53 protein-coding genes (1 of these 53 running past the window's edge) are annotated in these 55,540 nt (G+C 67.3%); 32 read left to right on the top strand and 21 right to left on the bottom strand.

The window, feature by feature from the left end:
- A protein-coding gene (locus AC5RV3_RS13225; protein WP_494122523.1) for a SulP family inorganic anion transporter crosses the window boundary here: on the bottom strand, positions 1-1,263 show its 5' portion. 255 nt of this gene lie to the left of the window's left edge; only the first 1,263 of its 1,518 coding nucleotides appear in the window; the start codon lies at positions 1,261-1,263; its stop codon lies off the left edge, out of view.
- 172 nt (positions 1,264-1,435) lie between these two features.
- Here AC5RV3_RS13225 and AC5RV3_RS13220 point away from each other — a divergent pair, with 172 nt between their 5' ends.
- The 3 genes from AC5RV3_RS13220 to AC5RV3_RS13210 all read left to right on the top strand — a co-directional run bounded on the left by AC5RV3_RS13220 (position 1,436) and on the right by AC5RV3_RS13210 (position 3,877).
- On the top strand, positions 1,436-1,828 hold the full coding sequence (locus AC5RV3_RS13220) for a MerR family transcriptional regulator (RefSeq protein WP_494122522.1): 393 nt from the start codon (positions 1,436-1,438) through the stop codon (positions 1,826-1,828).
- Between the two features lie 84 nt (positions 1,829-1,912).
- Positions 1,913-3,484, top strand: a complete 1,572-nt coding sequence (locus AC5RV3_RS13215) for an FAD-dependent monooxygenase (RefSeq protein ID WP_494122521.1) — start codon at positions 1,913-1,915, stop codon at positions 3,482-3,484.
- A 54-nt stretch (positions 3,485-3,538) separates the two neighbouring features.
- Positions 3,539-3,877 (top strand): GYD domain-containing protein, encoded by a 339-nt coding sequence (locus tag AC5RV3_RS13210; protein ID WP_493987808.1) that lies wholly within the window; start codon positions 3,539-3,541, stop codon positions 3,875-3,877.
- On the opposite strand, the gene AC5RV3_RS13205 is transcribed toward AC5RV3_RS13210, so the two are convergent.
- The 3 genes from AC5RV3_RS13205 to AC5RV3_RS13195 form a co-directional block, all read right to left on the bottom strand.
- Positions 3,861-4,865, bottom strand: a complete 1,005-nt coding sequence (locus tag AC5RV3_RS13205; RefSeq protein WP_494122520.1) for a universal stress protein — start codon at positions 4,863-4,865, stop codon at positions 3,861-3,863. The two genes, AC5RV3_RS13210 and AC5RV3_RS13205, sit on opposite strands and share 17 nt — an antisense overlap.
- A gap of 116 nt (positions 4,866-4,981) precedes the next feature.
- On the bottom strand, positions 4,982-6,325 hold the full coding sequence (gene nhaA, locus AC5RV3_RS13200; RefSeq protein WP_494122519.1) for a Na+/H+ antiporter NhaA: 1,344 nt from the start codon (positions 6,323-6,325) through the stop codon (positions 4,982-4,984).
- Positions 6,326-6,427: 102 nt separating this feature from the next.
- On the bottom strand, positions 6,428-6,835 hold the full coding sequence (locus tag AC5RV3_RS13195; RefSeq protein ID WP_494122518.1) for a hypothetical protein: 408 nt from the start codon (positions 6,833-6,835) through the stop codon (positions 6,428-6,430).
- A 361-nt stretch (positions 6,836-7,196) separates the two neighbouring features.
- Here AC5RV3_RS13195 and AC5RV3_RS13190 point away from each other — a divergent pair, with 361 nt between their 5' ends.
- Positions 7,197-8,801 (top strand): stealth conserved region 3 domain-containing protein, encoded by a 1,605-nt coding sequence (locus AC5RV3_RS13190; protein ID WP_494122517.1) that lies wholly within the window; start codon positions 7,197-7,199, stop codon positions 8,799-8,801.
- Between the two features lie 8 nt (positions 8,802-8,809).
- Here AC5RV3_RS13190 and AC5RV3_RS13185 read toward each other — a convergent pair whose 3' ends face one another.
- Together AC5RV3_RS13185 and AC5RV3_RS13180 are read right to left on the bottom strand one after the other, a co-directional pair.
- Complete coding sequence (locus AC5RV3_RS13185; protein WP_494122567.1) at positions 8,810-9,724, bottom strand: phosphodiesterase; 915 nt, start codon at positions 9,722-9,724, stop codon at positions 8,810-8,812.
- Between the two features lie 113 nt (positions 9,725-9,837).
- Positions 9,838-10,497 (bottom strand): pentapeptide repeat-containing protein, encoded by a 660-nt coding sequence (locus AC5RV3_RS13180; RefSeq protein ID WP_494122516.1) that lies wholly within the window; start codon positions 10,495-10,497, stop codon positions 9,838-9,840.
- 127 nt (positions 10,498-10,624) lie between these two features.
- On the opposite strand from AC5RV3_RS13180, the gene AC5RV3_RS13175 reads away from it, so the two are divergent.
- From AC5RV3_RS13175 to AC5RV3_RS13165, 3 genes are all read left to right on the top strand, one after another.
- The gene (locus AC5RV3_RS13175) at positions 10,625-11,641 is read left to right on the top strand and encodes an NAD-dependent epimerase/dehydratase family protein (RefSeq protein WP_494122515.1); all 1,017 of its coding nucleotides are present in this window, start codon (positions 10,625-10,627) and stop codon (positions 11,639-11,641) included.
- A gap of 27 nt (positions 11,642-11,668) precedes the next feature.
- Positions 11,669-12,454: an alpha/beta fold hydrolase gene (locus AC5RV3_RS13170; protein WP_494122566.1), complete on the top strand. Its 786-nt coding sequence runs from the start codon at positions 11,669-11,671 to the stop codon at positions 12,452-12,454.
- Between the two features lie 428 nt (positions 12,455-12,882).
- Positions 12,883-13,632, top strand: coding sequence for a FadR/GntR family transcriptional regulator (locus tag AC5RV3_RS13165; RefSeq protein WP_494122514.1), 750 nt, complete (start codon positions 12,883-12,885; stop codon positions 13,630-13,632).
- Here the strand turns inward: AC5RV3_RS13165 and AC5RV3_RS13160 are convergent.
- The 4 genes from AC5RV3_RS13160 to AC5RV3_RS13145 all read right to left on the bottom strand — a co-directional run bounded on the left by AC5RV3_RS13160 (position 13,616) and on the right by AC5RV3_RS13145 (position 17,667).
- The gene (locus AC5RV3_RS13160) at positions 13,616-14,671 is read right to left on the bottom strand and encodes an L-idonate 5-dehydrogenase (protein WP_494122513.1); all 1,056 of its coding nucleotides are present in this window, start codon (positions 14,669-14,671) and stop codon (positions 13,616-13,618) included. The genes AC5RV3_RS13165 and AC5RV3_RS13160 overlap by 17 nt on opposite strands.
- 136 nt (positions 14,672-14,807) lie before the next feature.
- Positions 14,808-15,581 carry an SDR family oxidoreductase gene (locus tag AC5RV3_RS13155; protein ID WP_494122512.1) on the bottom strand — a complete coding sequence of 258 codons (774 nt, stop codon included), beginning with the start codon at positions 15,579-15,581 and terminating at the stop codon, positions 14,808-14,810.
- 61 nt (positions 15,582-15,642) lie between these two features.
- A complete protein-coding gene (locus AC5RV3_RS13150; RefSeq protein ID WP_494111717.1) occupies positions 15,643-17,049 on the bottom strand; it encodes a GntP family permease in 1,407 nt (468 codons plus the stop codon).
- A gap of 87 nt (positions 17,050-17,136) precedes the next feature.
- Positions 17,137-17,667 carry a gluconokinase gene (locus AC5RV3_RS13145; protein ID WP_494122511.1) on the bottom strand — a complete coding sequence of 177 codons (531 nt, stop codon included), beginning with the start codon at positions 17,665-17,667 and terminating at the stop codon, positions 17,137-17,139.
- A gap of 259 nt (positions 17,668-17,926) precedes the next feature.
- On the opposite strand from AC5RV3_RS13145, the gene AC5RV3_RS13140 reads away from it, so the two are divergent.
- From AC5RV3_RS13140 to AC5RV3_RS13090, 11 genes are all read left to right on the top strand, one after another.
- Positions 17,927-18,205, top strand: coding sequence for a DUF3040 domain-containing protein (locus tag AC5RV3_RS13140; protein WP_494111715.1), 279 nt, complete (start codon positions 17,927-17,929; stop codon positions 18,203-18,205).
- A gap of 295 nt (positions 18,206-18,500) precedes the next feature.
- Entirely contained in the window at positions 18,501-20,168 is a 1,668-nt protein-coding gene (locus tag AC5RV3_RS13135; protein ID WP_494122565.1) for a thiamine pyrophosphate-dependent enzyme, read from the top strand.
- A 190-nt stretch (positions 20,169-20,358) separates the two neighbouring features.
- On the top strand, positions 20,359-20,931 hold the full coding sequence (locus tag AC5RV3_RS13130) for a hypothetical protein (RefSeq protein WP_494122510.1): 573 nt from the start codon (positions 20,359-20,361) through the stop codon (positions 20,929-20,931).
- 74 nt (positions 20,932-21,005) lie between these two features.
- Positions 21,006-21,557 (top strand): RNA polymerase sigma factor, encoded by a 552-nt coding sequence (locus AC5RV3_RS13125; protein WP_494122509.1) that lies wholly within the window; start codon positions 21,006-21,008, stop codon positions 21,555-21,557.
- Positions 21,554-22,339, top strand: a complete 786-nt coding sequence (locus AC5RV3_RS13120) for a hypothetical protein (protein ID WP_494122508.1) — start codon at positions 21,554-21,556, stop codon at positions 22,337-22,339. Before AC5RV3_RS13125 ends, AC5RV3_RS13120 begins: the two co-directional genes overlap by 4 nt.
- Positions 22,340-22,531: 192 nt before the next feature.
- Positions 22,532-24,337, top strand: a complete 1,806-nt coding sequence (locus AC5RV3_RS13115; RefSeq protein ID WP_494122507.1) for an alkaline phosphatase D family protein — start codon at positions 22,532-22,534, stop codon at positions 24,335-24,337.
- 77 nt (positions 24,338-24,414) lie between these two features.
- The gene (gene glsA, locus AC5RV3_RS13110) at positions 24,415-26,229 is read left to right on the top strand and encodes a glutaminase A (RefSeq protein ID WP_494122506.1); all 1,815 of its coding nucleotides are present in this window, start codon (positions 24,415-24,417) and stop codon (positions 26,227-26,229) included.
- Between the two features lie 161 nt (positions 26,230-26,390).
- The gene (locus tag AC5RV3_RS13105) at positions 26,391-27,035 is read left to right on the top strand and encodes an ABC transporter permease (protein WP_494122505.1); all 645 of its coding nucleotides are present in this window, start codon (positions 26,391-26,393) and stop codon (positions 27,033-27,035) included.
- Positions 27,032-28,249: an ABC transporter ATP-binding protein gene (locus tag AC5RV3_RS13100; protein WP_494122504.1), complete on the top strand. Its 1,218-nt coding sequence runs from the start codon at positions 27,032-27,034 to the stop codon at positions 28,247-28,249. Before AC5RV3_RS13105 ends, AC5RV3_RS13100 begins: the two co-directional genes overlap by 4 nt.
- Before the next feature lies 1 nt (position 28,250).
- Positions 28,251-29,048, top strand: a complete 798-nt coding sequence (locus tag AC5RV3_RS13095) for an ABC transporter permease (RefSeq protein ID WP_494122503.1) — start codon at positions 28,251-28,253, stop codon at positions 29,046-29,048.
- Positions 29,049-29,077: 29 nt separating this feature from the next.
- The gene (locus tag AC5RV3_RS13090; RefSeq protein WP_494122502.1) at positions 29,078-30,016 is read left to right on the top strand and encodes a glycine betaine ABC transporter substrate-binding protein; all 939 of its coding nucleotides are present in this window, start codon (positions 29,078-29,080) and stop codon (positions 30,014-30,016) included.
- Positions 30,017-30,142: 126 nt separating this feature from the next.
- Here the strand turns inward: AC5RV3_RS13090 and asnB are convergent, their stop codons facing one another.
- Positions 30,143-31,663: an asparagine synthase (glutamine-hydrolyzing) gene (asnB, locus tag AC5RV3_RS13085; RefSeq protein ID WP_494122501.1), complete on the bottom strand. Its 1,521-nt coding sequence runs from the start codon at positions 31,661-31,663 to the stop codon at positions 30,143-30,145.
- A 214-nt stretch (positions 31,664-31,877) separates the two neighbouring features.
- Between asnB and abc-f the strand changes: the two genes are divergently transcribed.
- On the top strand, positions 31,878-33,515 hold the full coding sequence (gene abc-f / locus AC5RV3_RS13080) for a ribosomal protection-like ABC-F family protein (RefSeq protein WP_494122500.1): 1,638 nt from the start codon (positions 31,878-31,880) through the stop codon (positions 33,513-33,515).
- A 33-nt stretch (positions 33,516-33,548) separates the two neighbouring features.
- Here the strand turns inward: abc-f and AC5RV3_RS13075 are convergent, their stop codons facing one another.
- From AC5RV3_RS13075 to AC5RV3_RS13060, 4 genes are all read right to left on the bottom strand, one after another.
- Positions 33,549-34,988, bottom strand: a complete 1,440-nt coding sequence (locus AC5RV3_RS13075) for an amidase (protein ID WP_494122499.1) — start codon at positions 34,986-34,988, stop codon at positions 33,549-33,551.
- On the bottom strand, positions 34,988-36,277 hold the full coding sequence (locus AC5RV3_RS13070) for a M20 family metallo-hydrolase (RefSeq protein ID WP_494122498.1): 1,290 nt from the start codon (positions 36,275-36,277) through the stop codon (positions 34,988-34,990). Before AC5RV3_RS13070 ends, AC5RV3_RS13075 begins: the two co-directional genes overlap by 1 nt.
- A 104-nt stretch (positions 36,278-36,381) precedes the next feature.
- Positions 36,382-37,722: an MFS transporter gene (locus AC5RV3_RS13065; RefSeq protein WP_494122497.1), complete on the bottom strand. Its 1,341-nt coding sequence runs from the start codon at positions 37,720-37,722 to the stop codon at positions 36,382-36,384.
- A 283-nt stretch (positions 37,723-38,005) separates the two neighbouring features.
- On the bottom strand, positions 38,006-38,923 hold the full coding sequence (locus AC5RV3_RS13060) for a LysR family transcriptional regulator (protein WP_494122496.1): 918 nt from the start codon (positions 38,921-38,923) through the stop codon (positions 38,006-38,008).
- Between the two features lie 186 nt (positions 38,924-39,109).
- On the opposite strand from AC5RV3_RS13060, the gene AC5RV3_RS13055 reads away from it, so the two are divergent.
- The 5 genes from AC5RV3_RS13055 to AC5RV3_RS13035 all read left to right on the top strand — a co-directional run bounded on the left by AC5RV3_RS13055 (position 39,110) and on the right by AC5RV3_RS13035 (position 43,755).
- The gene (locus tag AC5RV3_RS13055) at positions 39,110-39,412 is read left to right on the top strand and encodes an ArsR/SmtB family transcription factor (protein ID WP_494122564.1); all 303 of its coding nucleotides are present in this window, start codon (positions 39,110-39,112) and stop codon (positions 39,410-39,412) included.
- Positions 39,409-39,894: an SRPBCC family protein gene (locus tag AC5RV3_RS13050; protein WP_494023543.1), complete on the top strand. Its 486-nt coding sequence runs from the start codon at positions 39,409-39,411 to the stop codon at positions 39,892-39,894. Before AC5RV3_RS13055 ends, AC5RV3_RS13050 begins: the two co-directional genes overlap by 4 nt.
- Before the next feature lie 161 nt (positions 39,895-40,055).
- On the top strand, positions 40,056-40,544 hold the full coding sequence (locus tag AC5RV3_RS13045; RefSeq protein WP_494023542.1) for a pyridoxamine 5'-phosphate oxidase family protein: 489 nt from the start codon (positions 40,056-40,058) through the stop codon (positions 40,542-40,544).
- Positions 40,545-40,594: 50 nt separating this feature from the next.
- The gene (locus AC5RV3_RS13040) at positions 40,595-41,134 is read left to right on the top strand and encodes a hypothetical protein (RefSeq protein WP_494122495.1); all 540 of its coding nucleotides are present in this window, start codon (positions 40,595-40,597) and stop codon (positions 41,132-41,134) included.
- Between the two features lie 227 nt (positions 41,135-41,361).
- Positions 41,362-43,755 carry a putative bifunctional diguanylate cyclase/phosphodiesterase gene (locus tag AC5RV3_RS13035; protein ID WP_494122494.1) on the top strand — a complete coding sequence of 798 codons (2,394 nt, stop codon included), beginning with the start codon at positions 41,362-41,364 and terminating at the stop codon, positions 43,753-43,755.
- A 26-nt stretch (positions 43,756-43,781) separates the two neighbouring features.
- On the opposite strand, the gene idi is transcribed toward AC5RV3_RS13035, so the two are convergent.
- Positions 43,782-44,312 carry an isopentenyl-diphosphate Delta-isomerase gene (idi, locus tag AC5RV3_RS13030; protein WP_494122493.1) on the bottom strand — a complete coding sequence of 177 codons (531 nt, stop codon included), beginning with the start codon at positions 44,310-44,312 and terminating at the stop codon, positions 43,782-43,784.
- A gap of 262 nt (positions 44,313-44,574) precedes the next feature.
- Between idi and AC5RV3_RS13025 the strand changes: the two genes are divergently transcribed.
- Positions 44,575-45,762 (top strand): CaiB/BaiF CoA transferase family protein, encoded by a 1,188-nt coding sequence (locus tag AC5RV3_RS13025; RefSeq protein WP_494122492.1) that lies wholly within the window; start codon positions 44,575-44,577, stop codon positions 45,760-45,762.
- 2 nt (positions 45,763-45,764) lie between these two features.
- Here the strand turns inward: AC5RV3_RS13025 and AC5RV3_RS13020 are convergent, their stop codons facing one another.
- Positions 45,765-47,357, bottom strand: coding sequence for a PucR family transcriptional regulator ligand-binding domain-containing protein (locus AC5RV3_RS13020; RefSeq protein ID WP_494122491.1), 1,593 nt, complete (start codon positions 47,355-47,357; stop codon positions 45,765-45,767).
- Between the two features lie 219 nt (positions 47,358-47,576).
- Here AC5RV3_RS13020 and AC5RV3_RS13015 point away from each other — a divergent pair, with 219 nt between their 5' ends.
- Positions 47,577-48,737: an acyl-CoA dehydrogenase family protein gene (locus AC5RV3_RS13015; protein ID WP_494122490.1), complete on the top strand. Its 1,161-nt coding sequence runs from the start codon at positions 47,577-47,579 to the stop codon at positions 48,735-48,737.
- 29 nt (positions 48,738-48,766) lie between these two features.
- Here the strand turns inward: AC5RV3_RS13015 and AC5RV3_RS13010 are convergent, their stop codons facing one another.
- The gene (locus AC5RV3_RS13010; RefSeq protein WP_494122489.1) at positions 48,767-49,681 is read right to left on the bottom strand and encodes a LysR family transcriptional regulator; all 915 of its coding nucleotides are present in this window, start codon (positions 49,679-49,681) and stop codon (positions 48,767-48,769) included.
- A gap of 359 nt (positions 49,682-50,040) precedes the next feature.
- On the opposite strand from AC5RV3_RS13010, the gene AC5RV3_RS13005 reads away from it, so the two are divergent.
- The 4 genes from AC5RV3_RS13005 to AC5RV3_RS12990 all read left to right on the top strand — a co-directional run bounded on the left by AC5RV3_RS13005 (position 50,041) and on the right by AC5RV3_RS12990 (position 52,961).
- Positions 50,041-51,177 carry a cytochrome P450 gene (locus AC5RV3_RS13005; protein ID WP_494122488.1) on the top strand — a complete coding sequence of 379 codons (1,137 nt, stop codon included), beginning with the start codon at positions 50,041-50,043 and terminating at the stop codon, positions 51,175-51,177.
- A gap of 11 nt (positions 51,178-51,188) precedes the next feature.
- A complete protein-coding gene (locus AC5RV3_RS13000; protein WP_494111689.1) occupies positions 51,189-51,515 on the top strand; it encodes a 2Fe-2S iron-sulfur cluster-binding protein in 327 nt (108 codons plus the stop codon).
- A 130-nt stretch (positions 51,516-51,645) separates the two neighbouring features.
- Positions 51,646-52,053, top strand: coding sequence for an ArsR/SmtB family transcription factor (locus AC5RV3_RS12995; protein WP_494122487.1), 408 nt, complete (start codon positions 51,646-51,648; stop codon positions 52,051-52,053).
- Positions 52,050-52,961 carry a cation diffusion facilitator family transporter gene (locus tag AC5RV3_RS12990; protein WP_494122486.1) on the top strand — a complete coding sequence of 304 codons (912 nt, stop codon included), beginning with the start codon at positions 52,050-52,052 and terminating at the stop codon, positions 52,959-52,961. Before AC5RV3_RS12995 ends, AC5RV3_RS12990 begins: the two co-directional genes overlap by 4 nt.
- A gap of 1 nt (position 52,962) precedes the next feature.
- Here the strand turns inward: AC5RV3_RS12990 and AC5RV3_RS12985 are convergent, their stop codons facing one another.
- From AC5RV3_RS12985 to AC5RV3_RS12975, 3 genes are all read right to left on the bottom strand, one after another.
- Positions 52,963-53,361 (bottom strand): hypothetical protein, encoded by a 399-nt coding sequence (locus AC5RV3_RS12985; RefSeq protein WP_494122485.1) that lies wholly within the window; start codon positions 53,359-53,361, stop codon positions 52,963-52,965.
- An 11-nt stretch (positions 53,362-53,372) separates the two neighbouring features.
- Positions 53,373-53,813, bottom strand: coding sequence for a J domain-containing protein (locus AC5RV3_RS12980; protein ID WP_494122484.1), 441 nt, complete (start codon positions 53,811-53,813; stop codon positions 53,373-53,375).
- 97 nt (positions 53,814-53,910) lie between these two features.
- On the bottom strand, positions 53,911-54,333 hold the full coding sequence (locus AC5RV3_RS12975) for an Hsp20/alpha crystallin family protein (protein ID WP_493987766.1): 423 nt from the start codon (positions 54,331-54,333) through the stop codon (positions 53,911-53,913).
- A gap of 109 nt (positions 54,334-54,442) precedes the next feature.
- Here AC5RV3_RS12975 and AC5RV3_RS12970 point away from each other — a divergent pair, with 109 nt between their 5' ends.
- Together AC5RV3_RS12970 and AC5RV3_RS12965 are read left to right on the top strand one after the other, a co-directional pair.
- The gene (locus tag AC5RV3_RS12970; RefSeq protein WP_494122483.1) at positions 54,443-54,793 is read left to right on the top strand and encodes a MerR family transcriptional regulator; all 351 of its coding nucleotides are present in this window, start codon (positions 54,443-54,445) and stop codon (positions 54,791-54,793) included.
- Between the two features lie 76 nt (positions 54,794-54,869).
- On the top strand, positions 54,870-55,493 hold the full coding sequence (locus AC5RV3_RS12965) for a class I SAM-dependent methyltransferase (protein WP_494122482.1): 624 nt from the start codon (positions 54,870-54,872) through the stop codon (positions 55,491-55,493).
- Positions 55,494-55,540 lie beyond the last annotated feature (47 nt).

The raw sequence follows: 55,540 nt of genomic DNA, 5'->3' as shown, positions 1-55,540 counted from the left end.
CGTTTCCTCGCCATTCAGTTCCAACACCGTCCGCTCCACGGTCACCAGATGCGACACCCGGTTGGCGAACAGCACCATGGCGGTCAGGACGCCGAGGCCGACGCCGATGGCCAGGTTGTTCGTGGCGACCGTGGCGACGACGGTGACCAGCATGACGGCGGTCTCGCTCTTCGGCATCATCTTCAGGGTTGAGGGCTTGATGCTGTGCCAGTCGAACGTCGCCCAGGACACGAAGATCATCACGGCCACCAGGGCCGCCATCGGGATCAGCGCCACAATATCCCCGAGGGCCACCACGAGGATGAGCAGGAACAGTCCCGCAAGGAAGGTGGAGATGCGGGTCCGGGCCCCGGAGGCTTTGACGTTGATCATCGTCTGGCCGATCATCGCGCAGCCGCCCATGCCGCCGAAGAAGCCGGTGATGATGTTCGCCGCGCCCTGGCCCCATGACTCGCGGGTCTTGTTAGAGCGGGTGTCCGTGACGTCGTCGACCAGCTTGGCCGTCATCAGCGATTCGAGCAACCCGACGAAGGCCATCGCCAGGGCATACGGGAAGATGATCTGGAAAGTCTCTAGATTGAGCGGGACATTGGGGAAGAAGAGCGCGGGCAGGGACTCCGGCAGCTCGCCCTTGTCGCCGACCGTGGGAACCGTGATCGAGGCAAGCACGGTGATCAGGGTCAGCACCACGATGGCCACCAGCGGCGACGGAACGACGTTCGTGATCCTCGGCAAACCGAAGACGATGGCCAGGCCCATGACGGTCAGTGGATACACGAGCCAGGGGACGCCCAGCAGTTCCGGCACCTGGGACATGAAGATCAGGATGGCCAGCGCGTTCACAAAGCCCACCATGACCTGGCGGGGAATGAAGCGCATCAGCTTGGCCACTCCGAGGAGGGCGAGGACGATTTGGAAGATCCCGGCGAGGATCACTGCGGCGATAAAGTACTCCACGCCGTGGCTTGCCACCAGCGGCGCGATGACCAGGGCGATCGCGCCGGTCGCGGCCGAGATCATGGCCGGGCGTCCGCCGAGGAACGCGATCGAGACCGCCATGGTGAAGGAGGCGAAGAGGCCGAGCCGCGGGTCGACGCCGGCGATGATGGAGAAGGCGATCGCCTCGGGGATCAGCGCGAGCGCGACGACGAGGCCGGCGAGCACTTCCGTCTTCAGCAGCCGCGGCGACTTGAGGGTGCGCAGCACGGACTGGCGCTCCTCGGGAGTCGGTTCCGGCCGGGCATCGGCGGTTGACGTTGGCATGGTGGTCTCCATTCACATCTGAAGGCAGGCACGCCTTCACTACAGCAAAAGTTTGGGGGCGCGACGCCGCGCGGGGAAGAACTCGACGAACACGAATCGCGTCGATAATGGTTTACAACCCTAACCTGACGTGAGGGTAGAGTTGTAATCGGGCGATCAGGGAGGTTGGACCATGGACAAGGACGAAGGTACCGCGTCCGGCACGCGTACGATGCACATCGGCGAACTCGCCGATGCCACGGGACTGTCGCTGCGGACCATCCGCCACTATGACGACATCGGGCTGCTGCCGGCCACCACGCGCACCGAGGGCGGCTTCCGGGTCTACACCCAGTCGGATCTGGACCGTTTATTGATCATCCGCTCCATGAAACCGCTTGGCTTCACCTTGGACGAGATGGCCGAGCTTTTGGAAATCATCGATGTCTTATCCGACGGTGCCGTTCATCCCGCCGAGCGCGGACTCTTGCAGGAGTACATCCGGCGTGCGGACGAAAAGCGCAACAAGCTCGCCCTGAACCTGGCCCGCGCCGACGAGTTCATCAGCGACCTGCGCGGGCGGTAACTGCCGGCGGTCCCGGCCGTTCCGGCCGGCCTCCCCTGCAGCCGGAACTTCGCCAGCGGTAACCTCGGAGGAGGAGGTAACGCCATGGCAGCCGAACTCCAAACCGATGTGCTGATTGTCGGGGCAGGTCCCACCGGCCTGATGCTCGCCAACTGGCTGGCCAAGCTGGGCGTCGACCACATCATCACGGACGGCAAGTCGGGCCCCACGAGGGAATCCCGGGCCCTCGGGGTTCAGGCGCGCAGCATGGAAATCTACGACCAACTGGGCGTCGCCGACACCGTCATGGCCGAAGGCGTCCTCGCCGAAGCGGTGGTCATCGGCTTCGGCACGAAGCCGCGCGGCAGGGTCCCGCTGGGCCGGATGGGCCGCGGGATCACACCTTTCCCGGGCATCATGTTCTACGAACAAAGCAAGAACGAGGAGTTGCTGCTCAAGAACCTGCACGCACTCGGCGGCGAGGTGCTGTGGGAGTGCCGGCTGGGCGCCCTGGACATCGCGGACGGCAGCCACCCGGACCACCCCGTCAGGGCGCAGCTGACGGGCCCACGGGGCGAGACGTCTGTCCGCGCCCGCTACTGCGTGGGCACCGACGGTGCCTCGTCAACCGTGCGGACCAGCCGGGGCATCGGGTTTGTAGGCTCCACCAGTCCGCACACCTTCTTTGTCAATGACGCCACGGAGGTCCGCGGCCTGTTCGGCGACGTGGTCAATATCCGCGCGGGCGTGGATGAGTTCCTGCTGGCGTTTCCCATGAGCGGTCCCGGCCACCTCCGGCTGATCGGCGTGGTCCGCGACCCGGAGGGCGGCACGCCGGGGCTGGCCAACGACGGCGGTGCGGACGTCTCCGAGGAGCCACTCCGCGAGCGCTTGGCCCAGAAGTTCGACGTCGGCTACGGCGCCTCGAACTGGTTCTCCACCTACCGCGTGCATCACCGGATCGCCGCCGAGTTCCGCAACGGCCCGGTCTTCCTCGCCGGGGACGCGGCACATGTCCATTCCCCCGTGGGTGCCCAGGGCATGAACACCGGCCTGCAGGACGCCCACAACCTGGCCTTTAAGTTCGCCGATGTCCTCGCCGGCCGGGCCGCGGACTCCTACCTCGACCGTTACGAGGCCGAACGGCGGCCGGTCGCGGTGCGGCTGCTGCAAAGCACGGACCGGGTATTCGCCTTCATCACATCGACGGCGCCCTGGGCACTGGCCGCCCGGAGGTCGGTGCTGCCGTTCCTCATCCCCGTGGTGGCGCGGGTGGTGCCGCGGTCCTCCGGTGCCTCCCGGTTGTTTGGCTATATATCGCAGACCCGGATCCATTACTGGATGGCCCCGGGTGCCAAGGAAGCGGCGCGGGGCCGGCGGGGCCGTGTCGTGGGACGGCGGCTGCCGTACACCGGCAGCAACTTCGATCTCCTGCGCAGCCTTCAGTGGCAGGTGCACTCGTACGGCGACCCGGGCGCCGTCGTCGTCAACCACGTGGAGGCAGCGCTGGGGCTTTCGATGCACGTGCTGCCGCGGAACGGGAACAAGAAGCTCGATCCTGAGCAGCTGTACTTGGTGCGGCCGGACGGCTTCGTGGCAGCGCAGTCCCTGCCCAGCCACGCCGTTGCCACGTTCGCCCAGGCACTGCGGCGCGGACGCCGTTCTGCCAAGGTGTGAGCCAACGTCTGCTCCGCACCCATCCAGGGCCGGTCACGTTCGAAAGGAAAGCCAATGGTGCTGTATCTATCGAAGTTCAGCTACACCCCGGAGACCTGGGCCAGGATGATCAACAACCCGGAGGACCGGGGGAAAGCGGCCAAGGCCTACATCGAGTCCGTCGGCGGGAAACTGCACGGCTTCTGGTACGCCTTCGGCGCGCACGACGGCTACAGCGTGTGGGAGGCCCCGAACAACGTCTCCATGGCCGCCGTCGCGCTGGCCATCAGCGGAGGCGGTGCGCTGAGCTCCTTCGAAACAACCGTGCTGCTGACCATCGATGAAACCATCGACGCCCTGCGAATGGCCGGAGAGGTCCGCTACCGGGCTCCCGGGGTCACGGGTTCCGGCTGAACTCCACGCCCTTGGGCACCACCATCATGGGGCAGAGGCCATGATGCAATACCGCCTGGCTGACCGATCCCAGCAGCAGGCCGGGGAATCCGCCGTGGCCGCGCGTCCCCAGCACCATCAGTTGGGCCGTGCGGGTGGCGTGGACCAGGACTTCCGCGGGCTTGGCCAGATAGAAATTCCAGCTCGCATCCAGATCCGGGTAGCGGCCCCGGACCTCCCGCAGCGGGCCGTCCAACTCGGCGGCGACCTCCTCGCGGAAACGGTGCGCCCCTTCGGCGTGGTCCAGCCAGATTGAATCGCGGTAGAAGGGCGCCCGGGACGAAAGCATCCGCAGCGTAACGGCACGCCGGCTGGCTATTTCGGCCGCCGCCCACAGGGCGGGGTTCGAACTGCCCGACTGGTCGACGCCGACCACCACCTGCCCGGCGTAGCTAAACTGCTCGGAGGCATCCGGCGGATGCAGCCCCCGGTCCGCCCCCTCCCGCAGCGACGGCAGCAGCCAGGGCACCGGCCCGTCGGGCAGTTCGGCGGCGGCATCCGGGGAGACCTCCGCGGCCGTCGCGCCCGGTTTCCAGCGCTGCGGCACCACCACCGTGGGGCAGGCGCCGTGGGCCGCCAGGCCCGAGGAGACACTGCCCAGCAGCCGGCCCGCGAAGCCGCCGCGGCCGCGCTTGCCCACCACGGCCAGTCCGGCGGAAGCAGATTCGTCCACCAATACTTCGCTCGGGTCCCCGGCCATCACGTGCCCTTCGGCCTGGAGTCCCAGCGCTCCGGCGCGGTCAAGCGCTGCCTGCAGCACCCCTTCCCCGCCGCGCCGGGCGGAGGCCAGATACTGATGGTCCACCTCCGGATCGTCCACGCTCGCGGTTGAAACGACGGTGACCAACCGCACCGGCCATCCGCGGGACTGGGCCTCGAACAACCCCCAGTCCAGTGCCCGGGCGCTGGATTCCGAGCCGTCGAACCCCACCAGGACGACCTCTTCCATGGCTCCACCCTAGGGGACGGCGGCGCCGCTGAGTAGGGGCGGCCGCGGGCCGGTGTGGCCACGCCGGCGCGGCAGCAGATGGGAAACCGCGCCGGCGGGGCCGCAAGCCAGTGCGGCTATGCCGTGCCGTCCTGGTAGACGTCCGGAATGCCGTCGTTGTCCGCGTCGACCTGTTCTTCGGCCTGGATGCGCCGATAATGCCGGTTGCGGGCGCGCAATACCACCGCCGCCACCAACGCGGCCAGCAGGGACGCCGCGAGAATAGCCACCTTGGCGTGGTCATTGGCCGGCGTGCCGAGCCCGAAGCTGAGCTCGGCCACCAGCAGGGAGACGGTAAAGCCGATGCCGGCCAGCATGGAGATGCCCAACAGGTCGACCCACTTCATCGACTTGTCCAGCTCCGCCCGGGTCAGCTTGCTCATCAGCCACGTGGTGCCGACGATGCCGATCGGCTTGCCGAGCACCAGTCCGGCGATAACGCCGACCGCCACCGGGTCGCCGAGGGCCGAGACAAACCCATCAACCCCACCCACGGCGACGCCGGCGGAGAAGAACGCGAAGACCGGGACCGCGAAGCCAGCGGAAACGGGCCGGACCCGGTGTTCGAAGATCTCGGCGAGCCCCGGTCCCGCTTCCGGTCCGCCGCTGGCCTTGCTGCGCACTACCGGGACGGTGAAGCCGAGCACCACGCCCGCGATGGTGGCGTGGATGCCGGAGGCATGGACCAGGACCCAGGCCACGATGCCGATGGGCAACAGGACCGCCCACAAAGCCACCTGATGCTTTCCGAAGAACCTGCGGAACTTCTGGGCCAGGAAGGCGTAGAGCGCGATGGGGATCAGGGCCAGCAGCAGTGCCGGTACCTCGATCTCGCTGGTGTAGACGAACGCAATGATGGCGATGGCGATGAGGTCATCCACCACGGCCAGCGTCAGCAGGAAAATCCGCAGCGCGCTGGGCAGGTGCGACCCGATGACGGCCAGGACCGCCACCGCAAAGGCGATGTCCGTCGCCGTGGGGATGGCCCAGCCGCGGATGGTCTCCGGACTGCCCCAGTTGATGGCTGCGTAGATGACAGCGGGAACAACCACACCGCCAACGGCGGCCGCGACCGGCACCATGGCCTTCCGCGGGCTGCTGAGGTCCCCGGCGACAAACTCGCGTTTGAGCTCCAGCCCCACCAGGAAGAAGAACACCGCCAGCAGCCCGTCCGCGGCCCAAGCCCCCAGGCTCAACTCCAAATGCCAGGGCTCGTAGCCTACGGTGAGGTCGCGCAGGGCGAAGTAGCTGTCTGCGGCGGGCGAGTTTGCCCAGATCAGGGCGATGACGGCGGCGGCCACCAGCAGGGCCCCGCCGACCGTTTCCTTCCGCAGGATCTCGCCGATTCGCAGTGCTTCGGCATAACTTCCGCGTCCCAATACCTTGGGTTTGGCGGATGATTCAGGGGTCTTGGCGGCCACAGCGGCTCCTCACGGGTCGACAACAGAACTTGCCGACCAGACTTCCCGGCGCACCGGGTTTCACCCTACCCGCGCATGCGGCGAGAGCAAAAGCCGGCCCGGCTAGCCCCCGGCCAGGACCATGGCCAGCAGCCCGACAACGGCGGACAGCACACCGACGGCGGTGAGGATCTTGCCCAGCAGCAAGACCGTCCGGCCCGGCCGCTCCGGTTCGGAGACCTGCCAGCGGTCGGGCCGCCGTGCGTCGTAGTAGACCAGCACGTCCGACCCGGCGGCCACCTCGGCGCCCGTTCCGGTCGGAAAGACGCCCTCCAGGAAACCGTGTCGGGTATCGAACCAGCGCACCCCGCGGCGCCGGCCGTCGTCGAACGCGACGCCGTCGGCGCTGTGCCAGCGGGTCCCGGCCAGGCGCAGCACCGCTGCCACGAACAGCAACAGCAGGCCGGGGACCAGGGCAGCCCACGTCAGCACTTCGGACACCAGTCCGATCGACGCGGCAATATCTGGCATGCACAGATCGTATGCCACCTTGGGCATGCAGCGGGGAAAATGCTGCTGAACTTTGCGCGGCCGGGAGCGCCAAGACAACGACGGCGGAGCCGGCAGGCGGCGGACCCGCCCGCCGGAAGACGGCAGGCTCTGCCAGGGTGCCGTACCGGACCGGTTTTTTGCCGACCGGTCGCGTCTTTGCGCCGCGGGCAGGCGCAACTGCATGTACCGTCAAAGGGTGGCCTGCCGCGGACGATCCGCCGCAGCCCTCATTTCGTTACGGCAGCGCCTGTAACGCCCGACCACCCACGTTCTACCATTGGTGGCATCAGCCCTTTGACCGGCTGGCCCCACCATTCTCCGGAGGTTTTTTGTGACCAGCATGCCTGCTGTGCAGGACGCGTTCTACGCCGAGCCCGAACCCGACCTCGCACCCGAGTCGACGGTCGAGATTGCCTCGCCCGCCGCCGTCGTGCGCCTCACGGAGCGCCCCGACGTGGTCATGGTCAAGGGCGGTTACGCACTGGTCAACACCACCCTGACGCCGCACCAGGCCATGGTGGAGGATCTGCTGTTTGTCCGCAGGGTGCTGGACGAGGCGCAGATTCCCTACCTGCTGGTGCGCGGCAACGATGCCCGCCCGGTGGTGGCGGTGAACTGGGAGAAGCGCGACGAGCTGCGCGCGGCGCTGGTGGCCGCTTGCGCCGATGAGCCGTTCTACTCGCTGACCGTGGATGCGAAGAAAAAAACGGCGAGGCTGGTGGCCGACGGTGAGCTCGCCGACGGCGACCGGGCGCGCGCCTTCCGGCTGTACCGGCCCCGTATCGAGCCGACCGGCGGGCTGCGGTACGGCCAGGGCACGGGTGTGCAGGTGGAGCTGTGGAGGTGGGAGAACGATCTGATCCACTTGCCGATCGAGAACTCGCTGACGCGCCGCACCCTGCCGGCCGGCGAGGCAGTGCGCGGCGAAGTGGAGCGCTTCGGGCACCGCTGGCCCACCATCGAGAACATGTTCGCCGACCACGCCACGGACATCGACTTCGAAATCGACATCGTCTTCTCCTGGGTGGACGGGAACAATCCGGAGTACCGTCGCTACCGGAACAGCTTCATGGAGCACGCCGTGGTGGGTGAGGGCGACGACGCCGATGCCCGTTTCCGCCAGATCGATGAACTGCGGTACGCGCTGCGCTCGGTCTACATGTTCGCGCCCTGGATCCGGCGCATCTTCATCTGCACGGACTCGCCGCTGCCGGCGTGGCTGGACGCGGAGCACCCGGACATCCGCGTGGTGCGCAGCGAGCAGCATTTCCGCGATCCCTCGGTGCTGCCGGTGTTCAACTCGCAGGCGATCGAGGCGCAGCTGCAGCACATCGACGGACTGGGCGAGCACTTCCTGTACTCGAATGACGACATGTTCTTCGGGCGGCCGGTGGGGCCGGACATGTTCTTCTCCCCCGGCGGCATCACCAAGTTCGTGGAGGCAGACACCCGGATCGGGCTCGGCGACAACCACCTGGACCGTTCCGGTTTCGAGAATGCCGCCCGGGTAAACCGCAGGCTGCTGCACGACCGCTTCGGCAGAATCACCACCCGGCACCTGGAGCACTGCGCCGCGCCGCTGCGCAAATCCGTAATGCTGGAAATGGAGGAAGAATTCGCCGAGGAGTTCAAGACGACGGCGGCCAGCCGCTTCCGGGCCAAGGACAACATCTCGGTGACCAACTCGCTCTACCACTACTACGCGCTGCTGACCGGCCGCGCGGTGACCAACCCCGGCGCCAAGGTCACGTACGTGGACACCACCATGTACTCGGGCCTGAAGCAGCTGGAAAAACTGCTGCAGAAGCGGAACAGGGACTTCTTCTGCCTCAACGACGGCAGCTTCCCGGAGGTCCCGGCCGAGGAACGCCAGCGGGTGGTCACGGACTTCCTGGCCCGCTACTTCCCGCTCCGTGCGCCGTGGGAGAAACCTCCGGCGTCGTAACTTCCCGGTTAGTGGTGCGCCGGCACCCGGCCCGGCCGCACTGCGTCGGGAATGCTGACGGCGGCGGCCTCGAGCAGCTGCCTGGTCTGCTCCGCGGTGACCTGGCGGCCCACCGGCAGGCCTCCGCGCGCCGGAACCACCGAATGGACCACGGTCTCCTCGTAGACGTGGACCATGTTGTAGGCCTGAGCGGCATCGCGGCCGCGGGTGCTGCCCGCGTCGGCGGCGAGGTCCTGGGTGTAGCACGTGGCGGAGGCAACGGACACCGGGATACCGGCAACCGTGGCCGTGGTGGAGTAATGCAGGTGGCCGGCGATAATGGACTTCACGTCGCTGCCGCGCAGCACCTCGGCCAGTTCGGCCTGGCCGCGCAGTTCCACAAGCACGGACAGGTCCTGCACGCTCGGCACCGGCGGGTGGTGCATGGCCAGGATGGTCCCGTGCGGCGCAGGTTCGGCCAACTCGTCGGCCAGCCACTGGAGCTGCTCGTCCTCGAGCCGGCCGTAGTGCGCCCCGGGCACGGTTGAGTCCAGGGTCATCACGCGCAGGCCGTTGACGTCGTAGACCCGGTCCAGCGGCTCGGAGCCGCCGGGCTCGTCCAAAAGCATGGTTTTCAGCCCGGCACGGTCGTCGTGGTTGCCCATGGCCCAAATCACCTGGGCTCCCAGCCGGACGGCTGCCGGTTCGACGATCCGGCGAAGCCTTCCGTAGGCTTCCGGTTCGCCCTTGTCGGCCAGATCGCCGGTAAATACCAGGGCTTCGGGCCGGGAGCCGGAGTCTTCCAGATCCTCGAAGATCTGCTCCAGCTTCGCTTCGCTGTCCACCGCCCCGTACAGCCGGCCGTCGCCGCCCACTAAATGGGTGTCGCTGATGTGAAGTAAGAAATGGTTTGGCCGTGGATGCTCGGCCTGACGGAAGTCCATCATCTACCTTCTGTTGTTCGCCGGACGCGTGCTGTCCAGTCCACTACAGACCATCCAAACAGAAAAAAGCTGAACTGTGGATTAATTCGGTGCGGCAATTCCGTATATTGCGGCTAAGTTTTTTCCACGACCCCAAAATGGGCGGCGAACAGCGGGGCGAGTTCACTGATCTGGGTGGGCGTCATTGCCGCGCCGCGCAGGCCTTCCAGCCCAGCCAGTTCGCGAATCTCCAGGCCGCGCAGGTCGACGTGCTTCAGCTTCGCCCCGGTCAGGTCGAGCCGGCGGACCCGGCTGTCTTCAAAGGCCACCCGGCGACCGGTCGCGCCGCCCAGATCCAGTTCGTCCAGGATGCAGCCGGCAAACACGACGTCCTGAAGTTCGGCTCCGCGCAGATTCACATACCCAAGTTTGCAGTTGCGGAATTCCACCGACTCCCACTCGGATTCGTAGACTTCGGCCGAGCCGAGGCGTGAACCGCCGATCACCACCCGCCGGAAGCGCGAGCGCGGCGCACTGAACTCCGGGGCATTCAGCCGCTCGAATGTTACGTCCACCAAACCGGCAGAACGCAGGTCCAGACTGTCCGCGGAAACATCCAGGAATTCGCACTCCGTTAAGGACGCACCGGCCAGCCGGAGGCCGTCCGCTCCCGCACCGGCAAACCGCTTTCCTGCCACGCGGGCCTCAGGAACCAAGGCTGATGCCTGCCCGGGAGACAGATCCCCCAGGTCCGGTGGGTCGAGGCGCGGCATGAAGTCGTCGGGTTTAGCCATCTACGGAGCATAGACGCAGTTCCGGACACAGGGCGCCCCGGCCAAAGGGGGGTCCGGACACGAATTCGGGCGGTTCTCGCTGCTTTGGGCGAACAACCGGTGCCCAAAGTCCCTGGGACGGTGTTCCATGGGCAGCATGCATCTACTCGTCCTGGGCGGCACGGCCTGGTTGGGACACGAAACCGCCGCCGCGCCGCTGCGCCGCGGCCACCGGGTCACCTGCCTGGCCCGCGGAACATCGGGGTCCTCACCGCCCGGGGCGCGGCTGGTCCGCGCGGACCGGGACGCCCCGGACAGCTTGGACACGGTCGCGGGCCAGCACTGGGATGCCGTGCTCGATGTCTCCCGGCAGCCGGGCCAGGTGGGCCGCGCCGCGGCCGCGCTGGCCGGCACTGCGGAGCACTTTGTTTTCGTGTCCTCCTGCAGCGTCTACGCCGACCACGGCACCCCGGGCGCCGACGAAACCGCCGGGCTGCTGCCGCCCTTGGCCTCGGACGTGATGACGTCTCCGGACGTCTACGGCGAGGCGAAGGCCGCCTGCGAGCAGGCGGTGCGGCGCGCCTTCGGCCCCGACCGCAGCCTGATCGTCCGACCGGGCCTCATCGCCGGTCCGGGCGATATCACCGACCGCACCGGATACTGGCCCCTGCGTTTCGCCCGGCCCGTGGCCGAGGACGGCGCCGTGCTGGTTCCCGACGCGCCGGAGTTGGGCGCCCAGGTCATCGACGTCCGGGACCTCGCCGCCTGGCTCATCGCCGCAGCCGAACAGCAACTGGCCGGTGACTTCAACGCGGTGGGCGATGCGTTTCCGTTGGCCGGGCACCTGGAAACCGCGCGCAGGGTCGCGGGCCATACCGGGCCGGTCCTGTCCCTGGGCCAGGAGGAACTGGCAGCGGCCGGCGTCAACCCCTGGGCCGGCGAGCGGTCCCTGCCGCTCTGGCTGCCGCTGCCCGAGTTCGCCGGCTTCGCCTCCCGCAGCAACGCCGCCGCCAAGGCAGCCGGCCTGGCCTTGCGCCCGCTGCAGGACACGCTGGCCGACACCTTGGCGTGGGAGCTGGCGGCCGGCGCCGACCGTCCGCGTAAGTCCGGCCTGGCGCCGGACCACGAGCGCCGGCTGCTGGCCATCGCGCACCCCTGCTCCTGAGGGTCTGACCATGGACCTCCGCCAACGCTGCGTTCGTCTCGCCAACGGAGTCCGCTTGGCGTATGCCGAGTCCGGCTCCCCGGCGGCACCCCGGTTCTGCTGGTTCCCGGCTACGGGGACTCCTGGCGGTTCTGGGTCCCGCTCTTCGGCCGGTTACCGGAATCGCTCCGGCTGATAGCGCTCAGCCCCCGCGGGCACGGCGATTCGGACAAGCCCGCCACAGGCTACCGGTTGGAGGATTTCAGCAACGACCTCGGTGACGTCCTGGACGCCCTGGCCGTCCCACGGGCCGTGATCGCCGGCCATTCCAGCGGCGGCTACGTCGCGCGGCGTTTCGCCATCGACCAGCCCGGGAGGGTCCGGGCCCTCCTGCTCATCGGCTCCCCGCTGAGCCTGCACCAGCGACGCGCGCCCTTTGCCCCCACGATCGAGGCGTTCCGCGATCCCATCCACCCCGCCGACGTCCGCGCCTTCGTGGAGTCCTTCACTCTGCTGGCTGACCCCGGCCCGGCCGTCCGGGAGGCGGTGCTGGCGGACGCGCTCAAAATCCCCGCCCGCGTCTGGCAGCAAACGCTGGCCGGCCTCGCCGAGGCCGCACCCCCGCCACCGGAGGCCGTCAGGGCACCGACCTTCGTGGTGTGGGGCGACGACGACCTGCTCAGCGCCGCCGAGCAGAACGTGCTCGCCGACGCCATCCCTTCCGCCCGGCGCAACCACTATCCCCGGGTTGGGCACACGGTCCTCTGGGACGCCCCCGAGCGCGTCGCCGAGGACTTGCTGACCCTCGTCACGGACAGCGGGAGCAATCCTTGAGACGCCCGGGACACGGTTGTAGCGTGGCAGGCAGCAGGCCTACCGCACCGCTGCCCAAGGAGGCACGCCGTGACCATTCCACCGCCGCCGGAGCCGGCACACGATCCGAACGAGCCGGGACCCAGGCACCCGTTCCCGCCGGAGCCGAATCCGCATCCCTTCGCGCCGCCCAGGCCCGAACGGCCCGAGCCGACCCCGGACCCCTACGCGCCGCCCGCCCCGGAACGGCCGGAGCCGCCCCCGGACCCGGGCCCACAGCCCCTTCCGCCGCAACCGCAGCCTGGCCCCTTCCCCGACCCGGGGCCGATCCTTCCGCCGAGAAGGCCTTAGCATCCGGCCGGTTGGCCTCGGCGGCGCCCCGCAACACAGCCGGGTTTGCGCGCCCGGCCGCCATAGAATGAACGCGTGACCGCTACCCTTCTGCGCGCATGAGTTCGCGCCTGCACAGCCTCGTCATCGAGACGCTCGGCAAGCGCATCGTCTCCGGTGAGCTGGCGGCCGGCGCCACCGCGCATGCCGAGCAGTTCGAGGCCGAGCTTGGCGTTTCCCGTTCCGTGCTGCGCGAGGCCGTGCGCGTGCTGCAGTCGCTGGGGCTGGTCGAGTCGGTCAAGCGCATCGGCATCCGGGTACTGCCGCCGGAGCATTGGAACAAGTTCGACCCCTCGGTGATCCGCTGGCGCCTGGCCGGGGACGGCAAGGGCGTCCAGCTGCGCTCGCTGACCGAGCTGCGCTCCGCCGTCGAACCGGCCGCCGCCGAACTGGCCGCGCAGCATTCGCCGCAGGAGATATCGGCGGAGCTCATGGCCGTCGCGGCGAAGATGCGGGCCGTGGGACGGGCCGGCGACCTGCAGCAGTTCCTGGAGCTGGACATCCACTACCACACGCTGGTGCTGGCGGCCTCCGGCAACGAGATGTTCGCGCAGATGCACTCGATGATCGCCGAGGTGCTGCGCGGCCGCACCGATTACGGGCTGATGCCCGCGCACCCGCACGAAGAAGCGCTGCAATTGCACGTCGACGTCGCGGACGCCATCCAGTCCGGCCGCCCGGAAGCGGCCCGGGCGGCCATGGACCAGATCATGCGGCGGACCGTCGAGGAAGTACGCAGCGTCTGGGAGTCCGAGCCGCGACTGTTCGAAGCCGCCGGCGCCGCACCGGCGGCTACTCCGCGTCGCTGAACCGCAGCAGCACCTTGCCGCTCTGCGACGAGTCCCGCGCCATGCCGAACGCCTCCAGGGCGTCGGCCGCGGCGTATTCGTGCGTCGTCACGGGGTCCGCGTAGAGGGAACCGTCGGCCAGCGCCGCGATCACTTCGTCGATCTCGTCGTTGAAGCGGAAGGAACCCACCAGCTCGAGCTCGCGGGTGATCGCCAGCGAGATCAGCGCAGGCTGCTCACCCGAGGGCAGCAGTCCCACCATCACCACGCGGCCACCCCGGGCCGCACCGCGCACGGCCGACGCCAAGCCGTGATGGTTGCCCGACGACTCCAGGCAGATGTCTGCCTCCACTCCGGCGATCGCCTCCGCATCGGTCGCCAGCAGCGTGCGGCTGGCACCGACTTCACGGGCGATGTCCAGCGGCTTTTCGTGCATGTCGACGGCGACGATCTCGGCCGCGCCGGCCCGCTTCAGCACCGCGATGATCAGGGCGCCGATCGGACCGCAGCCGATGACCAGCGCCCGCTTGCCGGCCACGTCTCCGGCGCGCGCGACGGCATGCCAGGCCACGCTGGCCGGCTCCACCAGGGCGGCCCGCCGCAGCGGCAGTTTGGCGGGCAGCTCCCGCAGCATCCGCGTGGGCAGGTTGATGTAGCGGGCGAACGCGCCTTCGGTGTGCGGGAAACGTGCGGCGCTGCCCAAGTACGTGCAGCCGGGCGAGAGGTTCGGGCGGTCCTCCGGATACCTGGATCCGTCACCCGGTCCGGGCGTCGCCGGATGCACGGCGACGGCGGTGCCCGCCGCCGGTCCGCTGCCATCGGCCGCGGCCGCCGCCACGGTACCCACCACTTCGTGGCCCAGCAGCATCGGCGCTTTCAGGATGGACTCGCCGGCAGCGCCGTGCTGCCAGTAGTGCAGGTCGGACCCGCAGATGCCGCCGTAGGCAATCTCGACCACGGCTTCGTCCGGCCCGGCCGGCGCGAGCGCGACCGGTTCGACCCGCAGGTCACCGGCCGCGTGGGCCACAACGCCGAGGGACTGTGCTGGGAGGGAGGTCATGGAAACTGCCTTTCGATTGTGCTGCAAAACGACGACGGCGGTGGGCCGCCTTGGGTGCCTGCGCCGGCGGCCCGGGGACCGGGGCCAGCGGCACAGGCCGGTCAGACGGGTCAAACGGTCAGACCGGTCAGACGGGTCAGACGACGGTGGTCATGCCGCCGTCGATAAACACCACCTGGCCGTTCACGAAGTTGGAGGCGTCGGAGGCCAGCCAGATGGCCGGTCCCACGATGTCCTCCACGGTGCCCCAGCGGTGCGCCGGGGTGCGGCCCAGGATCCACGAGTTGAACGCCTCGTCGTCCACCAGCTTCTGGGTCATCTCGGTGTGGATGTAGCCCGGGGCGATCGCATTGATCTGCAGTCCCTGGCTGGCCCACTCGGCGGTCATCGCCCGGGTCAGGTTGCGGATGCCGCCCTTGGACGCCGTGTAGGGGGCGATGGTCGGACGGGCCAAGTCGGTCTGGACGGACGCTATGTTGATGATCTTCCCGGCGCCGCGTTCGATCATGTACCTGGCGGCCTCGCGGCCCACCAGGAACGCGCTGGTCAGGTTGGTGCGCAGCACGCGCTCCCAGTCGTCCACGTCCAGGTCCAGCATCGGCACCCGGTGCTGGACGCCGGCATTGTTGACCAGCACCCACAGGGGGCCCACTTCGCGCTCGACCCAGGCCACGCCGTCGGCCGCCGCCTTGGCGTCGGTGACGTCGAAGGCCCGGGCAAAAATACGGTCTCCGCCGAACTCGGCGGCCAGTTCCGCACGGGTGCCTTCCAGCCGTTCCTCGTCCAGCCCGTTGAGCACCACAACGGCGCCCGCGGCGGCGAGCCCGCGCGCGATCGCCTTGCCGATCCCGCGGCTGGAGCCGGTCACCAGCGCCACCCGGGAGGAAATGTCGAACAGGTTCACAGTCATTTACGCTCCAAATGCGGACGGGACGGCCGCAGCCGCCCCGTCCATGTTGTCCAAGGTTGTACTAGAAGTTCGTGGCGATCAGGTAGATGGCCAGTGCCAGGACAAAACCGACGACGCCCACCAGCGCCTGGCCCACGGTCCAGGTCTTCAGCGTGGTCTTAGTGTCCATCTGGAAGAACCGGCTGACCAGCCAGAAGCCCGAGTCGTTCACGTGGCCGGCGAACACCGAGCCGGCGGCCAGCGCCAGCACAATCGCGGCCAGTTCCACCGGGTTGAACTCGGGGTTGCCCATCACGACCGGCTGGACCAGAGCGGCCGCGGTGGTCAGCGCCACCGTTGCGGAGCCCTGCGCCACGCGGACGACGGCGGCAATCACGAAGCCGGCCACGATGATCGGCAAGCCGATAGCGTCCAGAGACTCCGCGATCGCGTTGCCGATGCCGCTCGAGCGCAACACGCCGCCGAACATACCGCCGGCGCCGGTGATCAGGATGATCGAGCAGACCGGGCCCAGTGCACTGTCCACCACGGTCTCGACGAGGCTGTGCTTCTTGCCCTGGCGGTGGCCCAGCAGCCACATGGCCAGGAGCACGGTGATCAGCAGCGCGACCGGGGTCTCACCCAGCGTGCGGAGGACCTGCACCCAGGTGTCCTCAAGCGAGACAACCTCCGCGGTAGCGAGCATGTTCAGGCCGGTGTTGAGGAAGATCAGCAGCAGCGGCAGCAGCAGCAGGAAGAAGATGGTGCCCAGCTTCGGGGAGGAGCGGAATTCGTTTTCCACCGAACCCTTCGGGGCATCGAGGATGTCCGGCACGGCGATGTTGAACCGGCGGCCCAGGAAGTGGCCGAACAGGTAGCCCACCAGGTACCAGGTCGGGATGGCAATGACCAGACCCAGAATCAGGACGAGTCCGACGTCGGCGCCCAGCAGGCCGGTGGCGGCCACGGGACCCGGGTGCGGCGGCACGAAGATGTGCATGACGGAGAAGGCGGTGGCTGCGGGGAACGCATAGGTCAGCAGCGATCCGCCCAGGCGTCGTGCCACGGTGAAAATGATCGGCAGCATGACCACGAGGCCGGCGTCGAAGAAGATCGGGAAACCGAACAGCAGCGACGCCACGGAGAGCGCCAGCGGCGCACGCTTCTCACCGAACTTGTTGATCAACGCCTGCGTCATGACGTCCGCGCCGCCGGAGACCTCCAGCATGCGGCCGAGCATGGCACCCAGGCCGACCAGCAGGGCCACGCTGGCCAAGGTTCCGCCGAAGCCGCCGAGGAGGGTCGGCATGATGTCTGCGGCCGGAATGCCGGTCGCCACTGCGGTGAGCAGGCTGACAATAATCAGCGACAGGAAGGCGTGCACGCGGAACCGCATGATCAGCACCAGCAGCAGCGCGATGGCTGCTACGGCGACAAGCAGGAGGCCCGCCGTGCCCAACGTCCAGTTGAGCTCGAGTTCGGTCATCATTGTCCTTCGTTGTATCGGACGGTCGTCCGATGGGTTATCGGCTTTCCCGTTTCAGTTTTTGGTTCAGTTGCTTCCCGCCCGCCGGCGCTAGCTTCCCGCCGAGCCGGCCGGGTCCCGCAGGTAGTTCTCCACCAGCGCCGCGATCTCCTCGGGCGAATCGGTGACGGAGACCACAAGTCCCGCCTCGTCCTCGCCGAGCGGTTCCAGCGTCTGGAACTGCGAATCCAGCAGCGTCGGAGGCATGTATTCGTGGTCGCGCCCGCTGATCCGCTCGGCAATCAGTTCCTGGCTGCCGGTGAGGTGGATGAACCGGGTCTGCCGCGCGAAGGAGCGGATGAGGTCGCGGTAGCTGCGCTTCAGCGCCGAGCATGCGACGACGGTTGAGGTTCCGTCCGCCAGTTTGTCTGCCATTACGCGGCCGATGGCGCTCAGCCAGGGCTCGCGGTCGGCGTCTGTCAGCGGGTGCCCCGAGGCCATCTTTTCCTTGTTCGCCGCGCTGTGCAGGTCGTCGCCGTCGACGAACTCCACGCCCAGGTGCTTGGCGACGGCGCTGCCCACCGTAGATTTTCCGCATCCTTGGACGCCCATGACCACCAGCGGGGGATATTGCAGAGACATGGGTCAGAACTCCTCAGACGCTTCATTACATCTGATTTGGTGACCAATCTCTCGTCAATAAATCAGATTTATCCGGATCAAGGTACCACTGGCCGAGAGGCTCCAGCAAAACCGACCCGGACCGCCGGCACGCCGGTAACGAATCAGCCCTCGCTTGGCCCCAGCCCATACCCCCGGAGGGCATCCCGAGGCTACATTTGTCTTATACGGTGTCCGGCGCGGCACCAGCTGCGGCGCCGCGGAGCCCGAGGAGGTCGGAATGTCTCTATCGGATGACGAACGGCAGCGCCTGGACAGGCTGGGGCAGCAACTGGAGAACGACGACCCCCGCCTGGCCCGTTCCCTGTCTGCCCGTGGCGTGATGGTCTTCGGCCACATCGTCGGTGCGGCGACCCTGCTCGCTTTGGCCGGCGCGCTCCTGCTGTTCATCGGCATAGCGGGCAATGCGCTGGTTCTGGCCATGCTGGGCCTGATCTGCCTGGCGGCGGGTGCCATCCGCGGCTGCGCCGATTTCGTGTCCCGCCACCGCCGCGTCTGAGAACGATCGCAGCAGCCACCCCTGGCCTGGAACAAGCCCCACCGCGGGTCCGCACTGCCGGGCCTGTGCGCCGGAGGGCGCCGCCGGAGTCCAACTTAGGTTGCACGCCCCGACCGGACGATGCGAACCACGTCACTTTCGTTACCTCGCCATGTCACAGGGACGCTGCCATAACACACCCCATCATGTACTTTTGCTCAAGCGCGTTCATCGGGAACCGTGCACCCGCACGAGAAGAATGCCGCGGACGAGTTCGATTCAAAGGTGAAAGAGGTCTCCTGTGACACAGGATCAAATGGAAGCGGTCGCAGTCGCAGCGCAGCAGCAGCCGGTCCGCAAATCGGCAGGGCATATCATTGTCGACTCATTGATGGCGCACGGCGTCGAACGAACGTACGTGGTTCCCGGCGAGAGCTATTTGGAAGTGTTGGACGGACTCCACAATTCCGGCATCGACACCATCGTCTGCCGCCATGAAGGCGGCGCGGCCTACATGGCCGAGACGGACGGAAAGATGAACCAGCGGCCCGGCATCGCCATGGTCACCCGCGGGCCCGGTGCGGCCAACGCGCATGTTGGCCTCCACACCGCCTGGCAGGACGCCACGCCCATGGTGCTGTTCGTGGGCCTGATCCCCTTCGAGCACCGTGACCGCGAAGCATTCCAGGAATTCGACATCAAATCCTGGTTCGACACCGGCGCCAAGCGGGTCATGGTGCTGGACCACCCCGAGCGGGCGTCCGAAATCGTCGCCGAGGCCATGTTTGCTGCCATGAGCGGCCGGCCGGGACCCGTCGTCGTCGGCCTCCCCGAGGATGTCATCCGCGAAGAAGTGGACGCCACGCTGCACCCGGTCATCCCCGTCGCGCAGGGCGGCATGACGGTCACGGACTGGAAGGCGCTGAAGTCCGCGCTCAAGGAAGCCGAGAAGCCGCTGTTCGTGGTGGGCGGCAATGACTGGACCCAGGAAGGGTCCAGCGCACTCACGACCTGGCTCGAGGAGCACCACATAGCGGCCGCCGTCGAATGGCGCTGCGAGGGCACCATCCCCTTCGACTCCCCCTCCTATGTGGGCCCGATCGGCTACGGCCGGCCGAAGCCCACCTACGACCTGCTCGAGGAAACCGACCTGCTGGTCTTCGTCGGCACCGTCCCGGGCGATGTCATCACCGACGGCTTCCTGGTCCGCCAGGATTGGTCCAAGAAGAACTTCCTGGTCACCATCGACCCGTCGCTGCGGGGCCGCTCCGGCCCCGTCTCCTACCAGATCGTGGCCAAGCCCGACGTCTTCGTCCGCGACCTCGTCATGATGGACCTGCCGCTGAAGGAAGAGTGGAAAGACTTCACCCAGCGCATGCGCGGCGAGCAGGTCAAGTTCGCCGCCCTGCCGCCGGCCGAGCCCACCGACGGGCCGGCGCGGATGGACACCATGATGGCCAACCTGGTCGCGGGCCTGCCGCGCGACGCCATGGTCACCCTCGGCGCCGGCGAGCACACCAACTGGGCGCACCGCTACTTCCCCACGCACGACTACGCCTCCATGCTGTCCGCACGCAACGGCTCCATGGGCTACTCCGTCCCCTCGGCCATCGCCGCCTCGCTGGCCCACCCGGGGCGTCGCGTGGTGACCATCGCCGGCGACGGCGAGTTCCTCATGAACGGCCAGGAACTGGCGACCGCCGCCCAGTACGGCGCCACCCCGCTGGTCATCGTCATGGACAACCAGGAATACGGCACCATCCGCACCCACCAGGAACGCTGGTACCCCGAGCGCATCTCCGGCACCCAGCTGAAGAACCCCGACTTCGCCTTGATGGCCCAGGCCTTCGGCGGCTTCGGGGTGAAGGTCGAGCAGGACGCCGATGTACCTGCCGCCCTCGCGGCCGCGCTGAAGGCCATCGACGAGGACAAGACCTTCGCGCTGATCCATCTGGTGGTCGAACAGCGGGTCAAGGCCTACTGAGTCCGTCAGCTGGTCGAACGCCGGTGGCCGGGGCGTGATGCCCCGGCCACCGGCGTTTACCGTGAAAAATGTTTCTCCCGAAAAATCACGAAAGCGTAACCTTTCACCCTCGCCCTTCGATTAGGCAGGTGTAAGGGCGCGCCGCGGTGGCAGCACCGCAGCCGTGCCGAGCAACCTTTTGAGGAGATCCATGTCGAACCGTTTCCGCACCCTTAGCCTGCCCGCCAAGGGAGCCGCCCTGGCCGCCGTCATCGCCGTCGGAGGCGCCGGAGCAGCCGTGGCAGCACCCGCCTTGACCGCCGCCGGCGGTTCCGAGACCGCCGTCACCACTGACGCGGTCCCGGCCACCCCGGCCGTCCCCGCCAACGAGGGTGAGATCGCAGTCCCGGCCATCCCGGCCACCCCCGCTGTGCCGGAAGTCCGGTCCGCAGCAGCAGGCGAGGCCGAGGCCGACGTCACCGCGGGCGTAGACGGAGCAGAGGCTGAGGCAGCGCTGGGTGCAGAGGCAGAGGCCGGCACCGAGGAGAACGGTGCAGCCGCCGAACTGCGTTCGGGTGCCGCCGTGGCTCCGGCTGTCCCGGCAACCCCGGCCATCCCGGGTGCCGACGGCGTGCCTGCTACTCCGGCCGTCCCTGCCGTCCCGGAGCTGCCCGTCACCGCCAACGCGGAGGCCGAGGCCGCCATCGACGCCCGCACGGAAGCCGCGGAAACCCGCGCCGAGCTCCGTGGTGCGGCTTCGGTCAAGGTAGAAGCCGGACAGTAATTCCCGCAGTACCGGGTGCGGCGCCTACACTGGTGGCGCCGCACCCGTCGCCCGCTGTCTGAAAGAACGTCGACTTGCCCCAATCACTCTCCGACGACATCGTGTTCGCGGCGCAGTCCGGAAATGCAGATGCGTTCAGCGAGATCTACGCCGCGTTGGCTCCCGGACTGAATGGTTACCTGAAGGTGCGCGGCCTGGAAGACCATGAAGGCGCCGTGCAGGAAGTATTCCTCGCCCTCTTCTCCCGGATCCAGTCGGTGCACGGCGGATTCCAGGGGCTGCGGACGCTGGCTTTCTCCATCGCCCATGCCCGCTACGTAGACGATGTCCGGCGCCGGGCCCGCCAGCCAGTGCTGTCGCCTTACGACCCGGAGGCCGATGCCCGCGCGGTCGCCTCCGCCGAAACAACTGTCCTGGATACGCTCGCGGAGAGCGATGTCGGACGCCAGCTCAAAGAGCTGAACCCGGAGCAGCAGGAAGTGCTGTTGCTGCGCGTGGTCGCCGACCTGTCGATCGAACAGGTTGCCGAAATCATGGGCCGGACCACCGGCTCCATCAAACAATTGCAGCGGCGTGCCCTGCTCAAACTCAAATCCGTTCTGGAGAGGAAGGAGGCCCTGGTATGAACAGCGCAGAGATGTCCGACGACGCCGTCCGCCAGCTGCTGGACGAATCCGGGCTGGCTCCTTCTGACCCGCTGGAGTCCTCGTTGCTGGCCCTCCGGGCCGCCGGGGAAGCCCCCGCACCGGCTCCATCGCCCGAGGTGCTGGCTTTCATGACGCCGGCTGCCGGCGTGCAGGCCGCGGGCGCACAGGTCGTGCCGCTGCGGCGTCGCCGCACGGTACGCGGCGCGCTTGTCCTCACGGCCGCGGTGGCCGCTACCGGGCTGGGAATGTCCGGCGTTGCGGCCGCCAATCCTGACTTCCGGGCAGCCGCGGACCAGGCCGTCCGGCACGTCGTCGGCTTCCTTGCCCCGTCCGACACCGGTCGACAAGGTCCCTTGGACCACGGCGTGCCCGGGGTCCCCGCCGATGTCCCCGCTGTCCAGGACGGCGAGGTCTCGGTTGAACAACACGGCTCCGGCTCGGCCGACGCCGGCACCGACGCCCCTGCCGGTCCCGCCGCCCCGGTAAGTCCTGCCGCCCCCGGGCCGCAGCCTGGGCCCCAGGCGAAGAAAACCAAGGGCTCCGATGATGCCGGCGGGCAGGATGGCAAACGTCCCCCGGGCAAGCCGTCCCGTGACGTGGTCCCCGCCGTTCCGCCGTTGGAGGGCGGGCTGCCCGAGCCGTCCCTGGGCCAACGTGAGGGCAACCCCGGCAAGGGCGCCCCGCGGGAGGACCAGGACCTGCCCGTCCCCGGTTCCGGCCACCTTCCGGCGCTCCCGGCCATCCCGTCACCGGAGCACTGACCGGCCACCGCCCGGCGCTCCCGGCGATCCCGTCACCGGAGCGCTGACCGGTCGCCACCCGGCCGGGGAATAACGACGGCGGTGCTCACGCCGGTAACGAATCCTCCCTACACAGCCTCTTTCCGCAATCGGGCGATAGTGGCAGAGTTGCGCCAAGGGGACACCGTTCTGTCGGGACGGATAGGAGGACTCATGACCGCATCGCCGCTGGTACTTGGACCGATGCTGCGCTACGTGGACCAGACGTCAGCCAGTATCTGGGTGGAGACCCGCGAAGCCGCCACCGTCGCCGTCGTGGTTCAGGGACGCAGCTGGCAGGCGGGCACGTTCTCCGTGCGCGGCCACCACTACGCGCTGGTCGAGGCGGAGGGGCTGGAGCCCGGAAGCGTTACGCCCTATCGTGTGGAGGTCGACGGCGTGCCGGCCTGGCCGGCGCCGGAGTCGCCGTACCCGGAGTCGCCGTACCCGGAGCCCGTCATCCGCACCCTCACGCCCGGACGCCCGCTCCGGCTGGCCTTCGGTTCCTGCCGCACCAGCGTCGAGCATGACGCGACCGGCAACAGGCAGCACGGCGTGGACGCGCTGCGGGCGTACGCGCTGCACCGCGCCAACGGCACGGCCCGGCCCGGGGACGGGACCGGGAGCCGCGCCGGAGACGGGACACCCGCCGGAGTGGGGACCCCCGCCGGGGCCTCGGACGGGGCCGATCCCTATGCCCTCGACGGGAACGGGACGGAACCCGGCTGGCCGGACCTGCTGCTCTTCCTGGGCGACCAGGTCTATGCGGACTCGACGTCCGAGGCGATGCAGGAGTTCATCCGCGCCCGCCGGAACATCAAGGAACCACCCGGCAAAGAGCTGAAGGACTACGCCGAGTACGCCCACCTGTACATGCTCGCGTGGTCGGACGGCGCCAACCGGTGGCTGCTGTCCACGCTGCCCAGTGCCATGATCTTCGACGACCATGATATTCGCGACGACTGGAACGCCTCGCTGACCTGGCGGCGGCAGATGGAGAAGAAGCCCTGGTGGCACGGCCGGATCGTCGCCGGCCTCGCGTCCTACTGGGTCTACCAGCATCTGGGCAACCTGTCCCCGGAGCAGCGTGCCCAGGACGAACTGTGGCAGCAGGTGGTGAACCACCCGGGCGGCGGAGAACCGGACCTCACCGACGCGCTGGAAGCTTTCGCGGAGCGGGCGGACCGGCAGCCGGACACCTACCGGTGGAGCTACACCCGCGATATCGGCGGTTCACGGCTGGTCGTGCTCGACTCCCGCGCGGCCCGTGACCTGCAACCGGAACGGCGGACGCTGCTCGACGAGGAAGAAATGGCCTGGCTGGACAGCCAACTCCAGGGCGGCTTCAAGCACCTCCTGATCGGAACCTCGCTGCCGTTCCTGCTCCCCACGGGCCTGCACCACATCGAGTCCTGGAACGAGGCGCTCAGCGAAGGCGCCTGGGGCAAGCTGCCGGCGGCCGCCGGCGAACTGCTGCGGCGTGCCGTGGACCTGGAGCACTGGGCAGCCTTCCAGCGCACCTTCCGCGAGGTGGCAGCCTTGGTGCAGGAGGTGGCCGACGGCAGACGCGGACCGGCGCCGGAGACCGTCACCTTCCTCTCGGGCGACGTCCACTTCTCGTATGTGACGGAGGTGGTGCGCGACTCGGGCAGCCGGATCGTCCAGGTCGTCTGCTCCCCCGTCCGCAACCCGCTGCCCCGCTTCCTGCGCTATTTCACCGCGGCCATGTCCTACGGCATCGCCGCTCCCGTCGGGGCGCTCGTGGCCCGCGGCGCCAAGGTTCCCAATCCGCCTTTCACGTGGAAGGGCCTCAAGCGGCCATGGTTCGACAACAACCTGGCCAGCCTGGAGGACTCCCCCGACGGCCTGAGGATCTGGTGGGAAAAGGGCGTGGTGCACGACGGCGACGATCTGCACCCGGGGCTGGAAGAGGTCGCCTCCGTGACCATCGCGCCGCAGAAGAGTCCGGTCGCGCGATAGTCCGATCGCGCGAGGAGGCATGCGGCCGGGGCCGGCGGCTGTCCGGGGCGCGCCTTACTCCCAATTACGCTGGTGATATGGAATCGCCGATCGACAGCTACTTGCACGCCTTGCACGCCGAGGTCTCCGAGCTCCGCGACGGCACGCCGTACCTGGTTGGTCCTGCCTCGGCGGTGGTCAATCCGGACGACTTCGGGATTTGCCTGGCGACGGTGGACGGCTACGTCTACGAAGTGGGGACAACGCGCAAGGAATTCACGCTGCAGTCGATCTCCAAGCCGTTCAGTTACGCGCTCGCGCTGGCCGAGCTCGGGTTCGACGCGGTGGACGAAAAGGTGGACGTGGAGCCCTCCGGGGATCCGTTCAACGAGATCTCCCTCGCCGCCGGCACCGGGCGGCCCGCCAACGCGATGATCAACGCGGGTGCGCTGGCGGTCACCGGCATGATCAAGGGCTCCGGCGGCAGGTCCGCGATCAAGCGGATCCTGAACACCTATTCGGAGTTCGCCGGCCGGAAGCTGAAGAGCAGTCCGCGGGTGTTCGAAGCCGAGCTGCGCAACAGCGACCGCAACCACGCACTGGCTTACCTGCTGAGCTCGTTCGGCGTCATTGAGGACAACCCCACCACCGCGTTGGAGAACTACCTGCGGCAGTGCTCGGTGCAGGTGACCTGCCGGGACCTGTCCATCATGGCCGCGACCTTGGCGAACGGCGGCACCAATCCGGTCACCGGCAACCACGTCATGGACATCGGCCCGGTGGAACGGGTGTTGTCGGTCATGATGACCTCGGGCATGTACGACGACGCCGGAGACTGGGTCACCAACGTGGGCATGCCGGCCAAGTCCGGGGTCGGAGGCGGCACCTTGGCGGTGCTTCCCGGCCAGGTGGGGCTCGCGGTGTTCTCCCCGCCGCTCGACGACCACGGCGGATCGGTCCGCGGGATCGCCGTGAGCCGGCGGCTGTCCGAGGACATGGAGATGCACTTTGTCCGCTCGGCGCGGGCGGGGCGTTCCGCGATCCGCGCGAGCTACGACATCACCGTCGTTCCCTCCGGCATTCGCCGCACTGATGAGTCGGCCGAGGTGCTGCGGGAGAACGGCCACCGCGCGCAGCTGATCGAGCTCAACGGCGACTTGCTGTTTGCCGGCACGGAATCGATGGTCCGCGAGATCAGCTCGCTACCGGACGATGTTGAACTGGTGGTACTGGACCTGCGCCGCGTCGACGAAGTAGGCGGCGTGGCCCTGCGCATGTTCGCCCGCTTGGAGGAGAACCTGGCCGCCGACAACCGTGAAATGCTGCTGATCGACCCGGAGGACACGCTCGCCGGCGTCTTCGTCGACACCGGGCGGCCCGTGCCGGTCTTTGATACCCGCACCGGTGCCGTTGAATTCTCCGAGGACCGCCTCATTGCCCGCTACGGTGATCCGCTGGGCGTGCCCACGTCGGTGCCGGTGGAACACTCGCTGGCCCTGGGCACCCTGCACCCGGATGAGATTGTGGCCCTGGTGGAACGCATGGAGCCCGCGAAGTACGAGGACGGCGAGATCGTTCGGCGGGTTGGCCAGCGGTTTGGCGGGGTGTACTTCATCGTCTCCGGCCGGATCAGCACCATCGCCGCGGACTCGGAGGGACGGCGGGTCAAGCTGAGCACGCTCAGCGCCGGCATGACGTTCGGCGAACTCGCGCTGGGCAGCGAAGACCGGCAGGAAACCACCGAGAAAGCGGACGGCCCGGTGGAACTCATGGTGCTTTCGTCGGAGGCGATCGAGGAGCTGGAGGAGCAGGACCCCAAGCTGGCGATGCGCCTGTGGAAGGCGCTCACCCGGGATGCCTACACACGGGTGGACCAGTTCCTGCGCGAAACCGCAGTCCGGATCCGCGACTGACCCTCCGCGGCGGCCCCCTGCCGGCGACCCGATGGGCATCCGCGGGCGGGCATCAACTATAGTTACGGGCAGTCGTAGCATCTGCCACATCGGCACCAGAAACCACACCAGCCGCAGTTTCTCCGTGTCTTGTTCCCGGCAGAGGCTGCAGAAAGGAACGTGTGAACTTTTTCGAGTTTCTCGCGAAACGGGCCGACGACATGCTGGAAATGGGCATCGAGCATGCCGTCCTCGTGGGCGTTTCAGTCATGCTCGCCACCGTGATCGGGGTCGGCCTGGGCATCGCGACCTATCGGCATGAACGACCGCGCGAAACAGTCCTCGCGGTCACCGGTGCTTTCCTGACCGTCCCCTCCTTCGCGTTGTTCATCCTCCTCATCGGCCCTCTGGGCCTTGGCGCACTGCCCGTGGTGGTCGCCCTCACGATGTATGGCCTGCTGCCCATTGTCCGCAATACCATCACGGGCCTGCGCGAAGTGGATCCTGCCATCGTGGAATCGGCCAAGGGCATGGGCATGAGCCGTACCCAGCGGCTGCTGAAGATCGAACTGCCCCTGGCGTGGCCGGTGATCATCACCGGCGTCCGCGTCACCACCCTGGTCCTGCTTGGCATCGCTGCCATCGGCGCGATCGTACTGGGCCCAGGCTACGGAGAGCTGATCTTTACCGGCCTGGCCCGGGTGGGCACGCCGGTGGCCGTAAACATGGTTCTGGCCGGAACCCTCGGGGTGGTTGTCCTCGCCATCCTGTTCGACCTGCTCTTCCACACCGTCCGCAAGCTGACTACGTCCAAAGGAATCCGATGACCGTATCCGACCATCAGACCCCCCAGCCCAGGCCGGTCAAGATCCGCCTACAGAACCTGTCCAAGAGGTTTCCCGGGCAGAAGGACAACGCGGTCGACGACCTGACACTGGACATCCACGAGGGCGAGATCGTGGTGCTGGTCGGCCCGTCGGGATGTGGCAAGACCACCACCATGAAGATGATCAACCGGATCATCGAGCCCACCTCCGGCCGGATCATCCTGGACGGTGAAGACGTCACTACCACCGACCCGGACCAGCTCCGCCGCCGCATCGGCTACGTCATTCAGCAAGTCGGCCTGTTCCCGCACATGACCATCGGCGAAAACGTGGCCACCGTCCCCAAGCTGTTGGGCTGGGACACCAAACGGATTTCCGCACGGGTCGACGAGTTGCTGGACATGGTCAACATGCCGCCGTCGACCTACCGCAACCGCTACCCCAAGGAGCTCTCCGGCGGACAGCGGCAACGGGTAGGCGTGGCACGCGCTTTGGGCGCAGACCCGGAAGTGATGCTGATGGACGAGCCGTTCGGGGCCATAGACCCGATCACCCGGGACCGGCTGCAGAACGAATTCCTGCGCCTGCAGTCGGAGGTACGCAAGACCATCGTGTTCGTCACCCATGACATCGATGAAGCAATCAAGATGGGCGACCGGATCGCCATCCTGCAGGACCGCTCCCGGATTGCCCAATACGACACCCCGGAGCAGATCCTGACCGCCCCCGCCAATGATTTCGTCTCCGACTTCATCGGCACCGGCGCCTCCTTGAAGCGGCTGAACCTCAGCCGCGTGGCCGATATTGAGCTGACGCAGTGGCCGACCGTCCGGCTGGACACCCCGGCCGAGGACGCACTGGAGCAGCTGCGGCGCAGCGACCGCTCGGCCCTCCTGGTGCTCGACAACGCCGGGCGGCCCCGCCGCTGGGTAGGTGCCGACGACCTGCACCGGGCAGGAACACGCGCGCTGGACGAGGTGGGGCTGCCGCCGGAAGCAATCTTGGAACCCCGGGCGACGCTGTCCGATGCGCTGAACGAACTCATCACCGCCCGCTACAGCGTGACGATCGTGGTGGACTCGCACGGTGTCTACCAGGGCGTGGTGGATATCGAACAGATCAACGAGGCCATCCGGGCCATGCGGGACACGGCGGTCGCTCGAGCCCGGGCCGGGCTGGGCGAGGTGGCCGAAGCCGTACAGGCGGGTGGCTGACGTGGCCGCTGCCGCACCACAGCACTCGGTGCACGACCAAGATGTTGCCGTCCAACCACCGGCCAGGGCGCGACGCCGGACACTGACCGGGTACCTGCTGGTGCCGGCGATCCTGGCGCTGGCCTGCCTCGCTCTGTACCTGTATGTCGGCTCGCAGGAACTGGACAGCATCGAGGCGCGCGCCCTGGCCCCGGCCAACCTGGCTGCCGCCCTGGGGCGGCATCTGCAGCTGACCGCGGTCTCGACGCTGCTGACGCTGGTCATCGCCGTGCCGCTGGGCATCCTGTTCACCCGTCCGGCCATGCGCCGGGTCCGCCCCTACCTGATCACCCTGCTGACCTTGGGCCAGGCGGTTCCGACCATCGCCGTGTTGGTCCTGCTGGCCGTGGCATTTCTGTTCCTGGGTTTCCAGGCCGCCATCGTGGGCTTGGTGCTTTACGCCATCATCCCCGTGCTGCTCAACACCATGGTGGGCCTGGAACAGGTCGACGAATCCGTGCTGGAAGCCGGGCGAGGCATGGGCATCTCCAAGTTCGGTGTCCTGCGCCGGCTCGAACTGCCCCTCGCGGTGCCCATCATCCTGGCCGGCGTACGCACCGCGCTCGTGATCAACGTTGGTACGGCCACCCTGGTGACCTACATCAACGCGGGCGGACTCGGGGACATCATCGTGGCCGGGCTCTCCACCAACCGCGTGCTGGTCCAGGTTGTCGGCGCCGCGCTCACAGCGGTGCTGGCACTGCTGATCGACTACCTGGCGAGCATCGCCGAAGACTTCCTGCGCCCGAAAGGGCTCTAGGCCATCCCCTGCATGACGAAAGAGGAATGATGAAAGCGAATAGTTCACGGAAGACGGCGTTCGCCGCGTTTGGCGCCGGAGTGGCCTTGCTGCTGACGGCCTGCGGCGGCGGTGACGCCGCCGAGGCGACAGGCGACGGCGAGCTCGCGGGCGCGCACTTCGCGGCGGGCTCCAAGGAATTCACTGAATCCATCCTGCTGGCCCAGATTGCGGCTGTCGCGCTCGAGGATGCCGGTGCCACCGTCGAGGACAAGACGGGCATCTCCGGCAGCGCCACCGTGCGCGAAGCCCTGCAGTCGAGCCAGGTCGACTTCTATTGGGACTACACCGGAACCGGCTGGGTCAACGTCCTCGGCCACACCACCGAGGACGTGCCGGAAGACCTCTACGCCGCCGTCGCGAAGGAAGACGCCGAGAACGGCGTCGCCTGGCTGGAACCGGCACCGTTCGAGAACACCTACCGCATCGCCGCAAAAAAGGATTTCGCGGAGGCCGAAGGCATCACCAACATGAGCGAAGCCGCCGCGTTCATCCAGAAGAACCCGGACCAGAATGCCGTCTGTGCTGCCAGCGAGTTCATCAACCGCGACGACGGGCTCCCCGGCTTGGAGAAAGCGTACGGTTTTGACTTCAGCAAGGTAGTGGAGCTGGACCTGAACCTCATCTACACGCAGGTCGGCGGATCCTGCCAGTTCGGTGAGGTCTTCTCCACCGATGCCCGCGTCATCTCCAACGAACTGACCGTGTTGGAGGACGACAAGGAATTCTTCGTCCCGTACCAGGGCGCCATGACCCTGCGCCAGGAAACCCTGGACGAGTACCCGGCCATTGCGGAGATCATGGCACCGATCAGCGCCGCACTGACCAATGAAGTCATCACCGGGCTCAACGGCCGGGTGGATAACGACGGCGAGGATCCCCGCGATGTCGCCGAAGAGTGGCTGAAGGAGCAGGGCCTGGTGGGTTAGCCACCGGACCTCCGCACCGCACAACGGCCAGCGGCCGCCGGTCACCACGACCGGCGGCCGCTGGCCGTTTCTCAGGCTCCGCGAAAACTGCCTGCGGTTTCGGGCCTCCCCGAAACCGCCCGCCTCTCAGGCCTCCGCGAAACGTCCCACCGTCTTCTGCGCATCGATCCCCGGAAGGGCGGCGGCGAAGATGCGGTAGTAAGCCAGTTCCTCGCGGGTCCGCACCGGCGGATCCAGGACGCCGGCCTCGTGTTCCAGCTCCGCTTCGCTGACCGATGCTTCGAAGTGTTCGCGGAGCACATCGTTCATGCCGGTGCCTTCGCCGAACTGCTCCTTCGGCCGCCAGAGCACCTCGTGGGGAACCATCCCGTCGAAGGCCTTGCGCAACAGCCATTTGGCCGGCCGCTCAGGTCCCGTCAGTTTCCATGCCGGCGGCAACGCCAGGGCAAGTTCCACCACGTCCAGGTCCAGGAAGGGCAGCCGCGGTTCCAGCCCGTGGGCACCGGCCACCCGGTCCACTCGCTGCAGTCCGCCGATGGGCATGCCTTCGAGCGTCTCCAGCAGATCCTCGTGCAGCGCCTCGCCGGTGTCATGGCGGCCGTAATGCGAGTAGCCGGCGAACAGTTCGTCGGCGCCCTCGCCCACCAGCACGATCTTCACGTGTTCAGCGGCCAGCCGGGACACCAGGAAATTCGGCACCGCGCTGTGCACCAGCGTCGGGTCAAAGGATTCAAGCTCCGCGATGACCTGCGGCACCAGCGCGATCGCGTCCTCGGCCGTGTAGACCAGCTCATGGTGATCGGTACCGGCGGCGGCCGCCATTACCCGGGCGGCCAGCAGATCGGCGCTGCCTTCCAGCCCGACGGCGAACGTCTTCAAAACCTCCCCGCGCTCTGCGGCCTTGCGGGCCGCCACGGCCGTGACGATGCTGGAGTCCACCCCGCCGGACAACAGGACGCCCACCGGCACATCGGCGTTCAGGCTGCGCTCCACCGCCCGGACCAAGGTGTCGCGCAGGGCATCAAAGACCCACTGCGGAGGATCCTCCTCCGGCCGCCGGCTCTTGAGCAACACCGGGGCGCCCGCCGGGAAAACGGGTCCGGCGATTAAGCCGTCCTCCGGTGTCCAGGCATGGCCCGGCGGAAAAGGCTCCACGAAGGGCCGCCACTCGTCGTCGAACGCCTTCATTTCCGAGGCAAACAGCACAGTTCCGTCGCGGCGTGCCCAGTACAACGGGGACAATCCGAGCATGTCCCTGGCCGCGACGAACCGCCCGTCATCGCCTGCCACCACCAAGGCAAACGGGCCCCAGAGCTTTTCGAAGGCGGCGACGCCGAGCTCCTCGTACAGCTGCAGCGCGGCCTCCAAATCGGAGCGGGTCCTGAACCCCTCATGCCCGAGCCGGTCGCGGATCCGGCGGTAGTTGTAGATCTCGCCGTCGCCCACCAGCCACGCGTCGCCGTCGCGGCCGGCCAGGGGTTGCTGCCCGTTCTCCGGATCGACGATGGCCAACTGCCGGCTGCCGAGCCAGGATTTGCCCACCCGGCGCGACCCCGATCCATCCGGTCCACGGTGCGCCAACCGGTCCAGCATCCGTTCGCCCGCTGCCGCATCGAATTCCCCGTGGGCAGCCACTATCCCTGACATCTGCATCCCGCCTTCGCGCTTGTCCAACAAAATCCGGCGCCGCACGCGGCCGGGCTCCGTCCGTCCCAGGCGCTGCGACGCGACTTCTCCAGCATAGCCAGCCGGCGCCCACGCCCTCCCCGCCGGCCACGGGCCAGGCCGCCAGGCTCCGCGGTTCCTGGCCGGGTCTCGGCGCGGTCCAGACCACCCGCCGTCGCTCCTTAGACTTGTAGGCATGACTGCAACGCTGGTGGCCAAGGACCTCTCGGGCGGCCACGGCCACCGCACTCTGTTCTCCAACCTGAACCTGACCGTCGCTCCGGGCGACGTCGTCGGGGTGGTCGGCGCCAACGGTGCCGGCAAGACCACGCTGCTGCGGATCCTGGCCGGCGCGGACGCACCGCTGGCGGGGTCGGTGAGCACGGCGCCCTCGGACGCCTTTGTCGGCTGGCTGCCGCAGGAACACGAACGGATTCCCGGCGAGACCATCGCCGCCTACATTGACCGCCGCACCGGTGCCGCGGCCGCCACCGCCGCCATGGAAGCCGCGGCCGAGGCGCTGGGCTCCGGCTCCAAGCAGGCCGGCGACGCCTACGCCGCCGCCCTGGACCACTGGATGGCCAGCGGGGCCGCGGACTTGGAGGACAGGATCCCGCCCGTGCTGGCCGAACTCGGTCTGGACGTTGGTCCGGACGCCCCGATGACCGGGCTTTCCGGCGGCCAGGCCGCACGCGCTGCCTTGGCGGCCCTGCTGCTGAGCCGCTTCGACGTGGTCCTGCTGGACGAGCCCACCAACGATCTGGACCTGGCCGGACTGGCCCGGCTGGAGTCGTTCGTGCAGGGTCTGCGCGGCGGCGTGGTGCTGGTCTCCCACGACCGCGAGTTCCTGGCCCGCTGCGTGACCACCGTGGTGGAGTTGGACCTGGCCCAGAACAAGGTGGCGGTATACGACGGCGGCTACGATGCCTTCCTGGAGGAGCGGGCCGTCGCGCGCCGCCACGCCCGCGACGCCTACGACGAGTTCGCCGAGAAGAAGGCGGACCTCGTGTCCCGGGCGCGGACCCAGCGCGAGTGGAGCTCCCAGGGCGTCCGCAACGCCATGAAGAAGAACCCGGACAACGACAAGATCCGCCGCAAGGCCAGCACGGAGTCCTCCGAAAAGCAGGCGCAGAAGGTGCGGCAAATGGAGTCCCGCATCGCCCGGCTGGACGAGGTGGAGGAGCCCCGCAAGGAGTGGCAGCTGCAGTTCAGCATCGGCGCCGCCCCGCGCTCCAGCTCAGTGGTCGCCACCTTGAACCAGGCCACCGTCCGCCGCGACGGATTCACGCTCGGCCCGGTCTCGCTGCAGGTCAACGCCGGCGAGCGCATCGGCATCACGGGCCCCAACGGCGCGGGCAAGTCCACCCTGCTGCGCCTCCTGCTGGGACACCAGCAGCCCGACGACGGCGCCGCCGGCCTGGGTGCCAGCGTCGCCATCGGCGAGATTGACCAGGCGCGCGGCCAGCTCGCGGAGGACCGGCCGCTCGGTGCCGCCTTCGAGGCACTGGTACCGGACTACAGCCAGGCCGAGGTCCGCACGCTGCTGGCCAAGTTCGGTCTCAAGGCCGACCAGGTGTCCAGCGCCGTCGGCGCCCTCTCCCCCGGCGAGCGCACCCGGGCCGCCCTCGCCCTGCTGCAGGCCCGAGGCGTGAACCTGCTGGTCCTCGACGAACCCACCAACCACTTGGACCTGCCCGCCATCGAACAGCTGGAGCAGGCCTTGGACAGCTACGACGGAACGCTGCTGCTGGTCTCGCATGACCGCCGGCTGCTGGAAAACGTCCGGTTGGACACTCGGTGGGACGTCGACGCCGGCCAAGTCACCGTCCGCTGAGTGCGTCTGCGGGCCGGTCTAGGAGACCCGGGGTCAGAGTGCCGGCCGCATCTCGGACCAAGGGCGCGCCCGTTCCACGGCGGCACCGATGCGGAAGACGGTGAGGTCGTCGTAGGGGTGCCCGACGATCTGCACGCCTGTCGGGATTCCGATCTCGGATAGTCCGCTCGGCACGGCCAGGACAGGGCAACGGTTGTTGATGTTGAACGGCGCCGTCATGTGCGCTTCCCAGTAGTGCTCGAGATGCTTCCCGTCGATGTCGATCCCGTCGAGGTAGTCGGCGTCTGCTTTGAGCGCAGAAACTGCTGAGGCGGGACAGATCAAGGCGTCGAACCCAGTCATGGCCTGGGCTAGCTGCGCTTGGATACGTGACTCGGCTTGCAGTCCCTCCAGGAGTGTGTGGCGGGATGACGCCTCACGCGCGTCGGCCATGAAGCGCCGCGTGTAGGCGGCCAACTGCTCGGTGCCGCCTGCGGTGGCTGCCTCCATGGCGGGACCGAGAATGTGCCCAAAGTGGGTAAAGATGACATCACTGATCTCCCGGTGGGACCAAGGAAGTTCGATCTCCTCGACGATTGCCCCGGCTGTTTCCAGAGCCGCGGCCACGCCGCGGGTGTTAGCCTCGATCTCCGCCATGACCGGGTAGTCTCCGAGCCGGATACAAAGCGCAATCCGCATCTGGTGGACCGGCGCAAATTCCAAGGGCAAAGGAGCGGACGGTCCTACCGAGGTGTGGTCCACAGGGTGCGGACCGGCCATCACATTGGTCAACAGGGCGGTATCGGCGACCGTGCGGCCCATCGGGCCGTCGCCGCGGTACCAGTCATTGGAAAGAGGCGGCATACCCGGGATCCTGCCGTACGGCGCCTTATAACCAACGGTTCCGGTAAAGGAGGCGGGCAACCGGGTAGAACCCGCGATGTCCGAGGCCGTCGCCAACGCCGTCATGCCGGAGGCGAGCGCTGCTCCGGCCCCGCCCGAGGATCCGCCCGGCGAATACTCCGGGTTCCACGGGTTCCGGGTGACTCCCCACATCGGGCTGTGCGTCACCGTGGCGCAACTGAATTCAGGCGAGGTGGTTCGGGCGTGGAGAATACCTCCGGCGGCTTTGATGCGCCCAATGATCGGGTGATCGGCTGCTGCGGTCTCGCCGGCACACGCCGACAGCCCCTGCGAGAAGCTTCGGCCGGCGATGGCATGCTTCTCTTTGGCGGCCACCGGCAGCCCCAGTAACGAGCGTCCCGGGGCCAGTCCCCGGGGTGCGCCGTCGTACTTGCCGCGCTGGTACAGCAGCTCGGCCTCACGCGACGCAGCGAGGGCCTCCTCAAACATCGTCTCCGTCAGCGCATTCACCGTCCCGTTGATCTCGGTAATGCGTTCTATGACCGCTTCCATCAGTTCCACAGGGGAAAGCTCCCGAGAACGGAACAGCCGCAGCGCGTCCACTGCAGTGAGGTAATGCAGCTTGGTCATCATCTGTCCCCTGCAGCGGACTTATCCCCGACGTTAAACCTTTCCAACACCGGCTCTTCGGCAAGCGCGCCATAAACCAGTTCCAACGCGATCTCGGTCAGGGCATCCAGGCCCGCCAGCATGTCCGCATCGGTTGTAAATTCGCGTTCACAGTGGCTGACGCCGTCTACTGACGGGATGAATACCATGACCGACGGCACAATGCGGTTCATCGCTACCGAGTCGTGCCCTGCCATCGTCTGCATACGGCGTACGCCAAGTCCCAGCTTCGCGGCCGTCTTCTCAGTCAATTCGACACCGGATTCGGGGTAGTACTGGTTGGCCCGGATGTCGAAGTCGTTCACATTGATCCGGATGTCGTGTTCCCGGGCAAGCTGGGCGATGTCTGCCAGCAGGCTGTCCCGTGCGGACCGCACAATCTCGGGGCTGTTGGAGCGCAAATCAGCTACAAGGTGCACCCGGCGGGCCACGACGATCGGCGAATTCGGTTCCAGCGTCAGCTGCCCCACGGAGGAAACGAGTGCCTCCTCCTCGAAGTTGCGCGTGACGTCGTGGACCATGAGGACAATCTGCGAGGCGGCCACCAGCGCATCGCGCCGGTCTGCCATGGCCGTAGCGCCAGTATGGGACTGTTCGCCGAGGACCTCAATGTCCAGCTTCTGCGTGTACCAACTCGAGTCCACGGCACCTATGGTCAGGCCCTCGCGCTCCAGGATGCGGCCCTGCTCGATGTGGATCTCCGCGTAGCTCACGGCTTCGGGCCCCTCATCGGTCCCGAGGTAGCCGATCGTCTCCAAGGCATCCCGCACGGAGACTCCCTGGAGGTCCCTAACGCCGAGCATCTGCTCACGGTCCATGATTCCCGCGAAGACGGAGCTACCCATGATGGAGGGTGCAAAGCGGCCGCCTTCCTCGTTAAACCAGTTCACGACCGCCAGGTTAAAGGGCGGAAGCTCCCCTGACGCCTTAATGTGGGCCTCGATCCGGGCAGCAGCGTGCAACCCGGCCAACACACCGTACGCGCCGTCGAAGCGGCCGCCCAGCGGTTGGCTGTCCAGGTGGGAGCCGATCATGACGAATTTCGCAGCGGGCCGGAATTCGATGATGGCGAACATGTTGCCGATGCCGTCCACTCGCACCCCCCAACCGTGCTCCTCAGCAAAGGCGGTGAACCAGTCCCGGGTCTGCCGGTCTTCCTCGGTGGCGGCTTGCCGGTGCACACCGTGGTTTGGTGTAGCGCCGATGGTGGCAACGTGGCGAAAGTCTTTAAGGAAAGCTTCAGCGGACATAACGATAAACTCCTAATACCTAATACGTAAGCTGCCGGTTAGGAAACCGGGGAAGGCGGAACCTGTGGGAGCCGGAGGAGTATCGGTCCGCCCGGCTCCCGTGGTCAGCCGAGGCGTCCGCGGGTCTCCGGGACCTTGGTCAGCGTGAGCAGCAGGAACACGATGATTGCTGCGCCGCACAGCCAGTAGGCCGGCGAGTAAGAGATACCTGTGGCGTTCACCAGCGCGGTGCCGATGAAGGGTGCGGTGCCTCCGAACAATGCGTATCCCAGGTTGTAGCTGACAGCGGCCGAGGTGAAGCGCGTCTTCGTCGTGAAGATTTCCACGAAGAAGGTGTAACAGCCGCCGCCGTAGATGCACAGCGGAACGACGAACAGCAGCTGTCCCAGAATCGCCAGGCCCAGCGAGCCGCTGGTCACCAGCATGAAACATGGGAAGGCCAGCAATGCGATCGCGGCCGACCCTGCAATCAGCATCGGCTTGCGGCCGACCTTGTCACCGATGATCCCGCCAACCGGGAGCAGCAAAGCGTAAAACAGCATCGCCGAAGCGTTCGCCACTAGGGACGCTTGCAGGGTCAGGTTGCCGGTCGTCTGCACGTAGCCGACGAAGTAGCCGGAGAGGAAGTAGAAACCCATGGCGGTCAGGCCCATGACGAAGACGACCTGGAGCATCCGGACCTTGTTCTCGCGGAAGGCCTCGCGAACTGGGCTGTACTCCTTTTTCTTCTGCTTTTCAGCGACCTGCTTGAAGGCCGCGCTCTCCTCGGTCCTGGAGCGAATCCACACACCGAACAGGGACAGCGGCAATGCCAGCAGGAAGGGTACACGCCAGCCCCATGAGAAAAAGGCCTCATCGGAAAGGGCCTGGTTGAGGACTAGGATCATCGCCCCGGCCACGACGGAAGGCAGCGCGGTGGCGGCAAGCGTGATGTTGAGCCAGAAACCACGGCGGTTCACGGGAGCATGCTCGAAAACGAAGGCCGGGGCACCGACGGATTCCCCGCCTGCGGAGAACCCCTGCAGCAGCCGGCACAGTACCAGCAGTGCAGGTGCGAGAGCTCCGACCACTGCATAGGGCGGCAACAGACCGATGGCGGTCGTGGCACCGCCGATAGTCACCAGCGTGATGTAGAGGACACGGCGTCGACCGATCCGGTCGCCCAGCTGGCCGAAGAACAGGCCTCCGATCGGCCGGGCGATGAAGGCGACACCAAACGTGGCAAAGGTGGCCAGCAGGCCAATAAGTGCGTTCTCGCCGGGGAAAAACAGCTGTGAGAGCGTAACCGCGGAGAGACCGTAGAGCGAAAAGTCGTAGAACTCAATAAACTGCCCAACACTGCCACCTGCAAGGACGCGCTTCTGCATCCCGGTGGTTTTTTTCGACTGCGAGAAGGCTGTGGCGTCTGCGGCTCCCGATGTAGTCCGGGTTTCATTCACCGTCATGACAGCCACCGGAGGTGGGAGGAACTGCGGTCCCTACTTGCCGCGTGGAACCCGGAACACGACGTAAATCTCGACTGACTGCAGGCCATCGCAAGTCCTCCTGAGGGTTGCGGCTGATCCTCGTACCGTCCCGCGTCTTTGCAGGTTCGGTCAGGGGCGGATCAACCTATCGGAATGATGTTCAGTCTCAGTGAGCCGTCTCACATCTGTCCAATAGATAATTTCTCCGTTTCCAATCGAAATGATGAATCCGAAGCTTGGGCAAGACGCAGCACACAGGAGGCTAGGTCTTGTCCGCACCGTAGAGCGCACGGCACACTGCCTCGAACGCGAGCGCTCGCCGCGTGGGCGTCAGCCCCTCGGGGCGCACCAGCACTACCTCGATGGATGGCAAATGATCCACAAGCCGTAGGGGAACGACTCCCCCGCCCGCGTAGGTCAGATTGTGGTGGAGCCGCTGATTCAGCACAGCGTAGCCATGGCCGCGGGCAACGAAAGAGCGGACAGTCTCATAGCCGGTTGCCCGGTGGCGGATATTGGGCTTCAAGCCGGCAAGCTGGAACAACTGCATGAAGTACTCCCTGGTGTGCGGCAAGTCCAGCAGGATCATCGGCTCGTGCTCCAAATCCCTCAGCGCCACCTCATGGTCAGGACTTGCAGCAAGAGGATGCCCTTCCTGGACCAACACGTGCGCCGGAATGTGCTCCACCGTCTGAGTGGTGAAACCGCCGCCCAACCCAATGCTGTACATCAGCGCCAGCTCACAATGCCCCTCCAGCAATGCCCGTCGCAGGAACTCCTGATCTCCCTCCAAGAATGAAACGTGAACGTCCGGGTATTCCGCCTCAAAGGCCTGCAGGATTACTGGAGCCCGGAAGGGTGCCAGGGGGCCGAAAACCCCTACTTTTAGCTCCCCGGTGAGATTCTGCGACAGCCCCCGAGCCGATTCGTAGAGCGAATCAGCGTGCTCAAGGAAGGCGTGCAGGTCTTTGGCGAATTGTCGTCCGGCCGGACTCAGTTTCAGGCCCCTCTGCGACAACCGGATGAAGAGCTGCACGTCCAGGTCGTGCTCCAACTGGGAAATCGCATTGGACAGCGCCGACTGCGTCATGTTTAGCCGTTGGGCGGCGTCCGTCATATTCTCGGTCTCGGCGACCACCGCAAAGTAGCGCAGTTGGGTAAGAGTGAAGGGCTTAGCCATGCTTCATCCTGTCAGACCCCAGACCCGCCCGGAGCCGGACTCGCGCACCAGGCCAGACTTCGCCGCTGCCCTCTTGACCTGCCGATGCCGCGGGAGTAAGTTCTTATTCAACCGAAAGGTTGATCAAGGGAAGAGTTGAATAACGTGACTGGTAGTAGCGACGAGGCCCTTCTGGACAAGGCGTTCATGGCCCTGGCAGATCCGGCCCGCCGCCGCATCATCGCCCGGCTTAGCCGCGGACCGGCAACGGTCAACGAGCTGGCCGAGCCCTTCGACATCTCCAAGCAGGCGGTTTCGAAGCACATCCAGGTCCTCGAGCAGGCACATTTGGTCACCCGCACCAGGGATGCCCAGCGCCGGCCCGTTCACCTAAACGCTGCACGGCTCGAAGCGCTCACTGCGTGGATCGACCAGTACCGGCTGGTTCGGGAGGCGCAGTACCGCGGACTGGACGCCGTGCTCGGCCAACTATCCAAGGACAAACCATGAGCAACTCACTGAAAGTCACCCTCCCGGAGGGCCTTCCGTTCATCGATACCGAACGCGAGTTCGACTATCCCGTCGCCGACGTTTTCCGCGCCCACAAAGACCCCGACCTCCTCAAGCAGTGGCTGGGCCCGCGCGGCATGAAGATGGACATCGATCATTACGACTTCCGCACCGGCGGCAGCTACCGCTACCTCCACACCGGACCCGACGGCCAGCAGTACGCCTTTACCGGCATTTTCCACACGGTCCGCGAGAACGAGTTCGCCATCCAGACGTTCGAGTTCGGCGGCTACCCGGACGTGGTCAGCATCGAGTTCATGACCCTCGAGGACCTCGGCAACGGACGCTGCAAACTGATCGGCCATTCCGTCTACCCCACGCTGGAGGCACGCGACGGCATGGCCCAGTCCGGCATGGAAAGCGGCATGAGCGAAGGCTACGAGCGGCTGGACGAGCTGCTCGCCGGCGCCCGCACCGCGTAAAGAGGCGGCACTGCCGCGGCATGGGGTCGGAGCCTGCCAGGCCCCGATCCCGTGCCGCGCACTTCCCTGCCCAAGGGTCTCGCGCCCGCAACCACCATTGGCCTCCTCGGAATTAGAAAGTATGCTGAGGATTCCCTGAACCCTAGACGGAAGGTGGTTTCATGGCGAACGATGATGAAGGACGCAAGGAAGTAGCCAAGATCCTGAAGGACGCTGACATCGGCGTCCTCACCACGGTCAATGCCAGCGGCCAGCTGTTCAGTCGGCCGCTGGCGCTACAGGAAGCCGAGTTCGACGGCGACTTGTGGTTCGTGACGCACGATCCCTCGCCCAAGGCCAGCGAAATCCGCGCCAATCCGCACGTGAACGTGTCGGTCAGCGGTTCGGACGGCTACCTGTCCATCTCGGGCACCGCCACAATCGTCCGCGACCAGGCGAAGATCGACGAACTGTGGAGCCCCATGATGGAACCGTGGTTTGAAAACGGCAAGGACGACCCGACGGTGGCTTTGCTCCGGGTCGAGGCCCACACGGCCGAATACTGGAAGCCGGATTCTCCCAAGGTGGCCACGCTGTTCAAGCTGGCCAAGGGAATGGTCACCGGGAAGCAAGCAGACGACGTCGGCAAGAACGACGTCGTCAACCTTTAGCCGGAGGCACCTGCCGATCGGCAACACAGCACGCACTTAAGGAGTCAGCAATGTCCGGAAATCTTTTGGCCCGTTCTGTGCACGACCTTACTGCCGCCGCCTGGTTTGGCGGTTCCCTGATGGGCGCCATCGGCCTTAACGGTGCGGCCGCCGCCGCCCAGGATCCGCGCGAGCGGACCCGTTTGTCCAGCGTCGGCTGGATGAAATGGGCGCCGGTCCAGACCGTGGCTTTCGTTTCGCACCTTGCCTCGGGCTTGCCGCTGCTGGCGGGCAACAAGGGCAGGATGGCCAAGCAGGAAGGGGTCACGCGGAATACCGTCATCAAGACCGTTGTCACCCTGGCCGGCGCGGCCGTCACCCTCTACGCCGGCATGCTGGGCAAGAAGGTGGAGAAGATGGCTGAACAGGGGGCAGAGGGCGCCACCGAGCCGTCACCGATGGCGTCACCGGAGCTCAAGTCCGCGCAGAAGCAACTCAAGCTGCTGCAGTGGACCATCCCGGCCTTCGCCGGCACGGTCATCGTGCTCGGTGCCAAGCACGGCGAAATGCAGCGGCCCGCCACCTTCTTGGAGGGGCTGCTCAAGCACTGAAGGTGATGTTCCCCCCGGTTCACCCGGTGCGGCTCCGGGTCCAGCCGCTCCGTCGGGGCTGTCCGCTCAGGACGGCCCCGACGCGTGTCGGCCCGGATTACCAGAACCACGCGGACCGTAGCGGAGATTCTGCAAACCACCCCGAGTCGGCCGGTCCACCCCCGGCTGCACCAGCGGCGTGAGTTGCGCGGTTACGATTGTTGAAACGTTAACATCGGACGGCAGAAGTGGGGAACGGGCATGCCGGCAGCATCATGACGGCGACCAAGGCGGCGGCCGTCTTGGCGTGGGCTGCCATCGCCGGCATTTCGGCCGCCGGGCTGTTGGTGTTGGGCCAGGTCATCGCGGCTGCAATCATCGCTCCGCCACAGTTCGACCTGGTGGCCGTCCTCTCCGTGCTGATGCTGGTGCTGGCCTGGCACCTGCGCGTGGATACGCCGCTCATGCGGCGCCAGACGACCGCCGCGATGACCGCCGCCGTGATTGTCTGCAACGATCTCACCGCCCCGCTGCACGAAACGGTGGCGGTGGTGGGGGTGGGGCTGCTGGCCACTCGCGTGGTTTTCCGGCGCTTCCGCTGGGGAGAGGTGTACTGGTTTATCAGCCGGCTGCTCGCCTCCGTCGTGCTGGTAGCGGTGTTCCAAGCCCTTAACGCTGCCGGTTTTGCGTGGCCGGTCGCCCTGCTGGCTGGCTGGCTGGCCTTTTTCCTGACGGCCATTGCCGTCGAGGGTGCCTTCGCCACCACGGCCACACGGAGCAGCACCTTCCGCAACGGCATCGGGTGGCCGCCGGCACTGAGCACGCTGGCCATCAACCTGCTCCTGTGCCTGGCCGCCCAGTACGCCGCCCTGCGGTTCAGCCACGACGGCGTCCAGTCGTTGCTCCTGGTCTTCGCGTCCGTGCTGGCGCTGGCGGTCACCGGCTGGCTACGCAACCGCGAGCTGCGCCGCCGCCTCACAGGCCTGGTCGACGCCTCGCTCAAGCTGCCGTGGAGCCCGGACGGGCTCGACAGGACCCTCCTCGCCGCCGCAAGCGCCTCGGTGCGCGCGGACCGCGTGTCCCTGCGTCCGGAAGCGCCGAAAGAAAGGGAAATCGGTGTCCGGATGCGTCGCTGGGACCACGGCGACAACTACCTGGTGGCTTCGCGAAACGGCGGCGCACAGTTCACCGAAGAAGACGAGCAGGTGCTGGACGCGCTGGCACACGTCGGCAGCATCATGGTCCGGCACGATGAGCTGGTGCACGAACTGCGGCTGCAGGCGGACACCGATGCCCTGACCGGGCTGGGCAACCGCCGCACCCTCTGGAATCGGCTGGCCGAGATCAATGCCGGCCGCCGCCCCGGCGAGGCCATCGCCGTCGTCTATCTGGACCTCGACGAATTCAAGGCCGTCAATGACAGGCACGGCCACGACGTCGGCGACCTGCTGCTGACCGCCACCGCGCAGCGAATCCGCTCGGAAATCCGCGAGGACGACGTGGCCGCTCGCATCGGTGGCGACGAATTCGTCGTCGTCCTCCGCGATGTCACCAGCGAAGCCGACGCCCGCGCCGCCGCCGACCGCATAGCCGCCGCGATCGCGCGCCCGCTCAGCGCCCGCGGCAACACGCTGCGGGTGCGGGCCAGCACCGGCGTGGCGTACTCCGACCACCCGGCACCCAACATCGAGGAGCTGCTGCGCAACGCCGATTCCGGCATGTACGGCTCCAAGCGGCTGCAGCAGCGCCTGCGCGACGCACAGCGCGACGGTTCCGAGGCCGAAGCCTGCCTGGCTGTTGCGGTTGAACGCGGCATCCGCCGGCACCTGCTGCGTGTGGCGCTACAGCCCATCGTTTCCCTGGACCTGGATGCGATCGTCGGGTTCGAGGCCCTGGCCCGCTACGAGGACGACGAACTCGGTAATATTCCGGCGGACCGGCTAATCACCGAAGCGAACCGGCTGGGACTGCTCGACGAGCTGACCATCCAGGTGATCGACGGTGCGGCGGCGGCGATGGCCCGCATCAGCGAAGTCACCAGTGTCCGCTCCATCTCCGTCAACGTGGAGCTGAGCCAGCTCGCCGCCGGATCCCCCGTCGTGGACCGGCTGAGGCGGATGCGCGCCGAAGGGCCGGAGCTGAACATCATCGTGGAGCTGACCGAAAACTCGTTGGACAAGATGTCCGAGCAGTCCCGGGCAACCCTCGTGCAGTTCCGCAGCGAGGGCTTCAGGATCGCCATCGACGACTTCGGCTCCGGCTACTCATCCATGAACTCGCTGACCGAGTTCCCCTTCGACATCGTCAAGGTGGACCGCTCGCTGGTCAGCGGCGGCGAGGGCCGCGCCCGGAACGACGACGAAAACGCCCGGAACATCGTGGTCAGCCATTTGATCGCCATGTTCACAGCGCTGAAGGCGGACGTGGTGATCGAGGGCATCGAGACCGCAGAGACCGTGGAGTGGCTGGCCGGCTGCCCGGCTTTGAACGCCCAGGGCTTCTACTTCGGCCGACCCATGTGGCCGGAGGAGGTCATCGCCCGGCTGGTGACCTCCGGCACGGCGGCGCTGCCGAGCTCTGCCCAGCGCGATGCCCGCCGACCCCTGGCCCAGCAGACGCCCGAACATTCGTCTGCCACCTGAGGCCTCGGATTCATCTCCTGCGGAGGCTAGGCCAGGCGGTCCAAGGCTTGGAGCTGCAGCACGATCCACGGGCTGAAGGCCCACGGTGCGGCAGTCGCTGCGGTCCGCAGGTCGGAGGGGCGCACCCAACGGTACTCGGCCACCTCGTCATCGCGCGGCGACAGTTCGCCGGTGGCCAGCGCAGTGTAGACGGGGCAAAACTCGTTCTCCACGATGCCGGAGGCGTCCACCGCGCGGTAACGGAAGTCCGGCAGCACCAGCCTCAGGTTTTCCAGCCCAAGCCCCAGCTCGTAGCGCACCCGTCGCCGCACCGCGTCGGCCATCTCCTCCCCCGGGGCCGGATGGCCGCACGCGGAGTTGGTCCAGACACCCGGCCAGGTCAGCTTGTTCAGGGCGCGCCTGGTCACCAGCACGCGGCCCTCGGCGTCGGAAATATGGCAGGAGAACGCCAGGTGCAGCGGCGTCTCGCCGGTGTGGATGTCGGCCTTGTCGGCAACGCCGGCGGGCTTCAGGTTCTCGTCCAGCAGCACTACCTGCTCGGGTGATTCTGCCGTCATGTCGGTCCGGACCCGGGCAGCTGCCGTTGCCGGGAGCGCGCCCAGCGGTCAGTGGTGTTCATACCAGCCATTGTATGGGCGGGCGGGAGAGGACCGTTTGGTCTGTGGCCCAAGAGGCGGGCCCCTTCCAAGGTGTCGAAGCTGACAACAAGCAGCCTCTTCTTGGACGAAACGACCACCCCATGGCCAAGACATCCGATCCCGCGCCGGCCGCCCTGCCGTAGACTCGACGCCACTTCATGCTTGTTCGGAAGGACGGATCGTGCCTGACTCTCCCACTACCGCTGCCCCGGCTCCACCAACAAGGCCCTTGGAAGGCCTGCTGGTGGCCGACTTCTCCCGGGTGCTCGCCGGCCCGTTGGCCACCATGACGCTGGCCGATCTAGGTGCACGGGTCATCAAGGTGGAGCGTCCCGGCACGGGGGATGACACCCGCAGCTGGGGTCCGCCGTATTCCCCGACCGGGGCCACCTACTTCGAGAGCGTGAACCGCAACAAGGAATCGATCTGTTTGGACCTGGCGGATCCCGGCGACCAGCGGTTGGCCCGGAAGCTGGCGCTGACTGCCGACGTCGTCGTGGAGAATTTCAAACCCGGCGGGATGGACAGGCTTGGGCTCGGGTATGCGGAACTTTCGGCCGGGAATCCGGGCCTGGTCTACGCGTCGATTTCCGGTTTCGGTTCAGCCGAAGGTGCGTCCCTGCCCGGCTACGACTTCATCGTGCAGGCGGTCGGCGGCCTGATGAGCATCACCGGCGAGGCGGACGGTTCACCCTATAAGGCGGGTGTCGCCCTGGTGGACGTGCTGACCGCGAAGGACGCGACCATCGGGATCCTCGCCGCGCTCAACGCCCGCGCCGCCACCGGCCGGGGCAGCCGGCTCGAGGTCAACCTGCTGTCCAGCCTGCAGGGCGCCCTGGCCAACCAGGCCCAAGCCTATCTGGGAGCAGGCAAGGTCCCCCGGCGGATGGGCAACGAGCACCCGTCCATCGTTCCCTATCAGCTGCTCGAATGCTCCGATGGCCCGCTGGCCGTCGCCTGCGGCAACGACGGGCAGTTCCGGCAGCTGGCCACCGTCCTGGGAGAGCCGCAGCTCGCGGACGACGAGCGTTTCGCCACCAACAGCGCCCGGGTGCAGCACCGCCACGAGCTCATCCCGCTGCTGGAGGAGGCTTTGTCCGCCGCCTCCGCATCGGTGTGGCAGGGCAAGCTCACCGGCGTCGGCGTTCCCGCCGGGCCCGTGGCCGGCATCGACGAGGGCATCAGGTATGCCGAATCACTGGGGCTGGCCCCGACCATCGAAGTCCGCGATGCCAGCGGGGAGCCCGCCGGCCGCCAGGTCCGCCACCCGATCTCCTGGAGCCCGGCGTTCGAACCCCGCACCGCTGCCCCGCCCGCGCTCGGCGAACACACCACGTCGGTGCTGGAGTGGCTGCGCAGCCTGGACTGACGTCAGAGGCCGCGCCGGCGAAGGGCCAGCCACAGGTGCGCGGCGACGTCCGGATCGTCGACGCTGACCCCGAGCAGCCGCTCGGCCACCGCCATGCGATGGCGCAGCGAATTCCGGTGGACGTTGAGCTGGCGGGCCGTGTCCTCCCAGTGGCCCCGGTGGCGCAGGTAAGCGGCCACGGTCTCCAGCAGCTCGGCGCGGCGGTACCCCGCCAGCGCCTCGACCCAGGCATCGGCGCGGGCTTCGTCGTCGGCCGCCAGTTCCACGAGCTTGCCCGCAGGCGCCGCGACCGCGGCACGGTGCACCGCTGACATCGCCGCCGCCACGTCCGCCAAGGCGAGGGATTCCGTCCAGGCAGCACCGGTCTCCGCGCCGCCGGAGGCAGCTGCTGACGTTGACGTTGACGTTGACGCAACCTTGGCGGCGGCGGCGCCCGCGTCGCCGCCCGTCCAGGCCAGAAGTTCCGCGTCGGCTTCCCCGTCTGCCTGCCAGCCTGCCGCTCCCTGTTCCGTGAGCCCGGCATCCAGCAGGAAGTAGGCCACCCCGTCGTCGCCAAAGCGCAGCGCACAACTGGCCAGCGCCGTCGCCGGCGAGCCGCCGCCGTCGGCCGGTCGGAGCCGGGACACCGCGCCGGCGAGCGCGGCGAGGGAATCCGCCGTCCCCATCCGGGCGGCCAGCACGCGGACCCGTTCCGGCAGCGGTCCGAGGTTTCCGTCGGCGGCTACCAGCCGTGCTGCCTCCACCTGGCCGCGGGCAATCAGCTTGGCTGCTACGGAACCCAGCACCGTCGTCGTCCCCAGCAGTTCGTCGCGCTGTTGGGCCTTCAAAGCCAGCAGGACGCAGACCGTCGTGATGATCTGCCGGTCGGCCTTGGTCAGGGTCCGGCCGGGGCCGATGGCGAGGAAGCCGTCGATCCGCCGTCCGACGAGGATCGGATACTCGACGACGGGAGCGCCGTGCAGCCAGAAGGTAGCGGCGGAATGGGTGCCGGCAACGTTGAGTCGTGTGGTTTCCAGTCTGAGGTGCGGCAGCAGCGGCCGCGCACTGGCCGGCCAGACGGTGGCCTCCGTCCCGTCGTCCGCGGGCATGTAGGCCGCCCAGCCACCCAGCGCCTGGGCCAGCCCCTGCACGACCGATGGCAGGGCATCCGGACGCATGGTCGCGCGGGCCAAAGCTGTCTGCGTTCCAAGGTTCGCAATCAGGTCTGCCTGATCACTCCGCGAGGCCAATTCCCAGAACATCCGCGAGACGTCCAGGAACGGGACGCCGTCGGGGACCACCAGCAGCTCCACGCCCTCGGCGGAGCAGGCCCGGACCAGCTCCGGCGGCACGCTGTCCAGCCCTTCCCCCAGCCCCAGGCCAAGGGCAGCGACCCCTTTGGCCGCCAGCCGCCGCACGTACCCGTCCACGGCAGCGGCACTTCCGCTCAGCGGGATGCCGGTGGTCAGCAGCAGCTCGCCGCCCTCGAGGTAGGCACCAGGGTCTGCCAGCTCGGAAACATGGACACCGGAGAGCTGGATCCCCGGCACCGGCCCGGGGACCGCCGGCCTGAGCGATTCTCCGAGTTCATGGCTGAGCTGGGCGAGGGAAACCATGGACTGATTATCCAACACCACCTGAAGAATTGGGCAGAATATCCGATGACCCCATGCCCACCGCGCGCTTAGCGTTGCCCTATGACCGATGTGCTCACCTCCGCGACCGGCGCGGCCGCCGCCACCCTCCCCCAGACCCGTCACCTGGCGACCACTATCCCCGGCCCCCGCAGCCATCCCACCTCAATACCCTCCCCGTAACTCCCCAGAAGGAAACCCATGTCTTTGGATCATGACCTGACTTCGTTCGAATCCCTGCTCACCGAGGAGGAACGGCAACTGCAGAAGAACGTCCGCTCCTTTGTGGACAGCGCGATCAAACCGAACATCGCCGGCTGGTACGAAAATGCGGTGTTCCCGCTGGAGATCGTGCCCGAGCTGGCCAAGCTCGGCCTGCTCGGCATGCACCTGGACGGGTACGGCTGCGCCGGCCGCTCCGCCGTCGAATACGGGCTCGCCGGCGCCGAACTGGAGGCCGGCGATTCCGGCCTGCGCACCTTCGTCTCCGTGCAGGGCTCGCTGGCCATGAGCGCGATCCACAAGCACGGCTCCGAGGAACAGAAACAAGAGTGGCTCCCGCAGATGGCCGCCGGCGAGGCCATCGGCTGCTTCGGCCTGACCGAACCCAGCGCCGGCTCCGACCCGGCCAGCATGAAGACCTTCGCCCGCCGCGACGGGGACGACTGGGTGCTCAACGGGTCCAAGCGCTGGATCGGCCTCGCCTCGGTCGCCAAGGTCGCCGTGATCTGGGCCCAGACCGACGACGGCGTCCGCGGCTTCGTGGTGCCGACCGACACCGCCGGTTTCAAGGCCACCCCGATCGAAGCGAAGCTCTCCATGCGCGCCTCCATCCAGTGCGACATCGAACTCACCGACGTCCGCCTGCCCGCCGGAGCGCTGCTGCCGAAGGCCAAGGGGCTCCGCGGCCCGTTCGAATGCCTGAACGAAGCCCGCTACGGCATCATCTGGGGCGCCATGGGAGCCGCCCGCGATGCCTGGCAGACCGCGGTCGACTATTCCAAGGAGCGGATGCAGTTCGACAAGCCGCTGGCCGGCTACCAGCTCACCCAGGAAAAACTGGTCAACATGGCACTGGAAATCAACAAGGGCTTCCTGCTCGCACTGCACCTGGGCCGCCTCAAGGACGCCGGACAGTTGCAGCCCCACCAGATCTCCGTCGGCAAGCTCAACAACTGCCGCGAAGCCATCGAAATCGCCCGCGAATGCCGCACCATCCTCGGCGGCAACGGCATCACCCTGGACTACTCGCCGCTGCGCCACGCCAACAACCTCGAATCCGTGCGCACCTACGAAGGCACCGACGAGGTCCACACCCTGATCCTCGGCCAAAAAATCACCGGCATCCCCGCCTTCCGCTGACACGCAAAAGGTGCGCCGGCGGCCTCCGCTCAGACGGTTTCGACCCCGTGCAGCACCTCGGAGGCGTAATCCATCACAGCACGTGCCCGTGCGCTCAGGGCCACGCCGTCGGGCCAAACGGCCACCACCGAGGTCCCGCCTGCCCGGGGCACCAGAGGCCTCGAGACAATCGGCAAACCTTCGGTGGTGACCGGAATCTGGTTCGGCCGTGACATCAGCAGGCTGTAGCCGAGGCCGCGTCCCACCAACGCCCTGACCAAGTCGATTTGCGGCACCTGGGCCGCCAGCGTCGGCGTGAGGCCCCGTTCGCTGAACATCAGCTGTGTATACCCACTGCTGGGCACCGATTCGAGCATGATCAGCGGCTCCGGAGCGAGTTCGGCCAGATCCAGTTCGGCCTTGCCGGCCAGCGGGTGGGACTGGGCCAAAACGGCCATCACCTCGGTGCGATAAATGATCTTTCGTTGCAGTCCCGCGGGCAGGCCTATGTCATAAACGATGGCAGCGTCCAAGGCACCGGTCGTCAGCGACGGCAACAGGTCGCCGTGATCGCCCACCGTAATGCCGATCTCCACTCCCGGATGCTGATTCCCGAAGCCCTCCAGCACCGAGGGCAGTACGTTGCTGGCCAGTCCGATATAGCAGCCGAGCGCCACCGGTCCCCGCAACTGTCCGTCGACTCCGGCCAGCTCGCTGACCAGCCCATCGGTTTCCTTCAAGATGTTCCGGGCCCGGCCGGCGAGGTACTGCCCCGCCGGCGTGAGCCACATGCCCTTGGCCTTCCGGCGCACACACAGCTGCTCGCCCACCGCTGCCTCCAGCTCGCTCAACGCGTGCGAGAGCGCCGACTCCGAAATATGCAGGGCGGCCGCCGCCGAGCTCAGCGTCGGATGATCGGGCAGGGCCGCAAAGAGTTCCAGCTGACGCAGGGTGAACTTGGGCAAGATGATATTCCTAAGAGATCGAAGAAGTTGTGCTGATATCCACAGTTTACTAGCAGATACCCGCCGGGTGACACTGGACACATCCACTGAGTTCGAAGGAGCAAGCCATGACTACCGGCGTCGGACAGTGCCCGTTCGGGTTTGGCACCAGCACATCGGAAGGGGTCCGGCCCTCCCCCCTTGCCGTTGCGGCAACACCGAGTGCTCCCGCCCCACCTTCCGTTCCAGCCCCATTTCCCGTTTCCGCCACAGCACCCGATGCCGCGACACCGGCGGCTCCCGGAGCCGTCCGCGCAGAGTCGTCGGCTCCTGAAAGCCGGGCGTCCGCCCCGGCGGACTGGGTGCGGCCGGCGGACCTGATGGAGGATCCCTACCCCACGTACCGCCGCCTCCGGGAAGAGGCACCTGTTGCGTGGGTGCCGTCGCTCAACCGGTTCCTGGTGACTAGCTACGCGGGATGCCATGCGGTGGAGATGGACCAGGAGATTTTCAGTGCCAACGTCAGCGGCGCCACCATGAACCGCGCCCTCGGCGGCCAGCCGATGCTGCGCAAAGACGATCCGGAACATGCCGCCGACAGGGCCGCGATCAATCCGGTGCTGCGCCCCAAGAACATCAAGGATGCGTGGGCGCCGGTCTTCGAACGCAACGCCCGCCTGTTCCTGGATCAGGTGGAGGAAGCCGGCCCCGACCGTGCCGACCTCAACCGGGACTACGCCGCGCCGGTCGCCTCGAAAAACCTGATCGACCTGCTCGGCCTCAAGGACGTGGCTGTTGAACAGATGCGCCGCTGGTCGCATGATTTCATCGCCGGAGCCGGGAACGTCCTCGACGACCAGAGCATCTGGGACCGGTGCGATGCTTCGCGAGCCGAACTGGATGAAATCCTCGACGAGCTCATCCCGTTTTACCAGCGGCATCCCGACGCCTCGATGACGTCCGCGCTGGCCAACAGCGGACTGCCGTTCGAGAACGTCGCCGCCAACGTCAAGCTCACGATCTCCGGCGGCATGAACGAGCCGCAGCACATGGTGACCAACATGGTGTGGGCGCTGAGCCGGCATCCCGAGCAGCGCCAGGCCGTACTGCAGGATTCATCGCTATGGCCTGCCGTCTTCGACGAAGCCGTCCGGTGGCTCTCCCCCATCGGCATGTATCCGCGGCAGACTACCCGGGACACCACCCTGTGCGGTGTCGAGTTGCCCGCAGGCGCCGGCATCGGCGTCGTCGTGGCCTCCGCCAACCGCGACACGGCGCATTTCGGTCCCAGCGCCGGAGACTTCGACATTTTCCGGCCGAAGACCTCCCACTTGGCTTTCGGCAGCGGGGTTCACCTGTGTGCCGGACACTGGGCCGCGAAGTCAGCCATCGGACAACTCGCCGTGCCCCTGGCCTATGAGCGCTTCCCAGGCCTGCGCACCGACGAAAGCCGCACCGAGACCTGGGACGGCTGGGTGTTCCGCGGCCTGACCAGCCTGCCCGTCACCTGGAACTAGGAAGAAGGACCATGGCAAAGATCAGCTTCCACCACTCCGACGGCAACGTGGACGTGCTCGACGTCGACCCCGGCACCTCACTGATGCGCGCCGCCGTCACCAACGGCGTCGACGGCATCGTCGGCGAGTGCGGCGGCCAGGCCATGTGCGCCACCTGCCACGTCTACGTCCGCCCCGAATACCTCGACGGCCTGCCCGAAATCGGCGACGACGAAGACGAAATGCTCGACTGCACCGCCGGCCCCCGCGACGAAACGCGCAGCCGGCTCGGCTGCCAGATCACCGTCGGTGACGGCCTCGAACAGATCGAAGTCGACATCCCCGACGACCAGATCTGAGGCAGCACAGAACGATGGCGGTGTTCGGCACGCGCACGGGACCGCCCGTGCGCGTGCTGACCCGTCCTGGCGCCCGGAGTGCGGTGGGGCAGCGGTAGGGAAACCCGACTTTCGTCGATATCATCGCCATATGACGATGCAACGGGAACGGACTGCCGGTCGAACGGGCGACTTGGCACCGGCGGCCGCTTTGTTCCACAGCCTTTCGGACCCCACCCGGCTGACCATCCTGCAGCACCTGACCACGGGCGAGCACAAGGTACGGGAGCTGACGGAGCACCTCGGCCTTGCCCAGTCCACGGTCAGCGCCCACTTGGCCTGCCTGAGCGACTGCGGCCTGGTCACCTCACGCCCGGTGGGACGGGCGTCGATGTACTCGCTGACCACCGAACCCGAGCTGCTCGCCGCCCTGGCGTCAGCCGAACAACTGTTGAAGGCCACCGGCTACGCCGTCGAACTGTGCCCGACCGTCGCCGGCAGTCGGGCCGCCGCGGAGGCGCTGCCAGGTGTGGCGCCCTCATCCGAGGCGTCGGCGTGAGCGGCCACCACCATCATGCCGGGCCGACGCACCGCGGCCGACTGGCCATAGCCTTCGCCATCACCGCCTCCATTCTGGTCGCCATGGTGGTCGGCGCCTTCGTGACCGGGAGCCTTGCACTGCTGGTGGACGCCGGGCACATGCTCACCGATGCCGGTGGCCTCCTGATCGCCCTGATCGCCGCTTCGCTCATGGTCCGCCCGCACACCCCGCGCCGCACCTGGGGGTACCTCCGGATGGAAGTCCTGGCCGCGGGAGCCCAGGCCGCGGTCCTGCTCGCGGTCGGAATCTACGCGCTGGTGGAAGGTGTCCAGCGGCTGTTCCACCCGCCCGAAGTCAGTTCGGGTGGCCTGCTGGTCTTCGGCATCATCGGCCTCTTGGGGAACATCGCCGCCATGCTGGTGCTCAGCGCCGGCCGGAACGCGAACCTCAACTTGCGGGCGGCTTTCCTCGAGGTGGTCAATGACGCCCTCGGCTCCGTCGCCGTCATCGCCAGCGCCGTCGTCATCGCCACCACCGGGTGGACCCAGGCTGACGCACTGGCCGCGATGCTGATCGCCGTCCTGATCGTCCCGCGCACGATCAAGATCCTCCGCGAGGCGGGCAGCATCCTGCTGGAAACCGTGCCGAAGGGGCTGGATCTCGAGGACGTCCGCCAACACATCCTGGAAGTGCCGCACGTGCTGTCGGTCCACGACCTGCACGCCTCGCGGATCTCCTCCAACATCCCGGTGCTCAGCGCGCACGTGGTGATCGAGGATTCCTGCTTTGTGGACGGTCACGCCCCGCAGGTCCTGGACCAACTGCAGCAGTGCGTGGCCGAACACTTCGAGCTGAGCGTGGAGCACTCCACCTTTCAACTGGAGCCCGCAGGCCACGTGGAGCACGAGCACCCGGGCCACGACTGACCTAAGGCCCGGTCCCGCCTGTCCCGTAGATGAACTCCTCGGCGTGGGCCACGGCCTTCTTGAACGAGTCGTTGCGTAAGGCCGCCTGTTCCGGGCCGCCGTTGACGCTTTCCGTGTAGTTCGTGAAGCCCGGGCGCAGCGCCCAGATGCCGCCGGCCGGCGGCAGGTAGAACACGGCGAAGGACCGGTGTTCGCCGTCGTCGTCCTCCCACACCGGGACGACGGCGACTGCCGCGCCGGTATCGACGTTGATCCACTGCGCACGCGGACGCGGCTGGCCTTCTTCGAAAACGCTCGGGTCCAGAAACGGCGCGGTCCCCGGCCCCCAACGCTCCTCGAACCGTTCATGGAAAATGGGAAACAGGTGATGGTCATACCGACGCCAACTGGAAACAGGCATTGATCCTCGCTTCATCGAAAGGGGAATAGCAGCCACTCAGGCCACACGGTATCCTCGGGCTCCGCTCGTGGGAAGCCGAGGTAGACCGGATCCGCCACCTGCATGGCCGGCCGCACTCCGGGCGCGGGACGGGGACGCGTCCTGGGCGTCGCGGGCCGTCCCGGCGAAGACGCCTGCCCGCCGCCGGACGAAGCCGTCGCCGTTCGGTCGCGCCTGCTGCCCACCCGGCGCCCGCGGTCGTAATCTGCCCGGCGGCCCACGTCTCCCAGCACGGAGTAGGCCTGCAGGATGGCACCCATTGCCAGGCCGTCGGCGCGCGACCGCGGCGCATCGCCGTCGTGCTTCAGATCCGGGTGATGCACGCGCAGCAAGGACCGGTAGGCGCGCCTGATGTCCGCATCGCTAGCATCGGGCGCCACGCCCAGGATGGCGTAGAAGTCGGCGTCGCCCATGCTGGCCTCCCTCCTGCTGCCGGAAGCTTACGCCGCTCATGGCCAGCCGGTGGTTCCGCCCGGGCCCGGGCGTAACCACCGGCTGCGATCCCACAGGTCAGGCGTCGATCATCTGCTTGGTGTCTCCGCCTTTGATCTCGATCTTGCGCGGCTTGGCCTGTTCGCGGATGGGGATCCGGAGGGCCAGCACGCCGGCCTCGTAGTTCGCCGTGACCTTGTCAGTATCAAGCGTGTCGCCCAGGATCAGTTGGCGGCTGAACGTGCCGCTGGGCCGTTCGGCGGCAACGACTTCCTTGCCGTCCTCGATCTTGGACTTGCGCTCCGCGGCAACCGTGAGGACATTGCGTTCCACGTCCAGGTCGATGGTGGACGGATCGACGCCGGGCAGGTCGAGTTCGACGACGAACTCCTCGCCTTCGCGCCACGCATCCATCGGCATCGCCACCGGGCGTGCCTGGTTTCCGAAGACCTGCTGGGTCAGGCGGTCCAGCTCACGGAAGGGATCAGTTCTCATCAACATGGCAGCCTCCTTCAGTTCTTCTCCTTGGCGCTCACCTAAATCTATGTTCGAGCGCATAGATATTATGACTCTGCGCTACTATGTTTGCAAGTCGGTTTTTGGAGGAATCTTGGCAAGCGAGAAGAAGCAGCCGCGGACGGACAAGGGCGTCTACGGCATCTCCGTGGTCTCCGACATCGTGGGCGTCGGAGAGCAGACCCTGCGCCTGTACGAACGCCGCGGCCTGCTGGAACCTGAGCGCACGGCGGGCGGCACGCGGCGGTACAGCCAGGACGACGTCGACCGCCTCCGCCGAATCGGCGAACTCGTGGACGACGGCGTGAACCTGGCCGGCGTCGGCAAGGTCTTGGAGCTGGAAGAGGACAACGCTTCGCTGCACCGGCAGCTCAAAGCGGCCAAGGAACGTGCGGCCGGACGGGAGCAGCCCGAGGAACCGGAGGAAACCACGCGGCCGGCCTGAACGCCTCCCCTCCCCGGGGACCCGGAGTATGGTCGACACCGGGGCCTACTCCGGAGCCGAACAAAGGACCACGCCCATGGGACTGCGAAGCGCGCTGTTCGCCGCGCAATATGATGCCGCCATTCGCCGCGAACCGGCGGAGCTCGCGTCCCACCGCACCGCCTTGCTGTCCGGGTTGAGCGGAATTGTGTACGACGTCGGTGCCGGCACCGGCGCGAATCTGCCCTACTTCCCGCCGGGGTGCTCCGTCACGTTGGTCGAGCCGGACCCGAACATGCGCAAACGGCTCGAGTCCCGGGTGGGGTCCCACTCCGCAGCGGTTCGCGTCGTGGATGCGGTAGCCGAGGACTTGCCGGCCGAGGACGCCAGCGTGGACGCCGTGGTGTTCACCCTGGTGCTGTGCAGCGTCCCCGACCAGACGGCGGCTCTGGCCGAAACCAGGCGCGTGCTCAAGCCGGGTGGCAAGCTTCTCTTCCTGGAGCACATCCGCGGCCCGGGCGCGCACGGCAAAGTGCAGGACCTGCTGCGGCCCGTGTGGTCGTTCGCGGCACAGGGCTGCGAGCCCAACCGGAACACCGCGGCGGCCATCGCTGCCGCCGGCTTCAGCGTGGCCGCGCAGGAGGAGTTTGCCGTCGGCCCGGCATGGCTCCCGATAAATCCAATGGTGGCGGGCACGGCAACGCCCGGAGCCAACCGCTAGGCTGTCTCCGGGCGCTGCGCGGCGCGGCCGCTTTTAGGCGGAAGCGT

The sequence above is a fragment of the Arthrobacter sp. Y3221114 genome (genome assembly GCF_059092625.1).
The sequence above is the reverse complement of the archived record's forward strand: the minus strand, read 5'-3'. Positions and strand labels throughout refer to the sequence as shown.

Excerpts from the sequence above, each read along its gene's own strand:
- AC5RV3_RS13220 (WP_494122522.1), top strand. The coding sequence starts at position 1,436 with ATGGACAAGGACGAAGGTACCGCGTCCGGCACGCGTACGATGCACATC.
- AC5RV3_RS13215 (WP_494122521.1), top strand. The coding sequence starts at position 1,913 with ATGGCAGCCGAACTCCAAACCGATGTGCTGATTGTCGGGGCAGGTCCC.
- AC5RV3_RS13210 (WP_493987808.1), top strand. The coding sequence starts at position 3,539 with ATGGTGCTGTATCTATCGAAGTTCAGCTACACCCCGGAGACCTGGGCC.
- AC5RV3_RS13205 (WP_494122520.1), bottom strand. The coding sequence starts at position 4,865 with ATGGAAGAGGTCGTCCTGGTGGGGTTCGACGGCTCGGAATCCAGCGCC.
- AC5RV3_RS13195 (WP_494122518.1), bottom strand. The coding sequence starts at position 6,835 with ATGCCAGATATTGCCGCGTCGATCGGACTGGTGTCCGAAGTGCTGACG.
- AC5RV3_RS13190 (WP_494122517.1), top strand. The coding sequence starts at position 7,197 with ATGCCTGCTGTGCAGGACGCGTTCTACGCCGAGCCCGAACCCGACCTC.
- AC5RV3_RS13185 (WP_494122567.1), bottom strand. The coding sequence starts at position 9,724 with ATGGACTTCCGTCAGGCCGAGCATCCACGGCCAAACCATTTCTTACTT.
- AC5RV3_RS13180 (WP_494122516.1), bottom strand. The coding sequence starts at position 10,497 with ATGGCTAAACCCGACGACTTCATGCCGCGCCTCGACCCACCGGACCTG.
- AC5RV3_RS13175 (WP_494122515.1), top strand. The coding sequence starts at position 10,625 with ATGGGCAGCATGCATCTACTCGTCCTGGGCGGCACGGCCTGGTTGGGA.
- AC5RV3_RS13165 (WP_494122514.1), top strand. The coding sequence starts at position 12,883 with ATGAGTTCGCGCCTGCACAGCCTCGTCATCGAGACGCTCGGCAAGCGC.
- AC5RV3_RS13160 (WP_494122513.1), bottom strand. The coding sequence starts at position 14,671 with ATGACCTCCCTCCCAGCACAGTCCCTCGGCGTTGTGGCCCACGCGGCC.
- AC5RV3_RS13155 (WP_494122512.1), bottom strand. The coding sequence starts at position 15,581 with ATGACTGTGAACCTGTTCGACATTTCCTCCCGGGTGGCGCTGGTGACC.
- AC5RV3_RS13150 (WP_494111717.1), bottom strand. The coding sequence starts at position 17,049 with ATGATGACCGAACTCGAGCTCAACTGGACGTTGGGCACGGCGGGCCTC.
- AC5RV3_RS13145 (WP_494122511.1), bottom strand. The coding sequence starts at position 17,667 with ATGTCTCTGCAATATCCCCCGCTGGTGGTCATGGGCGTCCAAGGATGC.
- AC5RV3_RS13140 (WP_494111715.1), top strand. The coding sequence starts at position 17,927 with ATGTCTCTATCGGATGACGAACGGCAGCGCCTGGACAGGCTGGGGCAG.
- AC5RV3_RS13135 (WP_494122565.1), top strand. The coding sequence starts at position 18,501 with ATGGAAGCGGTCGCAGTCGCAGCGCAGCAGCAGCCGGTCCGCAAATCG.
- AC5RV3_RS13130 (WP_494122510.1), top strand. The coding sequence starts at position 20,359 with ATGTCGAACCGTTTCCGCACCCTTAGCCTGCCCGCCAAGGGAGCCGCC.
- AC5RV3_RS13120 (WP_494122508.1), top strand. The coding sequence starts at position 21,554 with ATGAACAGCGCAGAGATGTCCGACGACGCCGTCCGCCAGCTGCTGGAC.
- AC5RV3_RS13115 (WP_494122507.1), top strand. The coding sequence starts at position 22,532 with ATGACCGCATCGCCGCTGGTACTTGGACCGATGCTGCGCTACGTGGAC.
- glsA (WP_494122506.1), top strand. The coding sequence starts at position 24,415 with ATGGAATCGCCGATCGACAGCTACTTGCACGCCTTGCACGCCGAGGTC.
- AC5RV3_RS13100 (WP_494122504.1), top strand. The coding sequence starts at position 27,032 with ATGACCGTATCCGACCATCAGACCCCCCAGCCCAGGCCGGTCAAGATC.
- AC5RV3_RS13090 (WP_494122502.1), top strand. The coding sequence starts at position 29,078 with ATGAAAGCGAATAGTTCACGGAAGACGGCGTTCGCCGCGTTTGGCGCC.
- asnB (WP_494122501.1), bottom strand. The coding sequence starts at position 31,663 with ATGTCAGGGATAGTGGCTGCCCACGGGGAATTCGATGCGGCAGCGGGC.
- abc-f (WP_494122500.1), top strand. The coding sequence starts at position 31,878 with ATGACTGCAACGCTGGTGGCCAAGGACCTCTCGGGCGGCCACGGCCAC.
- AC5RV3_RS13075 (WP_494122499.1), bottom strand. The coding sequence starts at position 34,988 with ATGACCAAGCTGCATTACCTCACTGCAGTGGACGCGCTGCGGCTGTTC.
- AC5RV3_RS13070 (WP_494122498.1), bottom strand. The coding sequence starts at position 36,277 with ATGTCCGCTGAAGCTTTCCTTAAAGACTTTCGCCACGTTGCCACCATC.
- AC5RV3_RS13065 (WP_494122497.1), bottom strand. The coding sequence starts at position 37,722 with ATGACGGTGAATGAAACCCGGACTACATCGGGAGCCGCAGACGCCACA.
- AC5RV3_RS13060 (WP_494122496.1), bottom strand. The coding sequence starts at position 38,923 with ATGGCTAAGCCCTTCACTCTTACCCAACTGCGCTACTTTGCGGTGGTC.
- AC5RV3_RS13055 (WP_494122564.1), top strand. The coding sequence starts at position 39,110 with ATGGCCCTGGCAGATCCGGCCCGCCGCCGCATCATCGCCCGGCTTAGC.
- AC5RV3_RS13050 (WP_494023543.1), top strand. The coding sequence starts at position 39,409 with ATGAGCAACTCACTGAAAGTCACCCTCCCGGAGGGCCTTCCGTTCATC.
- AC5RV3_RS13045 (WP_494023542.1), top strand. The coding sequence starts at position 40,056 with ATGGCGAACGATGATGAAGGACGCAAGGAAGTAGCCAAGATCCTGAAG.
- AC5RV3_RS13040 (WP_494122495.1), top strand. The coding sequence starts at position 40,595 with ATGTCCGGAAATCTTTTGGCCCGTTCTGTGCACGACCTTACTGCCGCC.
- idi (WP_494122493.1), bottom strand. The coding sequence starts at position 44,312 with ATGACGGCAGAATCACCCGAGCAGGTAGTGCTGCTGGACGAGAACCTG.
- AC5RV3_RS13020 (WP_494122491.1), bottom strand. The coding sequence starts at position 47,357 with ATGGTTTCCCTCGCCCAGCTCAGCCATGAACTCGGAGAATCGCTCAGG.
- AC5RV3_RS13015 (WP_494122490.1), top strand. The coding sequence starts at position 47,577 with ATGTCTTTGGATCATGACCTGACTTCGTTCGAATCCCTGCTCACCGAG.
- AC5RV3_RS13005 (WP_494122488.1), top strand. The coding sequence starts at position 50,041 with ATGGAGGATCCCTACCCCACGTACCGCCGCCTCCGGGAAGAGGCACCT.
- AC5RV3_RS13000 (WP_494111689.1), top strand. The coding sequence starts at position 51,189 with ATGGCAAAGATCAGCTTCCACCACTCCGACGGCAACGTGGACGTGCTC.
- AC5RV3_RS12995 (WP_494122487.1), top strand. The coding sequence starts at position 51,646 with ATGACGATGCAACGGGAACGGACTGCCGGTCGAACGGGCGACTTGGCA.
- AC5RV3_RS12985 (WP_494122485.1), bottom strand. The coding sequence starts at position 53,361 with ATGCCTGTTTCCAGTTGGCGTCGGTATGACCATCACCTGTTTCCCATT.
- AC5RV3_RS12980 (WP_494122484.1), bottom strand. The coding sequence starts at position 53,813 with ATGGGCGACGCCGACTTCTACGCCATCCTGGGCGTGGCGCCCGATGCT.
- AC5RV3_RS12975 (WP_493987766.1), bottom strand. The coding sequence starts at position 54,333 with ATGTTGATGAGAACTGATCCCTTCCGTGAGCTGGACCGCCTGACCCAG.
- AC5RV3_RS12965 (WP_494122482.1), top strand. The coding sequence starts at position 54,870 with ATGGGACTGCGAAGCGCGCTGTTCGCCGCGCAATATGATGCCGCCATT.